The sequence below is a fragment of the Pseudomonas sp. E1MeOHC2 genome, from assembly GCF_058745025.1.
In genome coordinates this window covers 3544799-3599795 of the sequence record NZ_CP196675.1, presented here as the reverse complement: position 1 = coordinate 3599795, position 54997 = coordinate 3544799, and the positions used below count along the sequence as shown (strand labels likewise).

Below are 54997 nucleotides of genomic sequence, written 5' to 3'. Positions count from 1 at the left end.
CGTGCGCTCCAGGCGGCTGTCCTGGTTGACCCGCCAGACATAGGCCTGGCCGTTTTCTGCAGTGACCGCAGACAGCGGCACAGCCAGGGGGATCAGCCCCTCATGGGCGATGAAAATGCGTGCGCTCTGGCCGAGTTCGGCCGGCGCCTTGGCCGAGGTGAACGCGATGCGCGCTGCGAAGGTGCGCGAACGTGGGTCGGCAGCGGGCGAGAGTTCACGGATGCGCCCGTCGAAGCGCTCGCCAGGGTGCGACCACAGCTCCACGCTGACGGCCTGGCCCACGGCGAAACGGGCGAATTGCTGCTCCGGCAGGCCGATGACCACCTCACGCTCGCCATCTGCGGCCAGGGTGAACACGGTTTGCCCGGTGGCGACGACCTGGCCGACTTCGACCTGGCGCTTGGCGATCACCCCAGCCTGCGGTGCACGCAGCACCGCGTACTCGGCCTGGTTGCCGGCCACATCGAACTCGGCCTTGGCTTGCTTCAGGCGGGCCATGCCGGCGCGGTAAAGGTTCTCGGCATTATCGTACTGGGAGTGGCTGACCATCTGCCGGTCCAGCAGCTTCTGGTAGCGATCACGCTCGGCGCGCACCAGCGAAAGATTGGCTTCGGCGGCGGCCAGTTGGGCGCGATTGGCTTCCAGTTGCAAGCGCACATCCTGTGGGTCCAGCTCGGCCAGCGGCTGCCCGGCCTTGACCCGCTGCCCTTCTTCGACCAGGCGCTTGCTGACCTTGCCAGCAATGCGGAAGGCCAGCTCCGGCTCGAAGCGCGCACGCACTTCGCCGGGGTAACTGTCGGCTGCCGCTTCGGCCGGCTGCGGCTGAATCACCAGTGCCGGGCGCGGCGCGGCAGGGGCTGCGGCTTCCTGGCCGCACGCCGCCAGGAACACGGCGAGGGCAGCAGGCAGAGCGATGGACAAGGCATGGCGCAACATGATGAATCCTTTCGCGAAGAGCACGTCGAATATTTATACTGGCGGGTATATTAAATCAGGGATTCGGTGCCGGGAAGGGTGTGCGGTGGTTTTTCCAGGGTAGGGTTTGAGGCTTGTTGCGCCTGTGAGATCGAGCGCCGCCCGCGCGGCGCATCGCGAGCAAGTCGGGGCGCCGAACCGTCGCGCCTACATTTGTTTCGGGCCAATTCTTCCTGGGGCATGGGCGCGCGGTCCCTTGGCACCCGCCTCAATATCGCGTCGGGCCAACAAGGCGGTCGCGCGCCGCCTTCACAGGCGTAACTGGCCCGAAACAAATGTAGAGACTCTGTGGGAGCGGGCTTGGCCCGCGAACACCGGCGAAGCCGGTGCCATGCACCGCGTGGCCTCATTCGCGGGGCAAGTCGGACCGCCGCATCGCCGCTCCCACAATGACCACTGCTCTCTGCGTAACAGTGCAACCCAGGGTACTGTTTGCTCAGGCCGGTTCGCTGATGCTGGCCTGTTCGGCCAGGCGGCTCAGGTCGCGATAACCGGCAGCCGGGTGACTGGCAGGCAGGCGCGGGCCATCGCCAAACAGTTTTTCGCGCAGCGTACCCGGGCGGTATTCGGTCTTGTAGGCGCCTCGCTGCTGCAGCTCGGGCACCAGCAGGTCGACCACGTCGCGGAAGGTCTCGTGGGCCAGGGCATACGCCAGGTTGAACCCATCGACGTCGGTTTCCTCGACCCAGGCTTGCAACGCGTCGGCGACCGTTTGCGCACTGCCGACGATCAACGGGCCGAAGCCACCGATGCCCACCCAGTCGGCCAGCTCCTGCACCGTCCACTGCTTGTTCGGGTCGGCGGTGGAGAACGTTTCAACCGCCGACTGGATGGCGTTGGTATGGATATGCTTGAGCACCTGGTCGGGCTGGTACTGGCTGAAGTCGATGCCGGTCCAGCCGGAGATCAGTGCCAGCGCGCCTTCGTAACTGGTGTACGACTTGAGCTCCTGCCACTTGGCCTGCGCCTTGGCATCGGTTTCGTCTACGATTACCGTCTGCAAGTTGAAGATCAGCACCTTGCGCGGGTCGCGCCCCGCCTCAGCCGCGCGACGGCGGATGTCGGCCACGGTCTTTTTCAAGGTCACCTTGGAAGGCGCGGCGACAAACACGCATTCGGCATGACCGGCGGCAAAACCCTTGCCACGGCTCGATGCGCCGGCCTGGTAGAGCACCGGTGTACGCTGGGGCGATGGCTCGCAGAGGTGGATACCAGGGACCTGAAAATGCTTGCCGTGGTGGCGGATCTCGTGGACTTTGCGCGGATCGCTGAACACACCGCGCTCACGGTCGCGCAGCACGGCGTCGTCCTCCCAGCTGCCTTCAAACAGCTTGTACAGCACTTGCAGGTATTCGTCGGCGTAGTCGTAGCGCGCATCGTGGTCGCTCAGTGCCTTCTGCCCCAGGTTGCGGGCGCCGCTGTCGAGGTAGGAGGTGACGATGTTCCAACCGATGCGGCCCTTGGTGAGGTGGTCCAACGTCGAAAGACGGCGAGCGAAGGGGTAAGGGTGCTCGAAAGTCAGCGAGGCGGTCAGGCCAAACCCGAGGTGCTCGGTAACCAGCGCCATTGGCGTGATCAGCGCCAGCGGATCGTTGACCGGTACCTGGGCGGCCTGGCGAATGGCCGCGTCGCCATTGCCGCCAAGCACATCGTAGATGCCGATGACATCGGCAATGAAGATACCGTCGAACTTGCCGCGCTCCAGCAGCTTTGCAAGGTCGGTCCAGTAGTCCAGGTCCTTGTACTCCCACGCACGGTCCTTGGGGTGTCGCCAAAGGCCGGGGGACTGGTGGCCGACACAGTTCATCTCGAAGGCGTTGAAACGGATTTCGCGTGGCATGGTCACTCCTGTTCGATAGGCTTGGCACCTGTCCGGCGCCCTTGAGGGGCTATCAACACAATTCATGCCAATAAAATATTTGTTTAATTTCAATGATTTAGGCCGAACATAAGCGGATCGTGTGGCCGTATGACGACATCACTGCTGATCAACTGTCCAGTGACAGACAGCACGTATTGCATGGAGGCTTTCGCCCCAACGCGTCCGACCCGCTAAGATGAGCGACTCTTCAACCAGATACAGACTCCAATGCACAACGACGCACCCATCGGACCAGGTCGCCCCAAGGACCTGGCCAAGCGCGAGGCGATCCTCGAAGCGGCCAAGACGCTGTTCCTCAGCCTTGGCTACGCCAACACCAGCATGGATGCGGTCGCTGCGGCGGCAGGTGTTTCAAAACTTACGGTCTACAGCCACTTCAACGACAAGCAGACGTTGTTCGGCTCGGCGGTCATGGCGACCTGCCAGGGCCAACTGCCGGACCTGTTGTTCGAGTACCCCGAGGGTGCTGCGCTGGAGGATGTGCTGCTGACCATCGCCCGCGGCTTCCAGGCGCTGATCAGCAGCGACGAGTCAGTCAAGCTGAGCCGGCTGATCTTCGCGCTTGGCAGCCAGGACCCAGGGTTTGGCGAGTACTTCTACGAAGCCGGGCCCAAGCGCGTGCTGGCGGGGATGGAAGCGCTGCTGCGCGGGGTGGATCAGCGCGGATTGCTACACATCGACAACCCGTTGCGCGCCGCGGAGCACTTCTTCTGCCTGGTCAAGGGCGCGCCGGATTACCGGTTGCTGCTGGGGTGCGCCGGGCCGTTGGAAGGGGATGAGGCCGAGGCGCATGTGCGTGAGGTAGTGGGGGTGTTCATGCGGGCGTTCCGGCCTTAGGCCTTCAGCGTTTTCTTCGGATAAATGTCATACCGGCTCGACTTGCCTTCCAGGCTGTGGCTCGGCTTCGGCCCGTCGATGATCGGCGCCTTGCGCGGCCGCTTCACCACTACCCGATGGCTGGCCAGCGCCAGGGCGGCTTCGAGCAACGCCGGGGCATCCAGGTCATCACCGACCAATGGCCGGAATACGCGCATCTCCTTCTTCACCAGTGCGCTTTTGTCCCTGTGCGGGAACATCGGGTCGAGGTAGATCACCTGCGGCGGCTCCCCTTCCCAGGTGCGCATGCGCTCGATGGCATTGCCGGTCAGCAGGCGCATGCGCCCGACGATCGGGCCCACCTCTTCATCCGCACGACCCCGCGCCAGGCCGTCTTCCAACAACGCAGCAATCAGCGGCTGGCGCTCGATCAGGGTCATCTGGCAGCCCAGGCTGGCCAGCACGAAGGCATCCTTGCCAAGCCCCGCAGTCGCGTCGAGCACTTGCGGCCGAACACCTTGGGCAATACCGACCGCCTTGGCGATCATCTGCCCGTTGCCACCGCCAAACTGGCGCCGGTGCGCGGCCTGGCCTTCGACGAAGTCGACACGCACCGGCCCAGGCGCCTGTGGGCCCAACTGCTGGACCTGCAAGCCTTCAGCGCCCACCTGCACGGCAAAGCCGGCGGCATCGTCCTGCAGCGGCAGGCCCAGGCGCTCGGCCCACGCCGTGGCTTTTTCCGCATACTCAGCCGACATCGCTTCGACCCTGATACCTGCGCCTTGCTCTTCCATCGTCCACACCTAAAAAATCAAACCAAGCCTTAATGAATCGGCAACCACGGCCGATACAGGCAATATCCCGCTATTCTGCCAGAGCACAACGCGCGCGACTGCCATGACAGATACTCTTCCCATCGGTTTGACCTACCTGTCGCCTGTCGGCCACTACGGTCAACAGAATACCCAGACACTCGGGGGCGTCAGCCACCTGTGGCAGGATTTCTTTGCCCGCGCCATGGCCGAGCAGCAGGAAGAGCCCGCAGACACTATCAGCCAGTCGTTCGTCCAGTACGATCAGGACAGCGGCGAGCCAATTGGCGGTGCCAGAGCGCTGGCGCTGATCGATGCCCAGCGCGCCTGCAAAGTGCAGGACACCGAAGTCGCACCGCCCGAGCCGTTGTTCCTGCCCAAGGCCGAGCTGGAAGCGCATTTGCTGGAGCCCGCCGCCGAACCGTTCAGCGCCATCGAACTGATCGAACAACAGCGCGACCTGGACCTGAGCAACAGCTGGTTGCGCCCGGTGGTCATGAGCCAGGGCCACCCACTTGCCGAGCCTGGCCCAGGCCCCTCCCCGCGCCCGCTGTTCCTGCCTATCGCCGAGTTCGAGAGCAACCTGCTGGACCCGGCCCCCGAACCCTTCGACGAAACCACCCTGGCCAAGCAGCAAAACGACCTGGAGTTCGACATCCACTGGGCGCGCCCGGTGGTGCTGAACAACGTTCGCGCGTACGCGTGAAGCTGCAGGGGCTCAGCGGCAGATCTGCCAGGCCCAGTAGCAGCGCCAGCAAGGCACGCACGGCGAATCAGCGGCGGAACAGGTCGTTGAGCTGAGCGAAGGGCAGCGCCTGTTCGCCATAGCCGAACGTGCCCTCATCGCGAATCTCCAGCGCGGCCCGATGGAAGGCCCCCAGTGCCGCACGGGCCAGCGACGAGCCGACGCTGATGCGCCGAACACCCAGGTCCTGCAACTGATTGACGCTCAGCGTCACGCCTGCCATCCCCATCAGCACGTTAACCGGTTTAGGCGCCACCGCCTGCACCACCGCGCGGATCTCTTCGACGGTGCGCAGCCCAGGCGCGTAGAGCACATCAGCACCCGCCTCGGCATAGGCTTGCAGGCGCAGGATGGTGTCGTCCAGGTCCAGGCGCCCATGCAGCAGGTTTTCTGCACGGGCGCAGAGGGTGAACGGAAAAGGCAGGCTGCGCGCAGCCTGAACCGCCGCGCGAACGCGCTCGACCGCCAGGCCGTGGTCGTAGATAGGCGCGTCGTTGCGCCCGGTGGCGTCCTCGATAGAGCCCCCCACAAGACCCGCCTCGGCGGCCCGCAGGATGGTCTGTGCACAGTCTTCAGGCAGGTCGCCAAAGCCGTTCTCAAGGTCGGCGGCAACCGGCAGGGCCGTGGCATCGACGATTGCCCCGGCGTTATCCAGGGTTTCGTCCAGGCTCAAGGCACCTTCGGCATCCGGCCGGCCCAAGCAGAACGCCAAGCCCGCGCTGGTCGTGGCCAGCGCCTCGAAGCCCAGGCTGGCCAGCAGCTTGGCAGAACCGGCATCCCACGGATTGGGGATGACGAAGGCGCTATCGCGCTCGTGCAGGGCCTTGAAGGCTTCGGCTCGCAGGGTTTGCACATCCATGGTCTCAACCTCAGGCAGTCAGGAGTGGTCAGAGTAGTCCCAGTTGTTCGACCTCGGGGGCGCGTGGCAATTCCGGTAACGGTGCAAGGCCAGGCAGGCGCTGCATCAGACGCTGGTGAAAACGCTGGGCCAAGGCCGCAGCCAGGCGGTTATCCGAGGTGTGCAGAAAGATGTAGGGGCTGCGGCCTTCCTCGATCCAGCTGGCCACCTTGGCTACCCAGGGCGTCAGAAAGGCTTCGTTGGCTTCAAGTTGCGGGTGGCCGATGAAACGAACCTGGGGATGTTGGCTGAACGCGGCCGGGCGCGGCGGCACCTTGGGTTTCTTGGCCTGGGCATGCAGCACGGCGGGTTCGCGCGATGTGCAACTGAACAAGGCCCGTGGGTCGAGGCAGATGCGCTCGACACCCCGTTCGAGCAGTAGCCGATTCAGCAGCCGCTCCTCCTCTCCCCGCGCAAAAAAGGCGTCGTTACGCACTTCAACGGCCACAGGTACGCGTACTTCATCCAGGAAGTGGCTGAGTTCTGCCAAACGCGAAGGCCCGAACACGGCAGGCAGTTGCAACCAGTAGGGCGATACCCGCGCACCCAGCGGCGCCATCAAACGCGTGAAGGTGATCGCCGCGTCCAGTTGATCGCGCAGGTCCGCTGCGTGGCTGACCTCGCGGGGGAACTTGGCGGTGAAACGAAAGTGCGCCGGCATGGCCTGTGCCCAGCGCGCCACGGTGGCCGGGGCTGGGCTGGCGTAGAAGGTGGTGTTGCCCTCGACCGCGTTGAACACCTGGCTGTAGAGACCCAGGTATTCACTGGCTCGGGCATCGGCGGGGTACAGGTAATCGCGCCAGGCGTTTTCGCTCCACGACGGACAACCCAGAAAATAAGGCAGAGGTGAGGGATTCATCCCTCAAATGTACAGGTCGAGCCCCAGTACTTCCATGTCCCAATCGTTGAAACCGGCTGTGCTCAGGTAGCTGGCCAGTGCGGTTGCAGTGCGCCGGTCACGGGCGCGAGGGAAGATCATGTCTTGCTGACGGGCTGGCAGGCCACCGCTGCGACGGCGAATGGCGGCCTCATGGGCAACTTCGCCTTGCTCGACGTTTTCGATAACGTCGGCATCTTCGATTGCCTCGTCGCGCACCGCCGCTTTGCGCGGTGTGCGCTTGACCGGATAGGACTGCGATGAGAAACCGTCGATACGCATGGCGTGAACACTCAGGACCAATGATGGCAATTTAGCAGCATCAGAGTTCCGTCGCTAATGCTCGAGTGATAACTGGACCACAGTTCGCGCGAAAGGTTTTATCGTCAGTGGCGATAACCGACGAACAACACTCAGCGCTTCTTGGGTGTGGCGACATTATCGCGCAAGTACACCGGTTGCGCCTGTTCGGCGCTGATTGCCTCGCCGCGCGCCCAGGCAAAGCAGGCCAGGCTGAGGATGTCCAGAGCATTGGGCAAGGCCGCGGCATTGCTGGCAGCGACCTGCACTGCCAGTCGCTCGGCATACCCCCAGCCGGTGCCTGCACCGAACCACTCGCCCGTGCTGGCGTCGGGCAACGCCACGCGCTCGGGCGGCAGTACCGCTTCCTGGCCGATCAGGCGCATTTCGCCGGCGGTTGCCTGGTAGCAGCCCCAGTACACCTCATCCATGCGCGCATCGATGGCGGCAGCCACCTGCTGCACGCCCTGTTCACGAAATGCCCCTTGCGCCAACGCGGCCAGGTTGGATACCGGCAGTACCGGGCGCTCAAGCGCGAACGCCAGGCCCTGAACCACACCGATGGCGATCCGCACACCAGTGAAGGCGCCTGGGCCACGGCCAAATGCGATGGCATCCAGTGCATTCAAACCTACGCCCGAATCAGCCAGCAGTTGCTTGATCATCGGCAGCAGCTTTTGCGCATGCTGACGCGGGATCACCTCGTAATGGCTGGTTACCTTGCCGTCATGCAACAGGGCGACGGAACAGGCTTCGGTGGCGGTATCCAGGGCCAGCAGGGTGGTCATCGAACGGGTTTCCAGGTGCAGGGAAAAGAGCGCCAGTATAAACGACAACGGCCCGCAAGCGGGCCGTTGTGATGCAAGGCGTGGATCAGCTCAGGGCTGCCAGCACCTTGGCAGTGATGGCGTCGACCGAGCCGACACCTTCGATGTGGCTGTACTTGGGCTTGCCAGCATTGGCAGCCGACAGCGTCTGGTAGAACTCGACCAGCGGTTTGGTCTGGGTGTGGTAGACCGACAGGCGATGACGCACGGTTTCTTCCTTGTCGTCGTCGCGCTGGATCAGGTCTTCGCCCGTCACATCGTCCTTGCCTTCCACTTTCGGCGGGTTGTACTGAATGTGGTAGGTGCGGCCCGAGGCCAGGTGCACGCGGCGACCGGCCATACGGCCGACGATTTCTTCATCGTCAACAGCGATTTCGACCACGGCATCAATGTCGACACCGGCGGCGACCATCGCTTCGGCCTGCGGAATGGTGCGTGGGAAACCGTCGAACAGGCAGCCGTTGGCGCAATCCGGCTGGGCGATGCGCTCCTTGACCAGGCTGATGATCAGCTCGTCGGAGACCAGCTGGCCAGCATCCATGACTTTCTTCAGTTCCAGGCCCAGGGGGGTGCCGGCCTTGACGGCAGCACGCAGCATGTCACCGGTGGAGATCTGGGGAATACCGAACTTTTCGGTGATGAACTTTGCCTGAGTACCTTTACCGGCCCCGGGAGCTCCCAGCAGAATTACGCGCATCTCGTGCTCCTCAAATTTTTTTATGAAATTCAATGGATTCGGCAAACAGGGCCAAGTCCGGAAAATCGGGTATGACCATAAATCGGTCAGAAGGCTGCTCAAGATACACAGCGCCCGGCAGCCATACAAGCGTCCCAAAGTTGCAGGAATGCGCCACTTGCGACCTGCGCGGCAGGCGGTTGCGCTCGGCGCAACCGCCCTGCCCGTCCTTTGTTACCTCCCTGGCTGCAGCCACCCTAAGCGAGCCACGGGTAGCCTTAGCCTGTGTTGCGCAGGCCTGCGGCAATGCCCGCCACGGTAACCAGCAAGGCCTGTTCCAACGGGCTGTCCAGAGCGGCTTCGCGGCTGCGCGAGCGCGCCAGCAGCTCGGCCTGAAGGCGGTGCAGCGGGTCCAGGTAAGTGTTGCGCAGGCTGATGAATTCCAGGGTCTCGGGGCTGTGCGCCAGTAGCACCGGCTGCCCGGTCAAGCCCAGTACCACTTGGCAAGACTGCGACAATAGGTCGCGCAGATGCACACCTAAAGGAAGCAGATCCGGTTGCACTAGACGTTCGTCGTAGGCCTCGGCGATTTGTGCATCGGCCTTGGCCAGTACCATCTCCAGCATATCGATGCGGGTACGGAAGAACGGCCATTGCTCGCGCATCTGCGCCAACAGCTCGCCCTGGCCGCGTTGCAAGGCATTGTTCAAGGCGGTTTCCCAGCCCAGCCAGGCGGGTAGCATCAGGCGCGTCTGGGTCCAGCCGAAGATCCACGGAATGGCCCGCAAGCTCTCGATACCGCCAGCGCGGCGCTTGGCCGGGCGGCTACCCAGCGGCAGGCGGCCCAACTCCTGCTCCGGCGTCGACTGGCGGAAATACTCGACGAAATCGGGGTTGTCCCGCACCACGCTGCGGTACGCCTGCACGCCATCGCCTGCCAGTTGGTCCATGACCTCACGCCAGGCAGGCTGCGGTGGCGGCGGCGGTAACAAGGTGGCCTCAAGCACCGCTGCCAAATACAAGTTGAGGTTTTGCTCAGCGATGCCAGGCAAACCGAACTTGAAGCGGATCATTTCGCCCTGCTCAGTGGTACGGAAACGCCCGGCCACCGAACCTGGAGGCTGTGACAGGATCGCCGCGTGGGCTGGGCCGCCGCCACGGCCAACGGTGCCACCACGGCCGTGGAACAGCAGCAGCTCGACCTGATGCTCGCGGCAGATGCGTACCAGGGTTTCCTGAGCCCGGTACTGCGCCCAGGCTGCCGCCGTGGTGCCGGCGTCCTTGGCCGAGTCGGAATAGCCGATCATCACTTCCTGCGGCCCGCGCAGCCCGGCGCGATAGCCCGGCAGGCCAAGCAGGCGCTGCATCACCGGGCCTGCGTTATCCAGGTCGGCCAAGGTCTCGAACAGCGGCACCACGCGCATCGGCCGGGTCAACCCGGCTTCCTTGAGCAGCAGCTGCACGGCCAGCACATCCGAAGCAGCACCGGCCATGGAGATGACATAAGAGCCCAGCGAAGCCGCCGGGGCAGCGGCAATTTCCCGGCAGGTGGCCAGCACTTCGGCAGTTTCCGCCTGGGGCTGGAAATGCCCAGGCAGCAACGGCCGACGGTTTTTCAGTTCGGCCAGGAGAAACGCGATGCGTTGCTCTTCATCCCAATCGGCATAGCGCCCCAAGCCCAGGTAATCGGTGATCTCGGTCAGCGCATCACGGTGGCGGGCGGCGTCCTGGCGCACGTCCAGGCGCCCCAGGTACAGGCCGAACGTCACAGCACGGCGCAGGCAGTCGAGTAGCGGGCCTTCAGCGATCACGCCCATGCCGCATTCATGCAGCGACTGGTAACACAGCTCCAACGGTGCGATCAGGTCGCGGTTGTCCACCAACACGTCGGCACTGGCGGGCTGGCTGCTGGTCAAGGCGAGCTGCGCCCAGGCACGGGTCGCGCGCAGGCGCTCGCGCAATTGCTTGAGCACGGCGCGGTAGGGTTCGGCGCTGTCGCCGACACGCTCGCGCAGCGCGCTGCTGGCCTGTTGCATGGACAGCTCAGCAGCCAGGGCGTCGATATCACGCAGGAACAGGTCGGCAGCCATCCAGCGCGCCAGCAACAGGACTTCACGGGTTACCGCCGCCGTGACATTGGGGTTGCCGTCCCGGTCGCCGCCCATCCACGAGGCAAAGCGGATGGGCGCGGCCTCCAGCGGCAGGCGCAGACCGGTGGCGTCGTGCAGCGCCTTATCGACCTTGCGCAGGTGGTTGGGGATGGCCTGCCACAAGGAGTGTTCGATCACCGCGAAGCCCCACTTGGCCTCGTCCACGGGGGTTGGCCGGGTGCGGCGGATCTCTTCGGTGTGCCAGGCTTCGGCGATCAGCCGGCGCAGGCGTTCACGCACCTGCTGGCGTTCGGCGGGGGTCAGGTCGCGATGGTCCTGGGCCGCCAACTGCGCGGCGATGGCGTCGTATTTCTGGATCAAGGTGCGCCGCGCAACCTCGGTGGGGTGCGCGGTCAGTACCAGTTGGATGTCCAGCTTGGCCAGTTGCCGGGCCAGGGCGTCGTTGCCATGCCCGGCCTGCTTCAGGCGTGCCAGCAGCTCAGGCAGCACGCGTGCCTCGAAGGGCTCTGGCTGGTCGGCATCGCGACGGCGGATCAACTGATACTGCTCGGCCATGTTGGCCAGGTTGAGAAACTGGTTGAACGCCCTGGCCACCGGCAGCAAGTCTTCATCGGCCAGGTCCGCCAAGGTCGAGCTCAATTGCTCGCCGGCGACGCGGCGGTCGGCCTTGGCGCTGTGCCGGATGTCCTCGATCTTCTGCAAAAACGCATCGCCATGCTGCTGACGAATGGTCTCGCCGAGCAGCTCCCCCAACACATGGACATCTTCACGCAAACGCACATCGATATCGGTCATTGGCCCTCTCTGTCGCGCAGCTTTGGCGCACCCGTTCAGGAAACAGCACTGGGCCAAGAGTGCCCCCAGCCGAGCGGCCATGGCAAGCCGTGATCGGCAAAGCAAACTAAAGTGCAAGCAGAGCACTCCGATGCAATGCAGCCTTTCGAGGCGTTGACAGAGGTCATCATGAAAATCCGTGAACTCGCCCAGCACTGGGAACAGAATGCCGCAGGTACCCTGAGCCGCACCGGCCATGTGCTGCATCTGGACTTGGAGTCCGAGGCGCGCCTGGCCGCGCTGATCGACATGTACCCCAAGCGTACCGCCGAAGAATTGCTTGGCGAACTGGTGGCGGCGGCCCTGGAGGAACTGGAAGCCAGCTTCCCTTATGTGCAGGGGCGCCAGGTCATCGCCACCGATGAAGAGGGCGACCCTCTGTTCGAAGACATTGGCCCTACCCCGCGCTTTCTGTCCTTGTCCCGCCGCCACCTGCACGACCTGAGCAGCACCGCTGGCGACAGCGAAAAATAACCACCCAGCACATTATTCCGGGCCTGCAAGGCCCGGAATACCCCGCATGACGCTGAAAGTTCCGGGCAAAACTCACTGACCAATCAGTCAGAAAAACTTATCCGTTTACGGCATTTTTTTCTGAACTATTCGAAAAACGCCCCAGTCCGAGCAAATAGCCATCACGCTAAAACCCTGCACACTGCCCTCGTGCACCGTTCAGCTGAAGCAACGGCAACTGTCAGGGATTGAGCGATGGACTGCTACGGACATCGTCGTTATCAGGAGTGATCCAATGGAGCTGACCACCATGAAGACCCGCACTTTCAAACCGTCATCCACTCATGTGCGCGGGTTCAAGCTGGCCGCGCTGGCCCTGGGCAGTAGCCTGGTCCTGGCCGGCTGTGCGGGCAACCCGCCCACCGAGCAGTATGCCGTTACCCAATCCGCCGTGAACTCTGCCGTCAGTGCTGGCGGTACCGAGTACGCCGCCGTGGAGATGAAAGCGGCCCAGGACAAGTTCAAGCAAGCCGAAATCGCCATGCACGACAAGCAGTACGACGACGCCAAGCGTCTGGCCGAACAGGCTGAATGGGACGCCCGCCTCGCGGAACGCAAGGCTCAGGCGGCCAAGGCCCAGAAGGCTGTGCAGGATGCCCGCCAGGGCGTTCAGGACGTACGTGAGGAAGGCCTGCGCAGCGCTCAGTGAGCCCTGCCCCGCCACCCTTAGCCTTCGCACTCGATCAAAGGATGAACACTATGCGCAAACACGTCATGATTCCCGCCCTGCTGGCCCTGAGCGTCGGTCTTGCAGCCTGCTCGCACGACCCGAACGCCAACCTTGAGTCGGCCCGCACCAACTTCTCCGCGCTGCAGAGCGACCCGCAGTCGAGCAAGGTCGCCGCGCTGGAGACCAAGGATGCCCAGGACTGGCTGAACAAGGCCGACAAGGCCTACATGGATCGCGAGGACCAGAAAAAGGTCGATCAACTCGCCTACCTGACCAACCAGCGTGTTGAAGTCGCCAAGCAGACCATTGCCCTGCGCACCGCCGAAGGCGAACTGAAAAACGCCTCTGCCCAGCGCGCCCAGGCCAAACTGGATGCCCGTGATGCGCAGATCGCCAAGCTGCAGGACAGCCTCAATGCCAAGCAGACCGACCGCGGTACGCTGGTGACCTTCGGCGACGTCCTGTTCGACTTCAACAAGGCCGAGCTCAAGAGCAACGCCTACCCCAACGTCACCAAGCTGGCCCAGTTCCTTCAGGAAAACCCGGAACGCAAGGTGATCGTAGAGGGCTACACCGACAGCGTCGGCTCGTCCAACTACAACCAGACCCTCTCCGAGCGTCGCGCCGGTGCGGTGCGCATGGCACTGGTACGCGCGGGTGTCGACCCGGCGCGGATCGTCGCCCAGGGTTATGGCAAGGAGTACCCGGTGGCTGACAACGGCAGCAACTCGGGCCGTGCGCAGAACCGTCGGGTGGAGGTGACCATCTCCAATGACAACCAGCCAGTGGCACCGCGTTCGGTGAGCCAGGTGCAGTAAGCTGACTCGATTCAAAGAAAAACCCCGCCGTGATGGCGGGGTTTTTCATTTGTCGGCAAAATAAAAGGCACCTTTAAAAGCACTCTTTAAAGATCTATAGTCGTGTCATCAATAACTGCATTCACGGGTTGATACAACTATGACCTACCCGGTTCTAGCCGATCTGGCAGCATCCATCACTGACCTGAAAAAGGACCCCATGGGCACGATCCGTGAAGCGGCTGGTGAAACGGTGGTCATCCTAAATCGCAACGAGCCGGCGTTCTATGCAGTACCACCAGAACGTTACGAAGCGATGATGGAGTTGATCGACGACATGCAACTGGCTGAGCTGGTACGCCAGCGACGTGGCGAGCCCACCGTGAAAGTGGATATTGATGAGCTCATCGCCCAAGCCCAAGGCAGCAAAAAACCACAGCCTTGAATTCAATATTCGGGCACAGAGGGAATTCAGAAAACTGGATAGCCAACTGCAAATCCAGTTTGCGCGAAAGCTCAAAGAGCGCTTGGCGCAGCCCAGGGTGGACAAGGACAAATTGTCCAGCATGCCCGACTGCTACAAGATCAAGCTGAGGTCATCGGGCTATCGCCTGGTTTATCAGGTTATCGATGAGCGAGTGGTGGTCATCGTCATCGCTGTAGGCAAGCGAGAAAGAAGCGATGTGTACGATGCGGCAAAGTCTCGCTTGATGTGATGTTTTGACTGTTCCGGCCCTTTCGCGGGCTATGCGTCGTTCGTGAGATCAACGGGGTACCTGTGGGAGCGGGCTTGCCCGCGAAAGGGCCGGAACGGCAACGACAGAATTCAGGTTACTGCACCTGCTGCGGCGTCTCCTCCCCCATGCAGCGCACCGCACGCTTGCGGTTGTCGACCAACACGCCGGTCAGGCCTTTCTGTTGCATGTCGAACAACACCAGCACGCCATCCACGCACTGGGCCACCTGCGGCGCAGGCTCCAGGGAAACCTTGTAATCCTCGCCCGGCACGGTCTTGAGCATGGTGAAATCCTGCAGCAACAGGGCGTCTTCAGGCTTGGCGAAATGCAGGTAACCGTAGTACCACAAAGCCCCCACCGTCACGATGATGCTGCCGACGCCGGTCAGGATCAGCGGGATGGCGTTGCGTTCTTCACTCATTGCTTGTTCTTCTCGTCAGGGTAATTGGGCACTTCGGCAAGCCGCCGCAGGCCGTTGAAATGACTCGGGTCATCAAGAAAGCGCAGCATCACCTGGCGCCACACCGGGTCGGCGAAGGTCTGCACATGGCCACCACGGGTCAGTTGCAGGACCCGCGGCGGCGGTGCGTGCTGGTACAGGCGGATGCCGTTGTCCAGTGGCACCAGGCGGTCGTCGATGCTGTGGAAGAACAGCTTCGGCGGGCTGTCCAGTCGCTCGACCGAACCAATCGCGCTGTCGCCGTCCGGCACCAGCCACGACAGGGGCACTTGCAGTGGCCAGGTCATCCACGAGGTACTCAGGGCAAAGCGCCCGACCGCACGGTAACTGGCCGGCACGCCATCGAACACCAGCGCACTGAAGCGCTGGCGCTGCTCGGGGTGGGCCGCCAGGTAGTGAATAGCCATGGCGCCGCCCAGGCTCTGCCCCAGCAGCACCAGCGGCTTGCCCTGGACCTCGGGCGCTTTGTCCAACCAGGCTATGGCCGCCGCGATGTCTTCATAGACCTCGGGCAAGCTCGGCTTGCCGTGGGACAGCCCATAGCCCCGGTAATCGATCATCAGCACCTGGTAGCCCTGCTCCGGCAGCCAGTAGCTGCCCCCCAGATGGCCCGCCAGGTTGCCGCCGTTACCATGCAAGTGCAGCACGGTGCCCTTGAGCTCGACGCCGGCCTTGGCCGGCAGCCACCAACCATGCAGGCGCACGCCATCGGCGGTGGTCAGGGCGACGTCACGGTAGTCGAGCTTGGCCCGTTCCGGGGTAAAGGGTTGGCCGGGCTCAGGGTAGAACAGCAGGCTACTGCAACCGGCCAGGCCCAGCAGGAGTACCCCGAGGGCCAGCAGGCGGCAGCATTCAGAGAATGTTCGCGTAGTCGGCTTCAATGCGATCCAGGCTCAGGTGGTTGAGGAAGTTGGAGAAACACATCCAGGCCGACAGCGCGTTGAGGTCACGGAACTGTTCGGGCAGGTACTTGGGTGGCTCGACCAGCCCTTCCTCGACCAGTTGGCGAAGGGTGCGCATGTCTTCCAGGGTGGTCTTGCCACAGAACAGCAGCGGGATCTGCTCGAGCTTGCCCTTCTTCACGGCCAACTGAATATAGTTGTAAACCATGATGAAGCCCTTGAGGTAGGACAAGTCCTTGGTGAATGGCAACCCGTTGGGCACCGAGCCGCGGAATACCCGGCTGGCGTTGCTGTAGCTCTGCGCCATTTCAAAGCCCTGGGCACGGAAAAACTCGAACACCTGGAGGAAATCGGCGCCCTCCTCGACCATGTGGATGGCGCGTGTACGGTTGGTGAGCTTGCGCAGCCGGCTAGGGTAGGACGCGAAGGCGATCACCTCCATGAGAATCGCCAGCCCTTCCTGAGTCACCGTTGACGAGGGTGGCCCTTTGGCCAGGAAGGTGCAGATCGGCTGATTGAGGCCGTTCAACGTAGTCCCCACATGCACCAGCCCCTCATGCACCTCCAGCGCACGCACATCGCGGCTGTTGAACATGGCATCGGCGCGCACCTTGATGTAGTCGGCACCTGCCGCCGCATCGGCGACGATGCCGTCGGACTCGAACACGCGGATGGTTTCCTCGGCCTCGCCGAACACCTTGTTCAGGCGGCGCTGGAGGATGTCCACGGCCTCCTTGGCGGTCAGGTTCTTTGGCTCGTCCTTGAGGTCGCCACGGCCATCGATGTTGTTCAGGTAGTCCGAGAGCATCAGACCCAGGTCGGCCAGGGTCGGGTCACCGGCGTGGAAGGCGTCGGACGCCGCGCCGTAGAGCTCCTGCGAGATCAGCCCGAAGTCCTCGGTGCCGCGCGCTTCGAGCATGCGCACCACCATGCGGTATTCCTTGCACATACGCCGCATGATCTGCCCGACCGGGTTGAACTGGCCCAACTGGCGGGTGATGTCGCGCTCGATGTTCTGGAATTCGGCCTTTACGGCATTGGAGTCGAACGACAGCGGGCGCGACTGGTAATAGGCGCGGTCTACGGCGGGTGGCTCCTTGCCCTTGGCCTTGAGGAAGCCGTGGCGGATGTTGTCGTCCCATTTCACCGCATCGAGCACACGAATGGGGGTCTGCGCCGCGACGATGCGGTCTGACAGTGCGCGTATGGTTTGCTGGTACTCGTCCACTTCGAATCCTTACTCAAGGGCCTCTTCGCGGGCAAGCCCGCTCCTACAGGTACTGCGCTGCCCTCAGGTACGGTGCCACCCCTGTGGGAGCGGGCTAGCCCGCGAAGAGGCCAGTACAGGCAACTACTTGCCGCTGCGCTGGAAGCGTGCCACCTCGACGAACAGGTCGGAGTTGGCCGGGTCGTCCAGGTACGCCAGCACCCGCGCCGAGGGGCTGTCGATCAGCACGCCCTCGCCGTTGTCTTCCGGCACTTCGGTATTGCGCCCGGTCAGCTCTTTGTTCTTCACCGCCTGCTGCACCTGTTCGACATCGAGGTTGTATACCACCAGTTCCTTGCCATCGACGACTTCGAAACCGCCAATCAGGAAATTGCCGCCCAGGCGCTTGGGCACGCCGGCTGAGAGGTACCAGCGATTGCCGTGGCGCGACACGGTGAAGACGTACTCTTCCGGGGCCTTGCCCTTGGCCGTGGCCACCGCCTTGTAGGCATCGCCGCCGCTGCGGCTGATGACCAGCTTCAGCGGCTCGCCCCAGGCATCCTTGCTGCTCCACTTGCCGAGCAGGGCCTTGGGCGCGGCCTGGTTGCTCGGCAATGGCTCATGAAAGGTCACCAGACAACCGCCCAGCAGCAGGAATGACAGCGTCAACAACACCACACGCCAGGCTTTCATCAGGTTCTCCTTGAAAATTCAGGTCTCGGCTCAGGCCGATGCCAGCACCAGGTGCAGGTAACGGGTAAGCATAGCGAGCATCTGCCCATCGGCTTGCACGTTCGCATCCTTGAGCAGGCCCTGATATTCCATCTGCTCGATAATCGCCGTCAACATTTGCGCGTCTTGTTCCGGTTGCCGCGATCCGACTACCTGCAGTAACTGTCGGGTCCCGTGCAGCAGGATCTGCTCGTGGGCGCATACCAGTTCGGCCAGGCGCGGGCACAACAGTGCCTCCTGGCGGAAGGCTTGTTCGGCCATGAGAAAGTCGCGGCGATTGAGCAACTGACGGGATACATAATCCGCCGTCATGCGCGCCACCTCGTCGGCCAGCCGCGCCCTGGCCTGCGGGCTGCCATCACCCTGGGCGAGCAGCTGGCGCAGAACCACCTCGGTGTTGGCCCAGAGCTTGGCCATGTAGGCGGCACTGCGCTCGACGTACTGGGCGAAGGTATCGGTGAGCAGGTCCTCGATGTCCTTGAAGTAATAGGTGGTGGCCGACAGGGGCACACCCGCCTCGGCGGCCACGGCACGGTGGCGCACACCGCGCACACCGTCGCGCACGACGATGCGCATGGCGGCGTCGAGGATCAGCTGGCGACGCTGTTCGCTGCCTTGACGGGCAGTCTTGCGGCCTTGGTACTGCACACTTTCGGCGACGGCGGTGGCGATGCCGGCGGCGCCTTGCTCGGCGATTGCAGGGGTCACGGGGGTACCTCATGAACAGGGGTGGCAGCACCGGCCTCTTCGCGGGCAAGCCCGCTCCCACAGGGTTTGGCACAGGCGCTGAGGGCTGAGGAGTACCTGTGGGAGCGGGCTTGCCCGCGAAAGGGCCGGTACAGACAACATCAGGCTTCAGGCAAGAAAAAGCCGCCTCGAAAGGCGGCTTGTTCAATTGGCTCAGGCCTGCGGACGCATATGTGGGAACAGGATCACATCGCGGATCGACGGCGAGTTGGTCAGCAGCATTACCAGGCGGTCGATACCGATGCCTTCACCGGCTGTCGGCGGCATGCCGTATTCCAGGGCGCGGACGAAGTCGGCATCGTAGTGCATGGCTTCGTCGTCACCGGCATCCTTCTCGGCCACCTGGGCCAGGAAGCGCTCGGCCTGGTCTTCGGCATCGTTAAGCTCGGAGTAGGCGTTGGCGATTTCGCGGCCACCGATGAACAGCTCGAAGCGGTCGGTCACAGCCGGGTTGTCGTCGTTGCGACGGGCCAGCGGCGACACTTCGAACGGGTACTCGGTGATGAAGTGCGGCTGCTCCAGCTTGTGCTCGACCAGCTCTTCGAAAATCATCACCTGCAGCTTGCCCAGGCCTTCGTGGCCCAGCACCTTGGCACCGGCTTTCTTGGCGATGTCACGGGCCTTGTCGACGTCCTGCAGGTCGGCGGCGGTCAGCTCGGGGTTGTACTTGAGGATCGAGTCGAACACCGACAGGCGCACGAACGGCTCGCCGAAGTGGAACACCTTGTCGCCGTACGGCACGTCGGTGCTGCCCAGCACCAGCTGCGCCAGCTCGCGGAACAGCTCTTCGGTGAGGTCCATGTTGTCGTTGTAGTCGGCGTAGGCCTGGTAGAACTCGAGCATGGTGAACTCGGGGTTGTGCCGGGTCGATACACCTTCGTTACGGAAGTTGCGGTTGATCTCGAAGACTTTCTCGAAACCACCGACCACCAGGCGCTTGAGGTACAGCTCCGGCGCGATACGCAGGAACATGGCCATGTCCAGGGCGTTGTGGTGGGTTTCGAACGGCTTGGCCGCGGCGCCGCCGGGGATGGTCTGCAGCATCGGCGTTTCGACTTCGAGGAAGTCACGCTCGATCAGGAACTTGCGAATGTGCGAGATCACCTGCGAGCGGACGCGGAAGGTGTGGCGGGTTTCTTCGTTGACCATCAGGTCGACGTAACGCTGACGGTAGCGCTGCTCGGTGTCGGTCAGGCCGTGGTGCTTGTCAGGCAGCGGGCGCAGCGACTTGGTCAGCAGGCGCACGTTGGTCATCTCGACGTACAGGTCGCCTTTGCCGGAGCGGGCCAGGGTGCCCTCGGCGCTGATGATGTCGCCCAGGTCCCAGGTCTTGACGGCGGCCAGGGTTTCTTCCGGCAGGGTCTTGCGGTTGACGTAGACCTGGATGCGACCGGTCATGTCCTGGATGACCATGAACGAGCCACGATTGAGCATGATGCGCCCGGCAACCTTGACCGGAATCGCTGCAGCTTCCAGTTCTTCCTTGGTCTTGTCGGCGTACTGCTTCTGCAGGTCGTTGCAGTAGCTGTCGCGACGGAAGTCATTGGGGAAGGCATTGCCCTTGGCGCGCTCAGCGGCAAGTTTTTCCTTGCGCAGGGCGATCAGGGTGTTTTCTTCCTGTTGCAGGTCTTGCGGTGCGCTATTGAGGTCGCTCATGTGGTCACATCTTCCATCAGGGAATTCATTGCCCTCGCCCGCAGGCGAGGGTCTTCTCAGCAGGTGTGAAGCTTACAAGCCCTGTTTCAGGCTGGCTTCCAGATATTCGTCGATATCGCCGTCGAGCACCTTGTTGCAGTCGCTGCGTTCAACGTTGGTGCGCAGGTCCTTGATCCGCGACGCGTCGAGCACGTACGAGCGAATCTGGTGGCCCCAGCCGATGTCCGATTTGCTGTCTTCCAAGGCTTGGGAGGCGGCGCTACGCTTCTGCATTTCCAGCTCGTACAACTTGGCCCGCAGCATTTTCATGGCGGTGTCTTTGTTGGCGTGCTGGGAACGTTCGTTCTGGCAGCTGACTACGGTATTGGTCGGCACGTGGGTGATACGCACCGCGGAGTCGGTGGTGTTGACGTGCTGGCCGCCGGCGCCGGAGGAGCGGTAGGTGTCGATACGCAGGTCGGACGGGTTGATCTCGATCTCGACCTTGTCGTCGATCTCGGGCGATACGAAGACGGCCGAGAACGAAGTGTGGCGACGGGCACCGGAGTCGAACGGGCTCTTGCGCACCAGGCGATGCACGCCGATTTCGGTACGCAGCCAGCCGAAGGCGTATTCGCCCTTGATGTGCACGGTAGCGCCCTTGATGCCGGCGACTTCACCTTCGGAGAGTTCCATGATGGTGGCGTCGAAACCGCGCTTGTCCGCCCAGCGCAGGTACATGCGCAGCAGGATGTTGGCCCAGTCCTGGGCTTCGGTGCCGCCAGAGCCGGCCTGGATGTCCAGGTAGGCGTTGTTCATGTCCATCTCACCGCTGAACATGCGGCGGAATTCGAGCTTGGCCAGGGATTCTTCGAGGCGCTGCAGCTCGGCGATCACGTCGTCAACGGCGCCTTCGTCGTTCTCTTCGACGGCCATGTCCAGCAGGTCGCGGCAGTCGTTCAGGCCACCGGACAGTTCATCCAGGGTCTCGACGATCTGCTTGAGGGTAGCGAGCTCGCGGCCCAGTTCCTGGGCATATTCGGGCTTGTTCCAGACGTTTGGATCTTCCAGCTCGCGATTAACTTCGATCAGGCGGTCATGCTTGTGATCGTAGTCAAAGATACCCCCGAATGGACTGGGAACGCTCGGTGAGGTCCTTGATGGTGTTCAGGATCGGTTGGATTTCCATGGGCGGGGGTTCTCGTGCGAATTCGGTGAAAAGCCTGCGAGTATAACTGAGTCGGCGCGGTGGGGCCCAGCCCCACCTGTCCTGTGTGGTGGCCCCAATACCGCCTAAAAACCAAACCCACACTCATGCTCTTGATCCGGCTTTTGATTTGGCTTTTGATCTTGATCTTGATCTGGCTTTTGATCTTCAGCGACTCAGGAGGCCGAGCGTAGGCGTCTGTAGGGCCAGGTGCGCAGCACCCTTCGGCGTAGCCGAAGGCGCGAGATGTAGGTTTGCGTAGCAAACCGTAGGCCGCGCGGGCCCGTAAGACGCCGGAGCGAGGGGACCCCGAAGCGCAGCGTAGGGGCCGTATGATGGAGCGCAGACCTTTTGGGTTACTTTTTGGGGCGTTTGCCAAAAAGTGACCCGCTGTAAGAGCGGAAAGGTGATTAAGCGTCGCCATCGCAAATGGACTTTGCCAGATCTCAATACCAGCGGTTGGAGCACAAAGCACAAAGCACAAAGCACAACTATGGGCGGACACACCGCGTAGACATTCATTTACGATAGCGGCGCACACTCACCTTTCCGCCCTTACGGCGGGTCACTTTTTTTCTTGGAAAAAAGTAACCAAAAACCGCTTGCTCCATCATACGGCCCCTACGCTGCGCTTCGGGGTCCCCTCGCTCCGGTGCCTTCCGGGCCCGCGCGGCCTACGGTTTGCTCCGCAAACCTACATCTCGCGCCTTCGGCTACGCCGAAGGGTGCTGCGCACCTGGCCCTCCAGTCACCTCCACTCGGCCTCCTGAAGTCGCAGAAGATCAAGATCAAGATCAAAAACAAGATCAAAAGCTGATGCAGCAGCTAGTTCAGGCAATACCCACCTGGTTACGCCCGCTGTCCTTGGCCTGATACAACCCCTTATCCGCCGCCGAAATCAGCTGCCGACAATGCCCACCAACAGCCGGCGTCTGGGTCGCCAAACCAATGCTCACGGTCAACCGCGAATCCGCCACCGGCGCATTATGCGGAATCCCCACCCCCAACACCGTCTGGCGCAGTTTCTCAGCAATCAGCCGCGCCCCACCCGGGGACGTATTGGGCAACACCAAGGCAAACTCCTCGCCCCCATAGCGCGCCGGCAAATCAGTCGGCCGCGAGCACGAACCACGGATCGCTTCAGCCACCTGACGCAACGCCTCATCCCCCGCCAGATGCCCGAAGCTGTCGTTATAAGCCTTGAAGTAGTCGACATCGATCATCAGCAACGACAACTGCTGCTGCTCACGCATCGCCCGACGCCACTCCAACTCCAGGTACTCATCGAAATGACGCCGGTTGGAAAGCCCAGTCAGGCCATCGGAATTCATCAACCGCTGCAGCATCAGATTGGAATCAAGCAACTGTTGCTGACTGACCCGCAAGGCGCGGTACGCCTCGTCACGCTGGAGCAAAGTCAAGTACGAGCGCGAGTGGTAGCGGATACGCGCAACCAGTTCGATGTTGTCCGGCAACTTGACCAAGTAGTCGTTGGCCCCCGCAGCAAACGCCGCACTCTTGACCAGCGGGTCTTCCTTGGTAGACAGGACGATGATCGGAATATCCTGCGTAGCCGGATTGTTCCGATACTCACGCACCAGGGTCAGCCCATCCAGGCCCGGCATGATCAGATCCTGCAGGATGACCGTCGGCTTGATGCGCATGGCCTGGGCTACCGCCTGGTGCGGGTCGGCGCAAAAATGGAAGTCGATGTTGTCTTCATGGGCCAGGCCACGACGCACCGCTTCGCCGATCATTGCCTGATCGTCGACCAACAAAACCATCGCCGAATTTTGGTGGGCGGTCGCGAAACCTTCGATCGGTAAATCATTCATACCTGTTCACCCGATCACTACCGGCCAGGCGGCGTGATTCAATACATATCGTCATTTTGCAAAGAATTCCATCAAGCGCCCAGCTATTCGCTCCAGCGGGCGGATTTCCACCGCTGCGTCGATCGCCGCGGCGGCCTTGGGCATGCCGTAGACGGCGCTGCTGGCCTGGTCCTGGGCGATGGTCAGAAAGCCCTGCTGGCGCATCAGTTTCAGGCCCTGGGCGCCGTCGCGGCCCATGCCCGTGAGCAGCACGCCCACGGCATCGCCGCGCCAGTAGCGCGCCACGCTCTCAAAGAACACATCGATCGAGGGCCGGTAGATTTCGTTGACGGGTTCGGCAGTGTAGGCCAGTTGGCCGTTTTGCAGCAGGCGAATATGGTGGTTGGTACCCGCCAGTAACACCTGCCCCGGTTGCGGCGGCTCACCTTCACGGGCCAGGCGCACCGGCAGGCCGGCCGCACTGCTGAGCCATTCAGCCATGCCAGCGGCAAACACCTGGTCAACATGCTGGACCAGCACGATGGCCGCCGGAAACGCCGGGGGCAAGCCCTTGAGCAGGAGCTCGAGCGCAGCCGGGCCGCCCGCCGACGAACCGATTGCCACCAGCCCACGACGCTGCGACGCTTCGCGCAATGGCGTGGCGACCGGGCGCTCGGCAGGCGTGCGCTGCTGGCCGATCAGCCAGCCGATATTGAGGATCTTGCGCAGCAAGGGTGCCGCCGCCTCTCGGGCATCACCCGCCCCCAGGGCCGGGGTATCGACTACATCCAGAGCGCCATGGCCCATGGCCTCGAACACCCGGTGCACGTTCTGCTTGCGATCGACCGTGACGATCACGATGGCGCAGGGGGTTTCGGCCATGATCCGCCGCGTCGCCTCGACCCCGTCCATCACCGGCATGATCAGGTCCATCAGGATCAAGTCAGGCTGCTGCTCAGCGCACAGTTGCACCGCCTCGGCGCCGTTGCCTGCCACCCAGATCACTTGGTGCGCGGGCTCGAAAGCCAGCGCCCGGCGCAACGCCTCCACCGCCATGGGCATATCGTTGACAATGGCGATCTTCATCCCTGAGCACCCCCAATCAGCTCCACCACCGCATCCAGCAACGCATCGTCGTGGAAACTGGCCTTTGCCAAATAATAGTCGGCGCCAGCATCCAGGCCACGCCGTCGGTCTTCCTCACGGTCCTTGTACGACACCACCATCACCGGCAGCGATTGCAAGCGCTGGTCCCGGCGCACCAGGGTGACCAGCTCGATGCCATCCATGCGGGGCATGTCGATGTCGGTGATCAACAAATCGAAATCATCGCCGCGCAAGGCATTCCAGCCGTCCATGCCATCCACCGCCACGGCCACGTCGTAACCACGGTTGCTCAGCAGTTTGCGCTGCAGCTCGCGCACGGTGAGCGAGTCGTCGACCACCAGGATACGTTTGCGGACCACGCCACGGGCGCCACTGCTACCCCGCTCGATGCGTTCCAGGCTGCCGGTACTGAGCAGTTTTTCAACCGAGCGCAGCAAGTCTTCGACGTCGACGATCAACACCACCGAACCGTCATCGAGCAAGGCGCCGGAGGAGATGTCCTGAACCTTGCCCAGGCGCTGATCCAGCGGCATCACCACCAGCACCCGCTCACCGATCAAGCGCTCCACGGCAACCCCATAAAGTTGCTCGCGCTCACGAATCACCACCACCCGCAGGCTGCGCTCATCGTCCTGCCCTGCCGGGCGGTTGAGCAACTGGCTTGCCGCCACCAGGCCGATATGCCGACCTTCGTGCCAGAAGTGCTGGCGCCCTTCGATCTGCACGATCTGCTCGGCGGTAACCTCCAGGGTGCGTTCGATATGCGCAAGCGGGAAGGCATACGCTTCGCCGCCCACCTCCACCACCAGGCTGCGCACCACCGACAGGGTCAGCGGTACTTGCAGATGGAAACGGCAACCCTGCCCGGCGACCTGCGTCAATTCGATCGACCCACGCAGCTCGCGGATCATGTGTTGCACAGCGTCCAGGCCAACCCCGCGCCCCGACACCTCGGTCACCTTGTCGCGCAGGCTGAAACCGGGCAGGAACAGGAACGTCATCAGCTCCGCCTCGCTCATCCGCGCCACGGTGTCGGCAGGCGACATGGCACGCTCGACGATGGCGCTACGCAGGCGTTCCAGGTCGATGCCGGCGCCATCGTCGATCAGCTCAAGGCTGAGCATGCCGGCTTGGTGCGAGGCGCGCAGGCGAATCACGCCCTCCTGCGCCTTGCCTGCCAGCAGGCGCCGCTCTGGCAGTTCGATGCCATGGTCGACCGCATTGCGCAGCAGGTGGGTCAGCGGTGCTTCGAGTTTTTCCAGCACATCGCGGTCAACCTGGGTTTTTTCCCCTTCGATGACCAAGCGCACCGGCTTGTTCAGGGACCGCCCCAGATCACGGACCATGCGGCTTTGCCCGGCCAGTACGTCGGCGAAAGGCCGCATCCGGCAGGCCAGGGCCGTGTCGTAAAGCAATTGTGCGCGTTGGCTGGCCTGCCAGCCGAATTCGTCAAGGTCGGCGGCCTGCTGCTGCAGGATCTGCTGGGTTTCTGCCAGCAGACGCTGGGTCTGGGCCAGGGCTTCGAGCACTTCACTGCTCTGGCCACTGTCTTCCAGTTGCATACGCAAACCATCGAGAGCCTGCATGCCCTGGCCGTGCATGCGCTTGAGGCGCTGCAAAGTGGCCAGGTAAGGCTTGAGCCGCTGGGTCTCCACCAGCGACTTGCTGGACAGGTCGAGCAAGCTGTTGAGGCGGTCGGCGGTGACCCGCAGCACACGCTCCGCGCCTTCGCCAGCGCGTTTGCCAGCCTTGCGCCGTGGCGCGGGCTCAAGCTCGAATTCCGCCTCCACGGCCTCGGGGGCCATCGGCATGGCTTGCACCCGCATGGCTTCGACCGGGATGGCTTGCACGGGTGCTGCCGGCAGAATCGGGGCCAAAGGCACAGGCGCAGCGCCTGGGTCCAGCAAGCTGGCCATCTGCGCGAGAAACACTGGCAGCGTCGCTTGCGCGGCAGTGTCGCCTGGCGTTGCGATTCGCATCAACAGGTCGGTGCCCTGCAGCAGCGCATCGATATGCTCGGCGTTCAGCCGCAAGCGGCCTTCCTGGGCAGCCACCAGGCAGTCTTCCATGACGTGGGCAACACTGACGCCAGCGTCGACCCCGACAATGCGCGCCGCCCCCTTCAGGGAGTGGGCCGCACGCATGCAGGCCTCCAGCTGGTCGGCCTGGGTGGGGTTGCGCTCCAGCGCCATCAGGCCAGCGCTGAGTACCTGGGTCTGCGCCTCGGCTTCCAGGCTGAACAGCTCGAGCAACGATGCGTCGCGCATTTGCTCTGGGGTCATGTCAGGCTCCGCTGCACCGCAGACAGTAATTGTTGATCGTCCAGCACCCGCACGCTGCGACCACGCCACTGCAGCACCGCTGCGGTGAAGTGCCTAGCGTCCTGGCCACTGTTCAGCAGTGCCGGGTCAAGCCGATGAATGCCGTCGATCTCTTCGACCGCCATCACCACTGGCCCCCCTTCGGCAGCCAGAATCAGCATGCGCGGCATCTCGCGGCCGCTGCGCTGCTGGCCGGCGGTCGGCTGCACCCCCAGCAGGTCAGCCAGCGAAAGGCACGGCACCAAGGCACCGCGAACGTTGGCGACGCCTTGCAACACTCGGGAACGCTGGTGCGGTAGCGAGTGTACTGCCTGCAAGGGCGCGATTTCCGCCAGGCAGGCGGTCGCCAGGGCCAGCCATTCTTCGCCGAGCCTGAACAACAGCATGGAGTGGCCGAGCGCTTCCTCGGCAGCCTCAGCCACCACGGCCTGGTCATCCTGTAGCAGGGCATAACGGTCGAGCAGGCGCGTGGCGGCGCTGGCATAGACTTCACAATTGCGGCAGTGGATGTGCCGCTCCAGCAGCGGGCACTGTTTGTCACCGTGCACGCCGATGCGGTTCCAGCAGTCGTCGATGCCCTCGTCGGCCTGGGCAAGCAGCTGCATCGCAGATTTACCCCTCATCGTTCAGACTCCCGACTCGCCCGCGCAGCACGCGCCTGCAAACGCTGGGCACCGGCCAGGTCGCCCTGGGCCGCGAGCAAAGCGGCCAGATGCACCAGGGCCTCGGGATGCTGCGGCTCAAGATACAAAGCCTTGCGATAATGGGTCAGCGCCTCGCCGGCATCGCCTTCGGTGTCGCTGAGCAACCCCAGCCAGTAGTAAACCTGCGCGGTCGGCGCGAACTGGCTCAAGTAGCGCTGGCAGGCGGCGCGCGCCTGCGCACTGGCCCCTGCATTGGCATGCTGGGCAATGCTGGCCAGCAGCTCGGCTGCATGCTCAGCCTGGCTTTCGCGCGGCAGCGGCGCCTTGGCAGTGGCCGGCAGCGCTCGCAGTGGCCGCGCCAGTGGCGGGGTCGGCGGTGGGTACGCGGGCATGGCCAGAGGCGGCAGCGCGCGCCTGGCTGGCTCGGGCGTCGTGGCGGCCGGCGCGATGCCGCCCTCCTGGCGCACATAGGCAAACGACTGCGCAATACCCAGCGGACGCATCCCCAGCCGGGCCAGCAAGCTGCCTTCGGCAGGCCCGATGAACAGCACGCCCTGGGCGTGGGCCAGGCGCTTGAGCACTTCGAAGACGCGCTGCTGGGTGGGCACGTCGAAATAGATCAACAGGTTGCGACAGAACACAAAATCGTACAGGCCATCACGGCTGGCAAGCGCCGGGTCCAGCACATTGCCTACCTGCAGGCTGACTTGCTGGCGGACTCGGTCATGCAAGCGGTGGCCGTCATCGAGCGCATCGAAAAAGCGCTCGCGAAAACTCAGGTTGCTGCCGCGAAAGGCATTGCGCCCGTAAACCGCCTGCTCACCTTTGGCTACCGAAATGGGGCTGATGTCGATACCGTCGATGATGAACGAGCCAGGGCTCATGCCGCCGTCAAGCAGCGCCATGGCCAATGAATAGGGCTCCTCACCAGTCGAGCACGGCAGGCTGAGCAGCCGCACCGGACGCGCGCCGGCCAGTTCCGCGAGGCGTTTCTGGGCCAGGCCGACCAGGGCCGTGAAGGATTCGGGGTAACGGAAGAACCAGGTCTCCGGGACGATGACCGCCTCGATCAGTGCCTGTTGCTCGCCCGCCGACTGCTGCAGGCGCAGCCAGTAATCGTCCAGGTCCACCGCGTTCACGGCCGTGCAACGCTGGCGCAAGGCGCGCTCGACCATGGGCGCCCCCACCGACTCCACGTCCAGGCCGATACGCTCGCGCAGGTAGCGGAAGAAACGCTGTTCATTCATGTCGGCAGTCCTTGCTCAGGGGCACCGCAGTGTTCGGCAAACAACAGCTCGCGCACGGCATCCGTCAGCAGGTCATCGACTTCGATTCGCTGCAACAGGCCCTGGGCATCCTGGCGCACGGGGCCCAGGTAGGGGGCGTCGGCGTTGTCCAGGCCATACGGTTGGAATTCTTCGGGGCGGCAGCGCAAGGTCTCGGTCGCCTGCTCAAGGATCAGCCCGAGTTGCAGGTTGCCCCTGTAGCGCACCAGCACCAGGCGCGTACTGGTACGTTGCGCCGCTGCCTGGCCAAAGCTCAGCGCCGACAGGTCGACCACCGGCACCAGCGCGCCACGGTGCGCGAGAATGCCCGCGACCCACGACGGCGCCTGGGCGATCGGCTTGAGCGCCCGGCGCGGCAGCACCTCGATCACTTCGTGCACGTCCAGGGCGAAACGCTGGTCTGCGATGCGAAACAGCAGGTACAACGTGCCCTTGACGTCGCCCGCCTGCGCTGCGTGGGGTTGCAAGTCGTTCATCGCCGTCAGACTTTGAAGCGCGACACGCCGCCGCGCAGGCCTGCTGCCACTTGGCTGAGCTCGTCAATGGCAAAACTGGCCTGGCGCAGCGATTCTACCGTCTGGGTACTGGCATCGCTGAGCTGGGCCAGCGCCTGGTTGATCTGCTCGGCGCCGGTGGCCTGGGCCTGCATGCCTTCGTTGACCATCAGCACACGCGGCGCCAGGGCCTGCACCTGATTGATGATCTGGCTGAGCTGCTCGCCCACCTGCTGCACCTCGAACATGCCGCGGCGCACTTCTTCGGAAAACTTGTCCATGCCCATGACCCCGGCCGACACGGCCGACTGGATCTCACGCACCATCTGCTCGATGTCGTAGGTGGCCACGGCAGTCTGGTCGGCCAGGCGCCGTACCTCGGTCGCCACCACGGCGAAGCCCCGGCCATACTCGCCGGCCTTTTCGGCTTCGATGGCGGCATTGAGCGACAACAGGTTGGTCTGGTCGGCGACCTTGACGATGGTCACCACCATCTGGGTGATATTGCTGGCCTTTTCATTGAGGATGCCAAGCTTGGCATTGACCAGGTCGGCGGCGCCCATCACCTGGTGCATGGTCTCTTCCATGCGGGCCAGGCCTTGCTGGCCGGAGCCGGCCAGGCTCGAGGCCTGATCGGCGGCAGACGTGACCTCGGTCATGGTGCGTACCAGGTCACGCGAGGTGGCGGCGATTTCCCGCGAGGTAGCGCCAATTTCGGTGGTGGTCGCGGCGGTCTCGGTGGCGGTGGCCTGCTGCTGCTTGGACGTGGCGGCGATCTCAGTCACCGAGGTGGTTACCTGCACCGACGAACGCTGGGCCTGGGACACCAGGTTGGCCAGTGCCTCGGCCATTTCATTGAAACCGCTTTCAATGGCGCCGAACTCGTCCTTGCGGTCCAGGCTCAGGCGCATGCTCAGGTCACCCGAACGCAACCGGTCGAGGGCGTGGACGATGCGCTGCATGGGCGCACTGATGGCACGCATCAGCAGCAACCCGCAGACCCCGGCGGCCACGATTGCCAGCAGCAGCGACACCATCATGCTGCCCTTGGCCGTGCTCACGGCGCTGACGATGTCGTGGGTGGCGGCATCGGCGGAGGCTCGGTTGTTCTCGATCACCTCGTTCAGGTGCTTGCGGCCATCGATCCAGGCCGGGGTCAGCACCTCGTTGATCAGCCGTTCGGCTTCGACATAGTTGTGCTGACGGTAGGTCTCCAGCACCTGGCCGACGATCTTGATGTAGTTCTCTTCCAGCTGCACGAAGCTGTCGAAACGGGTCTGGTCCGCGCTGTCCTTGATAGTGCTCTGGTAGCTGGCCATGTGTTGCTTGAGGCGGTCCTCGAAGCTCTTGAACAGCTCCATGTCCGCCGACGTGATGTCGCGACGGTTGGACAGGCCCACCAGCTGCTGGCTGGTAACGTAGCTGTCGACCCACGCACTGCGGATCATCGAGCTGTAGTAGACCCCAGGGATGCTGTCGGTCCCCACTGCCTCCTCGGCACTTTCGATCGCCACCAACCGCGAGTAGGCGGCCACGATCATCAGCAGCATGATGGCGATGATCACGGCGAAACTTGCCAGGATCCGTTGGCGCAAGGTCCAGTTTTTCACATTCAGCCCTCAGGAATTCACAACGAGCGGGAAAAATCGCCGAAGTATAGCCCAGGCATCCTACGCTTTTGCGGCTGAAATGCGGGTATTCAGGCATCCTTGCCTGATGGACAAGCCAAGTAGCGTGCTATTGGCCTGCAGCCAGCCGGACCTGGCTCTCCAGTTCCTGGCGCAAGGCGGGGTCCAGGCGCAGCTGGCGGGCCAGTTCGTCCAGGTAGGCGCGCTCCATGAAGTTCTCCTGATCGACCATCATCACACTGGCCAGGTACATCTCGGCGGCCATTTCCGGCGTTTGCGCGGCACGCGCCACCTCTGCCGGGTCCAACGGTTTGTTGAGTTCGGCGTGCAGCCAGTGTTGCAGTTCGCGATCCGTGTCCAGGCGGGTGAATTCGCCTTCGATCAAGGCACGCTCGCGCTCATCGATATGGCCATCGGACTTGGCCGCAGCCACCAGTGCGCGCAGCACCGCCTGGCTGTGCTGCTCGGCCTGGGCCGGCGGCAGACGGTCGAGGGTCTGCGGCTCTGACGCCTGCCCTGCCCCCTGCTGGCGCGCCTGCCAGTTGCCATAGGCCTTGTAGGCCAGCACGCCGAGTGCGGCAAGGCCGCCGTAAGTCAGGGCTTTGCCGCCGTACTTGCGGGCCTTCTTGCTACCCAGCAACAGGCCCAGTGCCCCAGCCCCCAACGCGCCGCCACCCACGCCAGAAAGCAGCCCGCCAAGGCCACCGGCACTGGTGCCTGGCTTGTTTGAGCCGCCTTTACCGGCCTGTTTTTCAAGCAGTTGCTGGCCGGACTTGAGCAGTTGGTCGAGCAATCCGCGGGTGTTCATTCAGGTGCCTCCAGACGTTGCAAAGGAGCGGCCAGATTAAGCCTTGCTCAAGGGATCGCCACGGGGGGATTTGCTTCCGGATGTTGCATTGGCCAGCAAAAAGCCAACTAGACTCGATTTCGCCAATACCTCGCGCAATCGCACTACGCTTATAACACTCGCTTCACTGCTTTCTTGATGACTGCCCGATCTCCACGAAGAGGGAACACCATGTCAGCGCACAAGACCGCATTGCTCGGCGCCGTGACCGGCGCGTTGCTGGCCAGCGCCAGCCTGCAGGCCGCCGAACCGCTAAAAGCCCTGGGGGCCGGCGAAGGGCGCCTGGATATCGTCGCCTGGCCCGGCTACATCGAGCGCGGTGAAAGCGACAAGGCCTACGATTGGGTCACCGGTTTTGAAAAGGAAACCGGCTGCAAGGTCAGCGTCAAGACGGCCGCCACCTCGGACGAGATGGTCAGCCTGATGACCAAGGGCGGCTACGACCTGGTCACCGCCTCGGGCGATGCGTCGCTGCGGCTGATCGCCGGCAAGCGGGTACAGCCGATCAACACCGCGTTGATTCCCAACTGGAAAAACATCGACCCGCGCCTGCAGAACGGCGGCTGGTACGTGGTCGACAAGCAGGCCTACGGCACCCCGTACCAGTGGGGGCCGAACGTGCTGCTGTACAACACCACCGTATTCAACCAGGCGCCGACCAGCTGGGGCGTGGTCTTCGAACCGCAAAACCTGCCCGACGGCAAGCCCAACAAGGGCCGCGTGCAAGCCTATGACGGGCCGATCTACATCGCCGATGCGGCGCTGTACCTGAAATCGGCCAAGCCGGAACTGGGCATCCAGGACCCTTACGAACTGAACGAGGCCCAGTACAAGGCCGTGCTCGAACTGCTGCGCCAGCAACAGCCGCTGATCCACCGCTACTGGCATGACGCCACGGTGCAGATGAGCGATGTGAAGAACGAAGGCGTGGTCGCTTCCAGCTCCTGGGGCTACATGGTCAACGGCCTGAAAGCCGAGAACCAGCCGGTGGCCTCGACCATTCCCAAGGAAGGCGCCACGGGCTGGGCCGACACCACCATGCTGCACAGCGAGGCCAAACACCCCAACTGTGCCTACAAATGGATGGACTGGTCGCTGCAACCGAAGGTGCAGGGCGATGTGGCCGCCTGGTTCGGCTCGTTGCCGGCAGTGCCTGCAGCATGCACCGGCAGCGAACTGCTGGGTGCCGAAGGGTGCAGGACCAATGGCTTCGACAACTTCGACAAGATCGCTTTCTGGAAGACCCCGCAGGCCCAGGGCGGCAAGTTCGTGCCGTACAGCCGCTGGACGCAGGATTATATTGCGATCATGGGCGGGCGCTAAGGTCGAATGAGCCTGTCCCGGCCCCTTCGCGGGGCAAGCCCGCTCCCACAAGGGCAGCGTCGCTACGGTCCATGTGGGAGCGGGCTTGCCCCGCGAAGGGGCCGGTGCAGGCACTACAAGCACAGCTGAGTACCGCCCATGCCCCTAGCCGTCCAGTTCACCCAAGTCTCGCGCACCTTCGGCGAGGTCAAGGCCGTCGATCAGGTCAGCATCGACATCGAAGATGGCGAGTTCTTCTCCATGCTCGGCCCTTCCGGCTCGGGCAAGACCACCTGCCTGCGCCTGATCGCAGGCTTCGAGCAACCCAACAGTGGTTCGATCCGCATCCATGGCGTCGAAGCCGCAGGTGTGCCGCCCTACCAGCGTGACGTCAACACCGTGTTCCAGGACTACGCCCTGTTCCCGCACATGAACGTGCGCGACAACATCGCTTATGGCCTCAAGGTCAAGGGCGTGGCCAAGGCCGAGCGCCATGCCCGCGCCGACGAGGCTCTGGCGATGGTGGCGCTGGCCGGTTACGGTGCGCGCAAACCGGCGCAGCTGTCCGGCGGCCAGCGCCAGCGCGTCGCCCTCGCCCGCGCCCTGGTCAACCGCCCACGGGTGCTGCTGCTCGACGAACCGCTCGGGGCGCTGGACCTGAAACTTCGCGAGCAGATGCAGGGCGAACTGAAAAAGCTCCAGCGCCAGCTGGGTATCACCTTCATCTTCGTCACCCACGACCAGACCGAAGCGCTGTCGATGTCCGACCGGGTCGCGGTGTTCAACCGCGGCCGCATCGAACAGGTCGACACCCCGCGTAACCTGTACATGAAGCCGGCCACTACCTTCGTTGCCGAGTTCGTCGGCACCTCGAACGTGGTGCGTGGCGAGCTGGCCGAGCAACTCAACGGCAGCTGCGCACCGTTTTCCATCCGCCCCGAACATATCCGCCTGGGCGAACAGGCCGCCGCCAACCATGAGGTGCAGGTCAGCGGCCTGCTGCACGATGTGCAGTACCAAGGCAGTGCCACCCGCTTCGAACTGCTGCTGGACAGCGGCCAACTGCTGACGGTGAGCCAGGCCAACGACCGCTGGCAGGCACAGGCGCACACCTGGCAGGCCGGCCAGCGGGTGTTGGCGCGCTGGCCCCGTGAAGCAATGACGGCACTCCAGGAAACCGTGCTCGACGAGGGCCGCTAAGATGACCGCGCCCCGTGCCAACCCAGGTCCGCTGCGCCGGTTTTCCAACCTGTTGTACCGGCGCCCCAACCTCTACCTGATGCTGTTGCTGATCCCGCCGCTGACCTGGTTCGGGGCGATCTATCTGGGCTCGTTGCTGAACCTGCTGTGGCAGGGTTTCTATACCTTCGACGACTTCACCATGGCGGTGACCCCGGACCTGACCCTGGGCAACTTTGCGGCGCTGTTCAACCCGTCGAACTTCGACATCATCCTGCGCACCTTGGGCATGGCAGTGGCGGTGTCGCTGGCCAGCGCGGTACTGGCCTTCCCTATCGCCTACTACATGGCGCGCTATACCAGCGGCAAGACCAAGGCATTTTTCTACATCGCGGTGATGATGCCGATGTGGGCCAGCTACATCGTCAAGACCTATGCCTGGACCCTGCTGCTGGCCAAGGGCGGCGTGGCCCAGTGGTTCGTCCAGGTGCTGCACCTGGATGGCCTGCTGCAAGCGGTGCTGACGGTGCCAGGCGTAGGTGGCAGCACCCTGTCGACATCGCACCTGGGGCGCTTCATGGTGTTCGTGTACATCTGGCTGCCGTTCATGATCCTGCCGATCCAGGCCTCGCTCGAACGCCTGCCACCGTCCCTGCTGCAGGCGTCGGCGGACCTGGGGGCGAGGCCTGGGCAAACGTTCTGGCAGGTGATCCTGCCGCTGTCGATCCCAGGCATTGCCGCAGGCTCGATCTTCACCTTCTCCCTGACCTTGGGCGACTTCATCGTGCCACAGCTGGTCGGCCCGCCCGGTTACTTCATCGGCAGCATGGTCTACGCCCAACAGGGGGCGATCGGCAACATGCCGATGGCCGCTGCGTTCACCCTGGTGCCCATCGTGCTGATTGCGGTCTACCTGTCCATCGTCAAGCGCCTGGGGGCATTCGATGCACTCTGAAAAAGCATCAACGGGCCTGCGCCTGGCGGCCTGGGGCGGGTTGCTGTTCCTGCACTTCCCGATCCTGATCATCGTCCTCTACGCGTTCAATACCGAAGATGCGGCGTTCAGCTTCCCCCCCAAAGGGTTTACCCTCAACTGGTTCGCCGTGGCCTTCGCGCGCCCGGATGTGCTCGAATCCATCAAGCTGTCGCTGCAGGTCGCCTGCCTGGCCACGTTGATTGCCCTGGTGCTCGGCACCCTGGCCTCGGCGGCGCTGTACCGGCGCAGCTTTTTTGGCAAGGAGGGCATTTCGCTGATGCTGATCCTACCGATTGCCCTGCCCGGCATCATCACCGGTATCGCCCTGCTCTCGGCGTTCAAGAGCCTGGGCATCGAGCCTGGCCTGTTCACCATCGTGGTCGGCCACGCGACCTTTTGCGTGGTGATCGTCTACAACAACGTCATCGCCCGCCTGCGGCGGACCTCGCAGAGCCTGATCGAAGCCTCGATGGACCTTGGAGCGGATGGCTGGCAGACCTTCCGCTACATCATCCTGCCCAATCTCGGCTCGGCGTTGCTGGCGGGCGGCATGCTGGCCTTTGCCCTGTCGTTCGACGAAATCATCGTCACCACCTTTACCGCCGGCCACGAACGCACGCTGCCGATCTGGTTGCTCAACCAGCTCAGCCGACCACGCGACGTGCCCGTGACCAATGTGGTCGCCATGCTGGTGATGCTGGTGACCATGCTGCCGATCCTTGGCGCCTATTACCTGACCCGCGGCGGAGAAAGCGTGGCGGGCAGTGGCAAATGACCCTGGAGGAGTCCCCCATGCAAACGCACATGCTGATCAACGGTCATCTGGTCGCTGGCGACGGGCCAGCCTGGACCGTACTCAACCCCGCCCTGGGCAGCGCCCTGGCGCAGATTAACGAAGCCACCGAAGCGCAGGTCGACAGCGCCGTGCGCGCCGCCGATCTGGCCTTCGACAGCTGGTCGCAGGCCAGCCCCAAGGACCGCGCCCAGGCACTGTTGGCACTGGCCGACACCATCGAGCAACATGGCGAGGAACTGGCCCGGCTCGAATCGCAGAATTGTGGCAAGCCCTACAGCGCTGCGCTGAATGACGAAATCCCGGCGATCGCCGATGTCTTCCGCTTTTTCGCCGGCGCGGCGCGCTGCCTGGGCGGTTCGGCGGCCGGCGAGTACCTGCCGGGGCACACCTCAATGATCCGCCGCGACCCGCTGGGCGTGGTCGCCTCGATCGCGCCGTGGAACTACCCGCTGATGATGCTGGCCTGGAAGGTCGCACCCGCGCTGGCAGCCGGTAACACCGTGGTGATCAAACCGTCCGAACTGACGCCGCTGACCGCGTTGCGTCTGGGCGAGCTGGCCCAAGGCGTGCTGCCACCCGGTGTGCTCAACATCCTCTTCGGCCGTGGCCAAACCGTCGGCACCCCACTGATCACTCACCCGAAAGTGCGCATGGTGTCACTGACCGGCTCGATCCCCACCGGCGCGCACATCATCAGCGCCACCGCCGACAGCGTGAAGCGCATGCACATGGAACTAGGCGGCAAAGCACCGGTGCTGGTGTTCGACGATGCCGACATCGACGCCGCCATCGACGGCATCCGCACGTTCGGTTTCTACAACGCAGGCCAAGACTGCACCGCAGCCTGCCGCCTGTATGTGCAGGACGGCATCTATGAGCAATTCGTGCAGCGCCTGGGCGAAGCGGTGGCCAGCCTCAAGCCTGGGCTGCAGGATGCCGAAGACACTGAACTGGGCCCACTGATCAGCGCGCAGCACCGCGACAAGGTCGCCGGCCTGGTGCAACGCGCCATTGCCCAAGCGCATATTCGCCTGGTGACCGGCGGCAAGCCGATTGCTGGCGACGGGTTCTTTTTCGAGCCGACGGTACTGGCCGATGCCCTGCAGGATGACGAGATCGTGCGCAACGAAGTATTTGGCCCGGTGGTCTCAGTAACCCGCTTCACCGACGAGGCCCAGGCACTGGAGTGGGCCAACGACTCCAACTATGGCCTGGCGTCATCAGTGTGGACCCGCGACACGGGCCGCGCCCATCGCCTGGCGGCGCGCCTGCAGTATGGCTGCACCTGGGTGAACACCCACTTCATGCTGGTCAGCGAAATGCCCCATGGCGGGCAGAAGCATTCGGGGTATGGGAAGGATATGTCGGTGTATGGGCTGGAGGACTACACCTGTGTGCGGCATGTGATGATCAAGCATTGAACTGATGCGTTGATCGGGGTGGCCTCACCGCTCCCTCGATCAATGCCAATAGTCACATACAGAATTTTCCTTCAATGGCGATCTCCCCGCTCCTACATCCCATCCGTTGAACCTGGCCTAGTGGTATCACAGCCTGATACCATGAATAACCATCAAAAAAGTACGCTCGAGACGGTTCTCAAAAAACCGGTCTCCAAGACACTGGAGTGGGCCCGCCTGGAATCACTGTTGATCTCGCTTGGCGCTCGAGTGATTGAGGGAAGGGGCTCACGCGTTCGTTTTGAACTCAATGGAGCGGTTGCGACCTTCCACCGCCCTCACCCGGACAAGCACGCCAAGCCCTATCAATTAAGAGGCGCCCGCCAGTTCCTTGAGCAGGCAGGAGTAATACCATGAATGTCATGACCTACCGCGGCTATGCCGCTCGCATCGAATATAGCGACGAAGACCAGTTGCTGATCGGCCACGTTGCAGGCATACGCGACGTAATCGGTTTTCATGGCGAATCGATCCACGAGTTGCGCCAGGCATTCGAAGAGGCCGTTGACGACTATCTTGAAACTTGCGAACGCCTCGGCCGCGAACCGCAGAAAACCTACTCCGGTAAGCTCAGCTTGCGCCTGGAGCCCTCTCTTCATGCCAGCGTGGCAGCAAAAGCCGAGCTTGCGGAGAAAAGCATCAATCAATGGGTAAGCGACATCCTCAGCAATGCCGCTTACAGCTGAAGCTGCACGTCAATCCCGCAAATCCGACTCATGAATCGGGTTAGCCCGGCTGGTAGCCCGTTGATACTGCGCCGGCCAGGTGGCCTTGTTGCCGCCCAGGTCGTCGTCGGCATGCAGCGGCCAGTACGGGTCGCGCAGCAGTTCGCGGGCGAGGAAAATGACGTCGGCCTGGCCGGTACGCAAGATGTGCTCGGCCTGGGCCGGCTCGGTGATCATGCCCACAGTACCGGTAGCGATTTCCGATTCCTTGCGCACGCGTTCGGCGAAGCGGGTCTGGTAGCCGGGGCCGGTGGGGATCTCGGCGTTTACCGAGGTACCGCCAGAGGACACATCGATGAGGTCCACACCTAACCCTCTCAGGCGACGGGCCAGTTCGACGGTTTCATCCGGGTTCCAACCGTCCTCGACCCAATCGGTTGCCGATACCCGCACCAACAGCGGCAACTCGGCAGGCCAGACATTGCGCACCGCCTCGACCACCTGCAGGGTCAGGCGGATGCGGTTTTCGAAGCAACTGCCGTACTCGTCGCGGCGCTGGTTGCTTAACGGTGACAGGAACTGGTGCAACAGGTAGCCATGGGCGGCATGGATTTCGACCACCTTGAAACCGGCCTTCAAGGCGCGTTCGGTCGAGGCGACGAAGGCCGCGATCACGCCCTGGATCTCGTCCTGGGTCAGCTCGTGTGGCGGTGTGTGTTGCGGGTCGAAAGCGATCTTAGAAGGGCCTACTGGCTGCCAGCCTCCGTCTTCGAACTTCACACTGCCCTGTTTGCCCAGCCATGGGCGATAAGTGCTGGCTTTGCGCCCGGCGTGCGCCAGCTGGATGCCCGGCACGGCCCCCTGGGCGGTGATGAAACGGGTGATACGTTGCAACGGGGCGATCTGCCCGTCGTTCCACAGGCCAAGGTCTTCGGCGGTAATGCGGCCATCGGCGGTCACCGCCACGGCTTCTGTGATCACCAAGCCGGCACCACCGACGGCGCGGCACCCCAAATGGACAAGATGCCAGTCGTTGGCCAGGCCATCGACTGCGGAATACTGGCACATCGGCGAGACCGCGATGCGGTTGGGCAACGTCAGCTTACGCAGGGTGTAAGGCTCGAGCAGCAGGCTCATGAGGGCACCTCCCAAGGACTCCAATGGTGATCCGGCCCGAACACTCAATTGCACGTCCGTGGCCCGGTACCGGTCATTAATCAGACTAGACCAGATTGGTAGGGGGGAAGGTTCCCTGGGGTTTGGCTTGATGGAGCGGCGCCTGTGAGATCGAGCGCCGCGCGGGCGGCGCTCGATTTCCGCCACACCACAAAAATCAAGGCGAACCCCGCGAGACCCTCAGCGCGGCTCCATGTGGGCAATCATCAACTGCACACTTTCATTGCCACGAAACTCGTTCACATCCAGCTTGTAGGCCAGTTCCACCCAGCGAACCGTCGGATTCGGCCACACCTCGCGGTCGATGCCGAAGGCAATGCCATCAAGCCGGACCGAACCACACTCGCTCTTGAGCACCACCTTCAGGTGCCGCTCACCGACGACACGCTGCTCGACCAGCTGGAACACACCATGGAACAGCGGCTCAGGGAAATGCTGCCCCCATGGCCCGGCTTGGCGCAGGGCTTTGGCCAGGTCGAGGTGGAACTCCTCCACGGCCAGGCTGCCATCCGACAGAAGGCGCCCGGTAAGGTCTTCTTCGCGCAGCTGACGCCGCACTTCCTGGTCAAACGCCTCGGCAAAGGCCGGGAAGTTGCCCTCAGGCAGCGACAACCCTGCCGCCATGGCATGACCGCCGAACTTGCTGATCAGTTGCGGATGGCGCGCCGCTACCGCATCCAGCGCATCACGAATATGAAACCCTGGCACCGAACGTGCCGAACCTTTGAGCATGCCATCGCCGGCATCGGCAAAGGCGATGGTCGGCCGGTGGTAACGCTCCTTCAGGCGTGAAGCGAGGATCCCGATCACGCCCTGGTGCCAGTCGGCATCGAACAAGCACAAGCCGTAGGGCATGGATTCGACCGGCAGGTCCTTGAGCTGGGCCAGCGCCTCACGTTGCATGCCCTGCTCGATGGACTTGCGATCCTGGTTAAGGTCATCCAACTGCTGGGCCATGTCCTGGGCCAGGGTCGCGTCCTCGCACAGCAGGCACTCGATGCCCAGGCTCATGTCGTCCAAGCGCCCCGCCGCGTTCAAACGCGGGCCAAGGATGAAACCCAGGTCGGTCGAGGTGATACGCCGGTGATCACGGCGGGCCACTTCAAGAATCGCCTTGAGCCCCGGCCGAGCGCGGCCGGCGCGAATACGTTCAAGCCCCTGGTGCACCAGAATGCGGTTGTTGGCGTCCAGCGGCACCACGTCGGCGACACTGCCCAGCGCGACCAGGTCGAGCAGTTCGCCGATGTTCGGCTGTGCTTGCGTGTCGTAGCGCCCCAGGCTGCGCAGGCGTGCGCGCAAGGCCATAAGTACATAGAAGATCACCCCGACCCCGGCCAGCGACTTGCTCGGGAAGTCACAGCCCGGCTGGTTCGGGTTGATGATCGCATCGGCGTCGGGCAACTGCTCACCCGGCAAGTGGTGGTCGGTGACCAGCACCTTGAGCCCGGCCGCCTTGGCTGCCGCCACTCCATCGACACTGGAGATGCCGTTGTCGACGGTGATCAGCAACTGCGGCTGGCGCTGCAACGCGACCTCGACGATCTCCGGCGTCAGGCCATAACCGAACTCAAAGCGGTTGGGCACCAGGTAGTCGACGTGGGCAGCACCCAGCAAGCGCAGGCCCAGCACGCCAACGGTACTGGCGGTGGCGCCATCGGCGTCGAAGTCGCCGACGATGAGGATGCGCTGGCGCTGGTCGAGGGCTTCGACCAGCAGGTCCACCCCCGCCTCGATGCCTTTGAGCTGCTGGTACGGCAACAACCGCGCCAGGCTCTTGTCCAGCTCGGCCTCGCTCTGCACACCACGGGCGGCATACAGGCGGGTCAGCAAGGGTGGCAGGTTACCCAGCAATGGCAGGGTCGACGGCAGGGGGCGAGGTTCGATACGCATGAGGTCTTCGGCAATCAGGAAAGGGTAAGGTCAGCCACGCTCACCGAGCAGCCACTCCAGCTGCACTTCGTGCTGGCCGCGGTCGTCGGTGACGAACACCGTGCCTTCGCTGATCATCACGTCCCACTTGATGCTGCGCGGCATGTCGGTGGCCAGGGTCTCCAGCACCTCCTGGGGGACTGCGGCGATGTTCAGGTTTTTCAGGCCCTTGACCGCTGGCACCACCTTGCCTTCCCACACACGCAGGCTGCCATAGGCCAGCAGGCTGGTGCGCTCGGTGCGACGGGAGCACCAGGTCAGGCGGTCGGCGTCGGGTTGGCCGACTTCGATCCAGTGCAGCACACGGTCGTCGAGGCTCTTTTCCCACAACGCCGGCTCATCGACATCCGACAGACCGCGACCAAACGACAGGTTCTCGTTGTACCAAAGCGCGTAGGCCAACAGACGAACGGCCATGCGCTCTTCGGTTTCCGAAGGATGACGAGCGATGGTCTGCTTGACGCTTTCGTAAACGTTGCGATCGAGGTCGGTCAGATTCAGTTCGAATTTGTAGGTAGTGGACGGCTGGGCCATGTCGACGGGCTTCTTGCGCAAAGAAAAGTGACACAGTCTAACCGATCCTGCCCCTCGTTGCGCCGCGGCAGTATCTGCCGCTTCGGAGCTATGATAAAACCACGGCTCTGCCCAGTTGCCACGGATGCCCCATGTCTACGCCCAGCAAACCCCTCGCCGGCCTGAAAGTCATCGAACTCGGGACCCTGATCGCTGGCCCGTTCGCGTCGCGCATCTGTGCCGAATTCGGCGCCGAGGTGATCAAGGTCGAGTCCCCTGACGGCGGCGACCCGCTGCGTAAATGGCGCAAGATGTACGAAGGCACGTCGCTGTGGTGGTTCGTGCAGGCTCGCAACAAACAGTCTCTCACCCTCAACCTCAAGCACCCGGACGGCCGCGAGATCCTCAAGCGCCTGCTGGCCGAGGCCGACATCCTGATCGAGAACTTCCGCCCCGGCGTGCTGGAAAAACTCGGCCTGGGCTGGGATGTGCTGCACGCCCTCAACCCGCGCCTGGTGATGGTGCGCCTGTCGGGCTTCGGCCAGACCGGGCCGATGAAGGACCAGCCAGGCTTTGGCGCCGTGGGTGAGTCCATGGGCGGCCTGCGCTACATCACCGGCTTCGACGACCGCCCGCCCGTGCGCACGGGCATCTCCATCGGTGACTCGATCGCCGCGTTGTGGGGCGTGATCGGTGCCTTGATGGCCTTGCGTCATCGTGAAGTCAATGGTGGCCAGGGCCAGGTGGTGGATGTGGCGCTGTACGAGGCCATCTTCGCCATGATGGAAAGCATGGTCCCGGAGTTCGATGTCTTCGGTTTCATCCGCGAGCGCACTGGCAACATCATGCCGGGCATCACGCCCTCCTCCATCCACACCAGTGCCGATGGCAAACATGTGCAGATCGGCGCCAACGGCGATGCGATTTTCAAACGCTTCATGCAGGCCATTGGCCGCGCCGACCTGGCCGATGACCCCACACTGGCCACCAACGATGGCCGCGACCTGCGCCGAGACGAGCTCTACGGGGTAATCGACCGCTGGGCCAACAGCCTGCCGCTGGAGCAGCTCATGCAGGTGCTCACCGCCGCCGAAGTGCCGGCCAGCCGCATTTATTCGGCCGAGGACATGTTCAACGACCCGCAATACCTGGCGCGGGAGATGTTCCTGCAGGCCCGCCTGCCAGACGGCAAACCGTTCAAGATGCCGGGTATCGTGCCCAAGCTTTCTGAAACACCCGGGTCTGCCGAATGGGTCGGGCCCGCGCTAGGAGAACACACCGACGCACTGCTCACCGCCCTGGGCTACGACGCGGCCGCCATTGCCGGCCTGCGCGAAGCAGGCGCGGTCTGACGCCTGCCGCCGCCGATGCGAACTGCCCGCTGGTCACGCACCCTGCTTTTGCTGTGCGGGCTGCTGCCTGCACTGGCCGTGCCGCACGTCACTGCCAAAGAGCGCATATTGTGGCTGGTTCGAGACCTGCCGCCCTTCACCATTTTCGAAGGCCCGGAAAAAGGCCAGGGGGTCGTTGATCGCCTGCTGCCGCTGCTGATCGAACAGATGCCTGAGTACGATCACAGTATCGTGCGGGTGAACCGTGCCCGCGGCATCCAGATGCTTCAGGACCAGAGCAGCTTCACCTGCGACCCGACCCTGCTATGGACGCCGGAACGGGCCCGATACGTGCACTTTTCCATGCCGTCGTTGGGTGTGGTGAGCGGCGGCCTGGTGGTGCGCAAAGAAGGTGAGGCACTGGTTGCGCCGTTTCTTACCGACAACGAGGTCGATCTGCACGGCCTGATGAGCCATACCCCGTTGAAGCTCGGTATCGTCGCCGAGCGCAGCTATGGTACGCAGATTGACGACATCCTGCGCCAGTTGCCAGAGTCGGTGCTCAGCCGCCACTACGGCAACGATGCCACCGCCAACCAGTTGCAGATGCAGCAACTGGGACGCCTGCCCATGGTGATGGGGTACTGGCCAGAAGTGCGTTACCTGATCCAGCAGCAAGGTGGATCACTGGCTGACTACCATTTTCATCCTGTGCAGGGGGTGAAGCGCTATCAGTTTCTGCATGTGGGCTGCTCGGCCTCGGCACTGGGGCGCGAGGCCATTGCCCATATCGACCAACTGTTGCCCGCGCTGCGACGGGACACCTTGCCGGGGCTGTATGCACGGTGGCTGGACCCTGCGTTGCAGGAAGAGTATCTGGAACAGAGCAAGCAGTTTTTCAAACAACCGTAGCGCTCCAGAAAAAAGAAACCCCGGAACGCTGGGGAGGACGCCCGGGGCCAATCGAAAGCCCTGGAGGGCTTCCCGTGACAGCCTGCCACCACCGGAGCAAAGTGCTGGCTGGCTGCCCTTACGGTGTCTGATAACTCACTCAGGCAAAGGTTCCCTGGGGTTGCTGTCGCTGCTGCAACGCTGCAATCACACAGGGCTGCAAGCGCCCTTCGGCAATCTGCAGATCACGGTGCAAACCGTCCACCACGTCAATGAGCAGGCTTTGTTCCTGTAACTGGCGCAGGCTGACCGTGCGCTGCAGGGTGATGCCTGCCAGCTTGTCAAAGACGGTCAATTGGCGATTGCCACTGGCATCGGCGATGCCAAGGTGGGTTTGGTAAGGGGTCAGGGCTTCGTTCAGCAGTCTGCAGATTCTTTCCATCCGGATCACTCGCTGCGTGGTGGGCTATGGAGGTACTGACCAACAAGCGCAGCGCAAAGTTCGAGACGCCGCAGCTGTTTCAGTGAGCATGCGGGGCAGACGTGACAGTTTGAATACGCCCGCCCAGGCGCCCAAGCGCACGCTGCAGTTGCGCCATGGACAACGGCCAGGGGAGCTCGGCAACTACCCAGAAGCCCCGCTGTTTCGCTTCCTGAGCAAGGTTCTGCTGGCCGGGAGCTGCCTGGCCGACGAACAACAAACCCCGCAAAGGGCGCGTACCGGTAAGCTTTTTCAGGAGCGCAAGCCCCGCTCTTGTGGGCATTGCGTGGTCGAGGATGAGCAAGTCAGGGCAACGGTCTGCGTTCAGGCACGCGTGCAGGCCAACAGCCTCTTCGGTGATGCGCACATCGAAAATACCTTGGGCATTGAATGCCTGGTGCAGGAGGATTTGATGGGAAGGGCGTGCCTGGTGAATCAACACGTAGGGCCTGGACATGAGCCACTCCTGAGGGAAGGACTGGCAAATCTAGGCAACATTCCAAAACGCTTAAATAGGAAACATCTGAAAAATCTGGTGGAAATTTCGATAATCCAGGGCCGCCAAGCGGCCCCGGATATCAACGCGCTTAAAGCGGCTTACCGCGATTACCGTGTTGGCTGACAAAGTTCTGCACGGTCTTCAGGTCATTGGCCAGCACTGTGCAGCGCTCTTCGCGGCTGAACAGGTCGGCCAAGTGCGCAGGCAATTCCAGGGCTTTGCCAACGCCTGCTTTCTCTACCGCTTCCGGGAACTTGACCGGATGCGCGGTACCCAGCACCACCATCGGCGTGTCCAGGCTGCGGCGGCACTCGCGAGCGGCCTTGACGCCGATTGCGGTGTGCGGGTCGAGCACTTCGCCGGTGCTGGCGAACACTTCGGCGATGGTCTCGCAGGTCTGCTCGTCACTGACTGCCAGCGAGTCGAACAGCTTGCGTGCTTCGGTCCAGCGGTCTTCGTCGACGCTGAAACCGCCACCCTGCTTGAAGTTGGCCATCAATTCGGCGATGGCGGCGCCATTGCGCCCGTGCAGGTCGAACAGCAGGCGCTCGAAGTTGGACGACACCATGATGTCCATCGACGGCGACAGGGTCGCGTGCAGGGTGTCCTTGACGTACTGGTTGCCGCTCATGAAGCGGTGCAGGATGTCGTTACGGTTGGTAGCCACTACCAGCTGGCTGATCGGCAGGCCCATGTTGCGCGCCAGGTAACCGGCAAAAATGTCGCCGAAGTTGCCGGTTGGCACCGAGAACGCCACCGAACGGGCCGGGCCGCCCAACTGCAGGGCTGCGTGGAAGTAGTAGACGATCTGGGCCATGATCCGCGCCCAGTTGATCGAGTTGACCGCCACCAGGCGGGTGCCCTTGAGGAACGACTGGTCGGCGAAGCTGGCCTTGACCATCTCCTGGCAGTCGTCGAAGTTGCCGTCGATGGCGATGTTGTGGATGTTGTCGCCGAAGATGGTGGTCATCTGGCGGCGCTGAACTTCCGACACGCGTTGGTGCGGGTGGAGAATGAAGATGTCGACGTTGTCACAACGGCGGCAGCCTTCGATGGCGGCCGAGCCGGTGTCACCACTGGTGGCGCCAACGATCACCACGCGCTCGTTACGCTTGGCCAGCACGTGGTCGAGCAGGCGCCCGAGCAGTTGCAGGGCAAAGTCCTTGAAGGCCAGGGTCGGGCCGTGGAACAACTCCAGGACCCACTCGTTGCTGTTCAGCTGACGCAGCGGGGCGACTGCGGCATGGGCGAACTCACCGTAGGTTTCTTCGAGGATCTTCTTGAAGTCGGCATCGGCGATGCTGCCAGCCACGAACGGGCGCATCACGCGGAAGGCCAGTTCGTGATACGGCAGGCCAGCCCAGGAGGCGATTTCTTCCTGGGTGAAGCGTGGCAGGTTTTCAGGGACGTACAGGCCGCCGTCGCTGGCCAGGCCAGCCAGCAGGACATCTTCGAAATTCAGGGCCGGTGCCTGGCCACGGGTGCTGATATAGCGCATGGTGCAAACCTTCGATGCTGGGGCCGGAGCCGCGTGCGCGGCCCGACGGCATTATTCGTTAATTGAGCTGTTCAACGCGGATGCGCACGACCTTGCCGATCACATCCTGCAGGGCTTCCAGGGCAACGATGGCGTCGTTGATGCCTTGCTCGACCACACGATGGGTCAGCAGGATCATCGGCACCAGGCCGTCCTGTTCCTCGGCTTCCTTCTGCATGATCGACTCGATGTTGATGCCACGCTCCGAGAGGATGCTGGCCACCTGGGCCAGAACACCGGGGTGGTCCTTGGCCTGGATGCGCAGATAGTAGGCGCTTTCGCACGCCTCGATCGGCAGGATCGGGTGCGACGACAGCGAGTCCGGCTGGAAGGCCAGGTGCGGCACACGGTTCTCCGGGTCGGACGTCATCGCACGGACCACATCGACCAGGTCGGCCACCACCGACGATGCGGTCGGCTCCATGCCGGCACCGGCGCCGTAGTACAAGGTCGAGCCCGCAGCATCGCCGTTGACCATGACCGCGTTCATCACGCCGTTGACGTTGGCGATCAGACGGTCGCTCGGGATCAGCGTCGGGTGCACGCGCAGCTCGATACCTTCAGCAGTGCGACGTGCCACGCCCAGGTGCTTGATGCGGTAGCCCAAGGCCTCGGCGTAGTTCACGTCAGCGGTGGTCAGTTGGGTGATGCCCTCGGTGTAGGCCTTGTCGAACTGCAGCGGGATGCCAAAGGCGATGGACGCCAGAATGGTCAGCTTGTGTGCAGCGTCGATCCCTTCGACGTCGAAGGTCGGGTCGGCTTCGGCATACCCCAGGGCCTGGGCCTCGGCCAGGACGTCGGGGAAGGCACGGCCCTTTTCGCGCATTTCGGTAAGGATGAAGTTACCGGTGCCGTTGATGATGCCGGCCAGCCAGTTGATACGGTTGGCCGACAAGCCTTCGCGGATGGCCTTGATCACCGGGATACCACCGGCAACCGCGGCTTCAAAGGCGACGATCACGCCCTTCTCGCGGGCCTTGGCAAAGATTTCGTTGCCGTGCACGGCGATCAGCGCCTTGTTGGCGGTGACGACGTGCTTGCCGTTCTCAATGGCCTTGAGCACCAGGTCGCGGGCGATGGTGTAGCCACCAATCAGCTCGATGACGATGTCGATTTCCGGGTTGGTCGCAACGTCGAACACATCAGCGGTAATGGGGGTACCGGTAATCTGGCAGTTCGGGTTCTGCGAGCGCATGGCGATCTGTGCCACTTCAATACCGCGCCCGGCACGGCGGGCAATCTCCTCGGCGTTGCGCTGAAGTACATTGAAGGTTCCGCCACCGACGGTCCCCAACCCACAGATGCCTACTTTGACCGGTTTCACTGTGAACTCCCCATTGAACGGCCGGCACCTGCGCCGACCGTGAAACATGCCGTCACCCCATGACGACGGCGTACTGAATTGATTACTTGGCTGCTTGCTGCTGGCCGGCCAGGGCCAGCTTGGCCACTTGCGGCGCCGGCTGGTAGCCCGGGATCACCTGGCCACTTTCGAGGACAATCGCCGGCGTGCCGTTGACGCCGATCGACTGGCCCAGCTGGAACTGCTTGCTGACCGGGTTGGCGCACTTGGCAGCCTTGATTTCCTTGCCCTCGACCATCTTGTCCAGCGCCGCACGGCGGTCGCTGGAGCACCACACGGCCTGCAACTGCTCATCACCCGGCGAGCCGAGGCCCTGACGCGGGAAGGCGACATAGCGCACTTCGATACCGCGGCGGTTCAGCTCCGGCACTTCGGCGTGCAGCTTGTGGCAGTACGGGCAGGTGGTGTCGGTGAACACGGTGATGTGCGACTTGGTCTCGCCCTTGGCAGGATAAACCACCATCTCGGCGGCTGGAATGCCATTGATGAGCTTGGCAACACCCTGGCGCTCGGTTTTCTCGGTCAGGTTGACCGGCTTGCCGTCCTGCATCTGGTACAGGTAACCCTGCATGACGAACTGGCCGTCAGCACTGGCGTACAGCACACGGCCGCCCTGCAGCTTGACCTCATAAAGGCCGTTGAGCGGGCTACTGGCAACGCTTTCTACCGGCACTTCCAGTTCGAGGTTCTGCAACGACTTGCGAATGGCCTGCTCGGCACCGGCATTGCTGTCGGTTGCCGCGGCAACGGCAAAAGTACTGGCCAGCGCCAACGCGGCGGCGGCGAACATCTGGGTCACGCGCATGGGAACTCCTGAAGGCGGACAGGGGCCGGAGGGCGTCGCCTGCGGAAAAAACGCGGCGACCGTGCGGCCCTTGGTGCAAACCGCCCAAGCCTACCACAACACGCTAGCCGTGAAGGGGTCTGCGAGTACCGGTCGGCGGAACATGAAAATCATTCATCCACGCGGGTGATGCTGGGCGTGCAGCTGTTGCAGACGGGCCTTGGCCACATGGGTGTAGATCTGCGTGGTCGACAAGTCGCTGTGGCCCAGCAGCATTTGCACCACGCGCAGGTCGGCGCCATGGTTGAGCAGATGAGTCGCGAAGGCGTGGCGCAGGGTGTGCGGCGACAGTGATTTGTCGATCCCGGCCACCTGTGCCTGATGCTTGATACGGTGCCAGAAGGTCTGGCGGGTCATCTGTTCGCCGCGCAGGCTGGGGAACAGTACGTCGCTCGGGCGCCCGTTCAGCAGCTCGGGGCGGCCATCGCGCAGGTAGCGCTCCAGCCACACCACGGCTTCCTCCCCCATCGGCACCAGGCGCTCCTTGCTGCCCTTGCCCATCACCCGCAGCACGCCCTGGCGCAGGTTGACCTGGTCCAGCGTCAGGCTGACCAGCTCGGTGACGCGCAGACCACAGGCGTACAGGACTTCGAGCATGGCGCGGTCGCGCTGGCCGATGGCTTCGCCAAGGTCCGGGGCCAGCAGCAGTGCCTCGACGTCGGCTTCCGACAGGGATTTGGGCAAAGGCCGCCCCAGTTGAGGCATTTCCACCTGCAACGTCGGGTCGACAGCGATCATCTTTTCCCGCAGCAGGTAGCGAAAGAAACCACGCAAACCAGAGAGAAAGCGCGCAGTGGAACGCGGTTTGTAGGCTTGGTCGAGGCGCCAGGCCAGGTGATCGAGGATCAACTCGCGCCCCGCGTCGGGCAAGGCCACGCCCTGCTCCTGCAGCCAGCCGTTGAACAGCGCCAGGTCGCTGCGGTAAGAAACACGCGTGTTATCGGACAGGCCTTTTTCCAGCCACAGGGCATCAAGAAATTGGTCGATCAAGGGGTGGTCAAGGGCAGGCATGAAAACTCGGTGGCAAACGACGAAATGACGCTTAGTCTTTCATAACAACGCTGGCATAGGGAGCCCGCATGAACGAACAGCAGATCCTTCTCAGCGTTGGCGGCATCGGTGCCGCCGCCCTCGCCTGCCAGTGGCTGGCCTGGCGCCTGAAGCTTCCGGCAATCCTCTTTCTGCTGCTGACCGGCATCACCGTCGGGCCACTGCTCGGCTGGCTCGACCCGCAAGCCCTGTTCGGCCCGCTGCTCATGCCGCTGGTATCGCTGGCAGTGGCGCTGATCCTGTTCGAGGGCAGCCTGACCCTGCACCTATCGCAGTGGCGCGAAATCGGCAGTGTGGTGCACCGGCTGGTCACCCTCGGTGCGCTGTCGACCTGGTTGGTGATCGCGCTGGCGACTCACTGGTTGCTGAGTTTTGACTGGCCGCTGGCAATCCTCTTCGGCACCTTGACGCTGGTGACCGGCCCGACGGTGATTGTGCCCATGCTGCGCGTGGTGCGCCCAAAGGCAACGATCGCCAATATCCTGCGCTGGGAAGGCATTGTCATCGACCCGATTGGCGCCCTGCTGGCCGTGGTGGTCTACAGCTTCATCATCGCCAGTGCCGATGGCAACGGCCTGAGCCAGAGCCTGAGCACCTTTGCCGGGGTGATCTTCTGCGGCAGTGCCCTGGGCGCCGCCGGGGGCTGGTTGCTGGGGCAGATCATGCGTGAGCAGTGGCTACCGGAGTACCTGCACAACCTGGCTTCGCTGGCAGCCGTATTGGGCATCTTCATCGCTGCCAACCAGATCGTCCACGAGTCGGGGTTGCTGGCAGTGACGGTAATGGGCATGTGGCTGGCCAACATGCGCGGGGTCGATGTGCGGCAGATCCTGCATTTCAAGGAAAACCTCAGCGTCTTGCTGATCTCTGGCCTGTTCATCCTGCTGGCCGCACGCCTCGACCTGCATGCCTTGCTCGGCCTGGGCCCGGCCGTACTGGCACTGCTGCTGGTGATCCAGTTGCTGGCGCGGCCGCTTAATGTGTTTCTGTCAACGCTGGGTTCCTCACTCAACTGGCGCGAACGGGCCCTGCTGGCCTGGATCGCCCCCCGCGGCATCGTCGCCGCAGCCGTTTCAGCGATCTTCGCCATCCGGCTGCATGAGGCTGGCCACCAGGATGCGTTGCTGCTGGTGCCGCTGACCTTCGCCGTGATCATTGGCACTGTGGTGCTGCAGAGCGCCACGGCCAGGCCCCTGGCGCGCCTGCTCAAGGTAGCGGAGCCCGCGCCCAGCGGCTTTCTCATCGTCGGTGCCAATGGGCCTGCTCGCACCCTAGGCAAAGCCCTGCAGCAATTGGGTTGCCGGGTGTTGCTGACCGATTCGAGCTGGGAAAACATCCGCGCCGCGCGCATGGACGGGCTGCCGACCTATTTTGGCAACCCGGCGTCGCAGCATGCCGATGCACACCTGGATCTGGTCGGCCTCGGTCATTTGCTGGGGCTATCCCCAGCCGGCGAGATCAATGCGCTGGCCTGTGCCCGCTTTCGCCATGATTTCGGTCACGGCCGGCTGTACGTGCTGGCCAGCGGCCTGGAGAAGCAGCGTAGCGACAAGCATCGCGCCAGCGAGGAGCACCGTGGTCAATTGCTGGGAGCAAGCCCGATGACCTATCAGCAACTGGCCGGTCGCCTACACCACGGCGCCGAGCTTTACAGCACAAACCTGACTGAGGGCTTTGACTGGGAGAACTACCAGGCGCTGCATGGCGAGCGCGCGCACCTGCTGTTCGCCCGTGACAGCCATGGCTGGGTGCATGTATCGAGCCCTGACATCCCGCTCACCCCGCAACCCGGCTGGACCTTGGTGGCGTTGATCGAACCAGCACCGGTCACGGACACGGTCACCTCGCAGGGGTGAAACTCAGGCTGCAGGCAGCACCGGCACCGGGCGCTTGTCTTCGTCGATGGCGACAAAGCTGAACACGCCATGGATCGCCCGTTCACGGCCATCCAGGTACATGTTCTCGACGAACACATCCACCTGCACCTGCAAGCTGGTGTTGCCCACCTTGATCACCGTACCCACCAGCTCGACGATCGAGCCTGCCGGGATCGGGTGCTTGAAGTCGATTCGGTCGGTAGACACGGTCACCAGTGGCAACCGGCAGAAACGCGTGGCAGCGATGAACGACACTTCGTCCATCCAGGCCAGCGCGGTGCCGCCAAACAGGGTGTTGTGGTGGTTGGTGGTGTTGGGGAACACCGCCTTGGTCACGCGGGTTACCGACAGTTCGGTGCGGCGCTGGATTTCCTGGTCTCGGGTTGTCATGTCTGGTCACATCGCTTTGCTTGGGTTTCAAAACGCAAAAAAGCAGCCCGAAGGCTGCTTTTTTTCTCGCAAGGCGGCCTGGGCCACCGGTCAAACTGCACTCAGGACAGTTTTTCCTTGATGCGAGCGGCTTTGCCGGACAGGTCGCGCAGGTAGTACAGCTTGGCTTTACGCACGTCACCACGACGTTTCACGGCCAGGCTGTCGATCTGCGGGCTGTAGGTCTGGAAGGTACGCTCTACGCCAACGCCGCTGGAGATTTTGCGCACGGTGAAGGCGCTGTTCAGACCGCGGTTACGCTTGGCGATAACGACGCCTTCGAACGCCTGCAGACGGGAACGCTCACCTTCCTTCACTTTAACCTGGACGATAACGGTGTCGCCCGGTGCGAAGGTTGGGATTTCCTTGCTCATCTGCTCGGCTTCGAGCTGCTGGATGATCTTGTTGGTCATGCTGTGCTCCTAAGATGGATACGTGATCCACCATCGATACGTTTAACTATCGTCCCGCTCGCGGAGATATTCCTCGAGCAGCTTCTTCTCTTCTCCAGAAAGCGAGCGACTTTCCAGAAGATCGGCGCGTCGTTCGAAGGTCCTACCAAGGGACTGCTTCATCCTCCAACGCCGGATATGTGCATGGTTGCCACTTAGCAACACGTCGGGAACACGCTGATCCGCATACACCTCAGGTCGGGTGTAGTGCGGGCAATCGAGCAGACCGTCGGTGAAAGAATCTTCCTCCGCCGAGTCCACATGCCCTAAAGCTCCGGGCAGCAGCCGCGTAACCGCATCGATCAGTACCATGGCCGGCAGCTCGCCACCGGAAAGCACATAGTCGCCAATCGACCACTCCTCATCGACATGAGCCTCGATAAAGCGCTCGTCGATGCCTTCATAACGACCGGCGATCAGGATCAACGACTCCTGTTCGGCCAGGCCTTTGACCGCCTGCTGAGTCAGCTTGCGGCCTTGCGGCGAAAGGTAGATCACCTTTGCCGATGCTCCGGTCGCTTGCCTGGCGCTAACCAGGGCGTCTTCCAGAGGCTTGATTTTCATCACCATGCCCGGACCACCGCCAAACGGCCGATCATCCACGGTATGGTGGCGATCTGTGGTGTAGTCCCGCGGATTCCAGCAGGTCACCTGAAGCAACCCCTGTTTCACCGCGCGGCTGGTAATGCCGTACTCCGTGATGGCCGAGAACATCTCGGGGAACAACGTGATGACGTCTACGCGAAGGTTACCCATCGTTTAGAAGTCCGCGTCCCATTCAACCCGCATCACGCCTGCTTCCAGGTCGATTGCCAGCACACATTGCTCCGTATAGGGCAACAGACGCTCGCGATCATCCAGGCTGCCTGCGCACGGCTTGACCACCATTACATCGTTCGCACCGGTCTCCAACAGGTGATCGACCTTGCCGAACAGTTGTTCGTCCTGGTTGATGACCTTCAAACCCTGCAACTGGTACCAGTAGTACTCGTCGACGGGCAGGTTGGGCAAAAGGCTCCGCGGTATGCAGATCTCGTAACCACTCAGAAGACGGGCTTCATCACGATCATCGAGGCCTTTCAGTTTCACGACCAGGCCCTTTTGGGAGCCACGACCGCTGACCAGCTCTACCTGTTTTACCTTGCCTTCGTGCTTGAGCGTCCAGCGTGGATAATCCAACAGGTTTTCAATCGGATCGGTAAAGGAATACACCTTCACCTCGCCGCGAACGCCGTGAACCGAAAAAATCTTGCCAACGACGATGAGGTCGTCAGCCTTTTCTGGCGTCGCGTTCATATATCTTAGGCAGCGGCCTTGGCAGCGTCCTTCAGCAGCTGAGCAACACGCTCAGACGGCTGCGCGCCCTGGCTCAGCCAGTAGGTGACGCGTTCTTGGTTGACCGACAGCTTGACTTCGGCGCCCGATGCGATCGGGTTGAAGAAGCCAACGCGCTCAACGAAACGGCCGTCACGGGCGTTACGCGAGTTGGTCACGGTCAGGTGGTAGAAAGGGCGCTTTTTCGAGCCGCCACGGGCCAGACGAATGGTTACCATGTGAACATCGTTCCTATAGTCGGTGCTGCAGTTGGTACTGCAGTCGGTGCTGCAAATCTGAAAGCCAAATAGGCACATGCGTGCCCAAAAGGCCGCATATTCTCGGGGAATACACGGACATTTGCAAATGACTTTTTCGGCAAGGCCTCGCCATGCCGTCCAGATCTGCCGGTTAAGCCACGGTTTTCGTGGCCGCTCCCCGCCTAGGCGGGGGTTCTGAGCGCCTATCCGATAAAAGACAAGCGCTCGGAATAGGGATTACAGCTTCGGCATGCCGCCGCCTGGCATCATGCCGCCAAGGCCGCGCATCATCTTGGCCATGCCGCCTTTGGCAGAGAATTTTTTCATCATCTTCTGCATTTGCTTGTGCTGCTTGATCAGCCGGCCGACGTCCTGCACCTGGGTGCCGGAGCCAATGGCGATGCGGCGCTTGCGCGAACCGCTGAGCAGCTCTGGGTCACGGCGCTCGGCCGGGGTCATGGAGTTGATGATCGCCTCCATCTGCTTGAACTGCTTCTCGGCCGCGCCCTGGGCATTGCCCATCTGCGACAGGTTGACCCCGCCGATGCTCGGCAGCTTGTCCATCAGGCCGCCCAGGCCGCCCATGTTCTTCATCTGTTGCAGCTGGTCGCGGAAGTCTTCGAGGTCGAAGCCCTTGCCCTTCTTCAGCTTCTTGGCCAGCTTGTCGGCCTTGGCCTTGTCGATGGTCTGCTCGGCCTGCTCGATCAGGCTGAGCACGTCGCCCATGCCGAGGATGCGCGAGGCGACGCGGTCGGGGTGGAACGGCTCGAGGGCCTCGGTCTTCTCACCCATACCGATGAACTTGATCGGCTTACCGGTAATGGCGCGTACCGACAGGGCCGCACCACCACGGGCATCACCGTCGACCTTGGTCAGTACCACACCGGTCAGCGGCAGGGCTTCACCGAAGGCCTTGGCGGTGTTGGCGGCGTCCTGGCCGGTCATGGCGTCGACCACGAACAGGGTCTCGACCGGCTTGACCGCGGCATGCAGCGCCTTGATCTCGGCCATCATGTCGGTGTCGATGTGCAGACGGCCGGCGGTGTCGACGATGACCACGTCGATGAACTTGAGCTTGGCTTCGCGAATCGCCGCTTCAGCGATGGCGACCGGCTTCTGGCTGATGTCGGACGGGAAGAAGGTCACGCCAATGTCGTTGGCCAGGGTTTCCA

General features: G+C 63.0%; 56 protein-coding genes (2 of these 56 cut by a window edge). 17 read left to right on the top strand and 39 right to left on the bottom strand.

Features of this window, described 5'->3' with window-relative positions:
- Together ACSSU5_RS16285 and ACSSU5_RS16280 are read right to left on the bottom strand one after the other, a co-directional pair.
- Positions 1-936, bottom strand: the 5' portion of a protein-coding gene (locus ACSSU5_RS16285; RefSeq protein WP_264310008.1) for an efflux RND transporter periplasmic adaptor subunit. 165 nt of this gene lie to the left of the window's left edge; only the first 936 of its 1101 coding nucleotides appear in the window; it begins with the start codon at positions 934-936; the stop codon falls past the left edge of the window.
- Positions 937-1411: 475 nt separating this feature from the next.
- Positions 1412-2815 (bottom strand): LLM class flavin-dependent oxidoreductase, encoded by a 1404-nt coding sequence (locus ACSSU5_RS16280; RefSeq protein ID WP_264310009.1) that lies wholly within the window; start codon positions 2813-2815, stop codon positions 1412-1414.
- A gap of 237 nt (positions 2816-3052) precedes the next feature.
- Here ACSSU5_RS16280 and ACSSU5_RS16275 point away from each other — a divergent pair, with 237 nt between their 5' ends.
- Positions 3053-3694, top strand: coding sequence for a TetR/AcrR family transcriptional regulator (locus tag ACSSU5_RS16275; RefSeq protein WP_319026086.1), 642 nt, complete (start codon positions 3053-3055; stop codon positions 3692-3694).
- Here ACSSU5_RS16275 and ACSSU5_RS16270 read toward each other — a convergent pair.
- Complete coding sequence (locus tag ACSSU5_RS16270) at positions 3691-4467, bottom strand: class I SAM-dependent methyltransferase (protein WP_264310011.1); 777 nt, start codon at positions 4465-4467, stop codon at positions 3691-3693. The two genes, ACSSU5_RS16275 and ACSSU5_RS16270, sit on opposite strands and share 4 nt — an antisense overlap.
- Before the next feature lie 103 nt (positions 4468-4570).
- On the opposite strand from ACSSU5_RS16270, the gene ACSSU5_RS16265 reads away from it, so the two are divergent.
- On the top strand, positions 4571-5191 hold the full coding sequence (locus tag ACSSU5_RS16265) for an energy transducer TonB (protein ID WP_264310012.1): 621 nt from the start codon (positions 4571-4573) through the stop codon (positions 5189-5191).
- Positions 5192-5258: 67 nt separating this feature from the next.
- Here the strand turns inward: ACSSU5_RS16265 and ACSSU5_RS16260 are convergent, their stop codons facing one another.
- The 6 genes from ACSSU5_RS16260 to ppc form a co-directional block, all read right to left on the bottom strand.
- Entirely contained in the window at positions 5259-6089 is an 831-nt protein-coding gene (locus ACSSU5_RS16260) for an isocitrate lyase/PEP mutase family protein (protein WP_492559289.1), read from the bottom strand.
- Positions 6090-6117: 28 nt separating this feature from the next.
- Positions 6118-6987 carry a DUF72 domain-containing protein gene (locus ACSSU5_RS16255; RefSeq protein WP_492559288.1) on the bottom strand — a complete coding sequence of 290 codons (870 nt, stop codon included), beginning with the start codon at positions 6985-6987 and terminating at the stop codon, positions 6118-6120.
- Positions 6988-6990: 3 nt separating this feature from the next.
- Positions 6991-7287 carry a hypothetical protein gene (locus tag ACSSU5_RS16250; protein WP_264310015.1) on the bottom strand — a complete coding sequence of 99 codons (297 nt, stop codon included), beginning with the start codon at positions 7285-7287 and terminating at the stop codon, positions 6991-6993.
- Positions 7288-7418: 131 nt separating this feature from the next.
- Positions 7419-8093 (bottom strand): tRNA (adenosine(37)-N6)-threonylcarbamoyltransferase complex dimerization subunit type 1 TsaB, encoded by a 675-nt coding sequence (gene tsaB, locus ACSSU5_RS16245; protein WP_492559287.1) that lies wholly within the window; start codon positions 8091-8093, stop codon positions 7419-7421.
- A gap of 85 nt (positions 8094-8178) precedes the next feature.
- The gene (gene adk / locus ACSSU5_RS16240; protein WP_264310017.1) at positions 8179-8829 is read right to left on the bottom strand and encodes an adenylate kinase; all 651 of its coding nucleotides are present in this window, start codon (positions 8827-8829) and stop codon (positions 8179-8181) included.
- A 257-nt stretch (positions 8830-9086) separates the two neighbouring features.
- Entirely contained in the window at positions 9087-11714 is a 2628-nt protein-coding gene (ppc, locus tag ACSSU5_RS16235; protein WP_492559286.1) for a phosphoenolpyruvate carboxylase, read from the bottom strand.
- 168 nt (positions 11715-11882) lie between these two features.
- Between ppc and ACSSU5_RS16230 the strand changes: the two genes are divergently transcribed.
- The 5 genes from ACSSU5_RS16230 to ACSSU5_RS16210 all read left to right on the top strand — a co-directional run bounded on the left by ACSSU5_RS16230 (position 11883) and on the right by ACSSU5_RS16210 (position 14449).
- Complete coding sequence (locus ACSSU5_RS16230; protein ID WP_264310019.1) at positions 11883-12227, top strand: pilin assembly protein; 345 nt, start codon at positions 11883-11885, stop codon at positions 12225-12227.
- A 274-nt stretch (positions 12228-12501) separates the two neighbouring features.
- The gene (locus ACSSU5_RS16225) at positions 12502-12915 is read left to right on the top strand and encodes a DUF4398 domain-containing protein (RefSeq protein ID WP_264310020.1); all 414 of its coding nucleotides are present in this window, start codon (positions 12502-12504) and stop codon (positions 12913-12915) included.
- Positions 12916-12965: 50 nt separating this feature from the next.
- Positions 12966-13754, top strand: a complete 789-nt coding sequence (gene lptF / locus ACSSU5_RS16220) for a lipotoxin F family OmpA-related lipoprotein LptF (RefSeq protein WP_264310021.1) — start codon at positions 12966-12968, stop codon at positions 13752-13754.
- Between the two features lie 139 nt (positions 13755-13893).
- Entirely contained in the window at positions 13894-14178 is a 285-nt protein-coding gene (locus ACSSU5_RS16215) for a type II toxin-antitoxin system Phd/YefM family antitoxin (protein WP_492559285.1), read from the top strand.
- The gene (locus ACSSU5_RS16210; RefSeq protein ID WP_492559284.1) at positions 14132-14449 is read left to right on the top strand and encodes a type II toxin-antitoxin system RelE family toxin; all 318 of its coding nucleotides are present in this window, start codon (positions 14132-14134) and stop codon (positions 14447-14449) included. Before ACSSU5_RS16215 ends, ACSSU5_RS16210 begins: the two co-directional genes overlap by 47 nt.
- 115 nt (positions 14450-14564) lie before the next feature.
- On the opposite strand, the gene ACSSU5_RS16205 is transcribed toward ACSSU5_RS16210, so the two are convergent.
- From ACSSU5_RS16205 to ACSSU5_RS16135, 15 genes are all read right to left on the bottom strand, one after another.
- Positions 14565-14891 (bottom strand): PA3694 family proteiin, encoded by a 327-nt coding sequence (locus ACSSU5_RS16205; RefSeq protein ID WP_264310024.1) that lies wholly within the window; start codon positions 14889-14891, stop codon positions 14565-14567.
- Positions 14888-15811, bottom strand: coding sequence for an alpha/beta hydrolase (locus ACSSU5_RS16200; protein WP_264310025.1), 924 nt, complete (start codon positions 15809-15811; stop codon positions 14888-14890). The genes ACSSU5_RS16205 and ACSSU5_RS16200 overlap by 4 nt, the downstream gene beginning before the upstream one ends.
- A complete protein-coding gene (locus tag ACSSU5_RS16195; protein ID WP_264310026.1) occupies positions 15783-17060 on the bottom strand; it encodes a flavohemoglobin expression-modulating QEGLA motif protein in 1278 nt (425 codons plus the stop codon). Before ACSSU5_RS16195 ends, ACSSU5_RS16200 begins: the two co-directional genes overlap by 29 nt.
- A gap of 123 nt (positions 17061-17183) precedes the next feature.
- A complete protein-coding gene (locus ACSSU5_RS16190) occupies positions 17184-17732 on the bottom strand; it encodes a hypothetical protein (RefSeq protein ID WP_264310027.1) in 549 nt (182 codons plus the stop codon).
- Between the two features lie 30 nt (positions 17733-17762).
- Positions 17763-18467, bottom strand: coding sequence for a TetR/AcrR family transcriptional regulator (locus tag ACSSU5_RS16185; protein WP_264313970.1), 705 nt, complete (start codon positions 18465-18467; stop codon positions 17763-17765).
- 204 nt (positions 18468-18671) lie between these two features.
- Positions 18672-20174 (bottom strand): lysine--tRNA ligase, encoded by a 1503-nt coding sequence (gene lysS, locus ACSSU5_RS16180; protein ID WP_264310028.1) that lies wholly within the window; start codon positions 20172-20174, stop codon positions 18672-18674.
- Positions 20175-20246: 72 nt separating this feature from the next.
- Positions 20247-21342 (bottom strand): peptide chain release factor 2 gene (prfB, locus tag ACSSU5_RS16175; RefSeq protein ID WP_492559283.1). Its coding sequence is split into 2 segments (ribosomal slippage): positions 20247-21269 and positions 21271-21342, totalling 1095 coding nucleotides; the frame shifts between segments, so codons are not numbered across the junction.
- 848 nt (positions 21343-22190) lie between these two features.
- Positions 22191-23195, bottom strand: coding sequence for a Wsp signal transduction system regulator diguanylate cyclase WspR (gene wspR / locus ACSSU5_RS16170; protein ID WP_492559282.1), 1005 nt, complete (start codon positions 23193-23195; stop codon positions 22191-22193).
- Positions 23196-23246: 51 nt separating this feature from the next.
- Positions 23247-24260 (bottom strand): Wsp signal transduction system protein-glutamate methylesterase WspF, encoded by a 1014-nt coding sequence (wspF, locus tag ACSSU5_RS16165; protein WP_492559281.1) that lies wholly within the window; start codon positions 24258-24260, stop codon positions 23247-23249.
- Positions 24257-26563 (bottom strand): hybrid sensor histidine kinase/response regulator, encoded by a 2307-nt coding sequence (locus ACSSU5_RS16160; RefSeq protein ID WP_492559280.1) that lies wholly within the window; start codon positions 26561-26563, stop codon positions 24257-24259. Before ACSSU5_RS16160 ends, wspF begins: the two co-directional genes overlap by 4 nt.
- Entirely contained in the window at positions 26560-27225 is a 666-nt protein-coding gene (locus ACSSU5_RS16155) for a chemotaxis protein CheW (protein ID WP_264310033.1), read from the bottom strand. Before ACSSU5_RS16155 ends, ACSSU5_RS16160 begins: the two co-directional genes overlap by 4 nt.
- Positions 27222-28493 (bottom strand): CheR family methyltransferase, encoded by a 1272-nt coding sequence (locus ACSSU5_RS16150; RefSeq protein WP_492559279.1) that lies wholly within the window; start codon positions 28491-28493, stop codon positions 27222-27224. The genes ACSSU5_RS16155 and ACSSU5_RS16150 overlap by 4 nt, the downstream gene beginning before the upstream one ends.
- Positions 28490-29008: a chemotaxis protein CheW gene (locus ACSSU5_RS16145; RefSeq protein ID WP_264310035.1), complete on the bottom strand. Its 519-nt coding sequence runs from the start codon at positions 29006-29008 to the stop codon at positions 28490-28492. Before ACSSU5_RS16145 ends, ACSSU5_RS16150 begins: the two co-directional genes overlap by 4 nt.
- A gap of 5 nt (positions 29009-29013) precedes the next feature.
- Positions 29014-30636, bottom strand: a complete 1623-nt coding sequence (locus ACSSU5_RS16140) for a methyl-accepting chemotaxis protein (RefSeq protein WP_264310036.1) — start codon at positions 30634-30636, stop codon at positions 29014-29016.
- Positions 30637-30763: 127 nt separating this feature from the next.
- On the bottom strand, positions 30764-31462 hold the full coding sequence (locus ACSSU5_RS16135) for a tellurite resistance TerB family protein (protein ID WP_492559278.1): 699 nt from the start codon (positions 31460-31462) through the stop codon (positions 30764-30766).
- A gap of 210 nt (positions 31463-31672) precedes the next feature.
- Between ACSSU5_RS16135 and ydcS the strand changes: the two genes are divergently transcribed.
- The 7 genes from ydcS (at position 31673) to ACSSU5_RS16100 (ending at position 37900) form a co-directional block, all read left to right on the top strand.
- Complete coding sequence (ydcS, locus tag ACSSU5_RS16130; protein ID WP_492559277.1) at positions 31673-32824, top strand: putative ABC transporter substrate-binding protein YdcS; 1152 nt, start codon at positions 31673-31675, stop codon at positions 32822-32824.
- A 138-nt stretch (positions 32825-32962) separates the two neighbouring features.
- Positions 32963-34003 (top strand): ABC transporter ATP-binding protein, encoded by a 1041-nt coding sequence (locus ACSSU5_RS16125; protein ID WP_492559276.1) that lies wholly within the window; start codon positions 32963-32965, stop codon positions 34001-34003.
- 1 nt (position 34004) lies between these two features.
- Positions 34005-34937, top strand: coding sequence for an ABC transporter permease (locus tag ACSSU5_RS16120; RefSeq protein WP_264310040.1), 933 nt, complete (start codon positions 34005-34007; stop codon positions 34935-34937).
- Positions 34927-35733 carry an ABC transporter permease gene (locus ACSSU5_RS16115; protein ID WP_492559275.1) on the top strand — a complete coding sequence of 269 codons (807 nt, stop codon included), beginning with the start codon at positions 34927-34929 and terminating at the stop codon, positions 35731-35733. Before ACSSU5_RS16120 ends, ACSSU5_RS16115 begins: the two co-directional genes overlap by 11 nt.
- 17 nt (positions 35734-35750) lie before the next feature.
- The gene (locus tag ACSSU5_RS16110) at positions 35751-37175 is read left to right on the top strand and encodes a gamma-aminobutyraldehyde dehydrogenase (RefSeq protein ID WP_492559274.1); all 1425 of its coding nucleotides are present in this window, start codon (positions 35751-35753) and stop codon (positions 37173-37175) included.
- Positions 37176-37316: 141 nt separating this feature from the next.
- Entirely contained in the window at positions 37317-37571 is a 255-nt protein-coding gene (locus ACSSU5_RS16105; protein WP_264310043.1) for a type II toxin-antitoxin system HicA family toxin, read from the top strand.
- Positions 37568-37900, top strand: a complete 333-nt coding sequence (locus tag ACSSU5_RS16100) for a type II toxin-antitoxin system HicB family antitoxin (protein ID WP_264310044.1) — start codon at positions 37568-37570, stop codon at positions 37898-37900. Before ACSSU5_RS16105 ends, ACSSU5_RS16100 begins: the two co-directional genes overlap by 4 nt.
- 9 nt (positions 37901-37909) lie before the next feature.
- Here ACSSU5_RS16100 and ACSSU5_RS16095 read toward each other — a convergent pair whose 3' ends face one another.
- The 3 genes from ACSSU5_RS16095 to ACSSU5_RS16085 form a co-directional block, all read right to left on the bottom strand.
- On the bottom strand, positions 37910-39016 hold the full coding sequence (locus ACSSU5_RS16095) for an NADH:flavin oxidoreductase/NADH oxidase (protein WP_264310045.1): 1107 nt from the start codon (positions 39014-39016) through the stop codon (positions 37910-37912).
- A 219-nt stretch (positions 39017-39235) separates the two neighbouring features.
- Positions 39236-40945, bottom strand: coding sequence for a single-stranded-DNA-specific exonuclease RecJ (recJ, locus tag ACSSU5_RS16090; protein WP_264310046.1), 1710 nt, complete (start codon positions 40943-40945; stop codon positions 39236-39238).
- A gap of 30 nt (positions 40946-40975) precedes the next feature.
- Positions 40976-41518 carry a YaeQ family protein gene (locus ACSSU5_RS16085; protein ID WP_492559273.1) on the bottom strand — a complete coding sequence of 181 codons (543 nt, stop codon included), beginning with the start codon at positions 41516-41518 and terminating at the stop codon, positions 40976-40978.
- A 131-nt stretch (positions 41519-41649) separates the two neighbouring features.
- Here ACSSU5_RS16085 and ACSSU5_RS16080 point away from each other — a divergent pair, with 131 nt between their 5' ends.
- Complete coding sequence (locus ACSSU5_RS16080; protein ID WP_264310048.1) at positions 41650-42849, top strand: CaiB/BaiF CoA transferase family protein; 1200 nt, start codon at positions 41650-41652, stop codon at positions 42847-42849.
- 15 nt (positions 42850-42864) lie between these two features.
- A complete protein-coding gene (locus tag ACSSU5_RS16075) occupies positions 42865-43740 on the top strand; it encodes a TIGR02285 family protein (RefSeq protein WP_264310049.1) in 876 nt (291 codons plus the stop codon).
- A 139-nt stretch (positions 43741-43879) separates the two neighbouring features.
- Here ACSSU5_RS16075 and ACSSU5_RS16070 read toward each other — a convergent pair whose 3' ends face one another.
- From ACSSU5_RS16070 to xerD, 6 genes are all read right to left on the bottom strand, one after another.
- On the bottom strand, positions 43880-44161 hold the full coding sequence (locus tag ACSSU5_RS16070) for a DUF3509 domain-containing protein (RefSeq protein ID WP_492559272.1): 282 nt from the start codon (positions 44159-44161) through the stop codon (positions 43880-43882).
- Between the two features lie 79 nt (positions 44162-44240).
- Positions 44241-44657 carry an ANTAR domain-containing protein gene (locus ACSSU5_RS16065; protein WP_264310051.1) on the bottom strand — a complete coding sequence of 139 codons (417 nt, stop codon included), beginning with the start codon at positions 44655-44657 and terminating at the stop codon, positions 44241-44243.
- 130 nt (positions 44658-44787) lie between these two features.
- A complete protein-coding gene (thrC, locus tag ACSSU5_RS16060; protein WP_492559271.1) occupies positions 44788-46197 on the bottom strand; it encodes a threonine synthase in 1410 nt (469 codons plus the stop codon).
- Positions 46198-46255: 58 nt separating this feature from the next.
- Complete coding sequence (locus ACSSU5_RS16055) at positions 46256-47560, bottom strand: homoserine dehydrogenase (protein ID WP_264310053.1); 1305 nt, start codon at positions 47558-47560, stop codon at positions 46256-46258.
- An 82-nt stretch (positions 47561-47642) separates the two neighbouring features.
- Positions 47643-48404: a thioredoxin fold domain-containing protein gene (locus ACSSU5_RS16050; RefSeq protein ID WP_492559270.1), complete on the bottom strand. Its 762-nt coding sequence runs from the start codon at positions 48402-48404 to the stop codon at positions 47643-47645.
- A 153-nt stretch (positions 48405-48557) separates the two neighbouring features.
- Positions 48558-49454 carry a site-specific tyrosine recombinase XerD gene (xerD, locus tag ACSSU5_RS16045; protein ID WP_264310055.1) on the bottom strand — a complete coding sequence of 299 codons (897 nt, stop codon included), beginning with the start codon at positions 49452-49454 and terminating at the stop codon, positions 48558-48560.
- 68 nt (positions 49455-49522) lie between these two features.
- On the opposite strand from xerD, the gene ACSSU5_RS16040 reads away from it, so the two are divergent.
- Positions 49523-51349 carry a cation:proton antiporter gene (locus ACSSU5_RS16040; RefSeq protein ID WP_264310056.1) on the top strand — a complete coding sequence of 609 codons (1827 nt, stop codon included), beginning with the start codon at positions 49523-49525 and terminating at the stop codon, positions 51347-51349.
- 3 nt (positions 51350-51352) lie between these two features.
- On the opposite strand, the gene ACSSU5_RS16035 is transcribed toward ACSSU5_RS16040, so the two are convergent.
- The 6 genes from ACSSU5_RS16035 to ffh all read right to left on the bottom strand — a co-directional run.
- On the bottom strand, positions 51353-51760 hold the full coding sequence (locus ACSSU5_RS16035; RefSeq protein ID WP_027595723.1) for an acyl-CoA thioesterase: 408 nt from the start codon (positions 51758-51760) through the stop codon (positions 51353-51355).
- A 101-nt stretch (positions 51761-51861) separates the two neighbouring features.
- Positions 51862-52212: a 50S ribosomal protein L19 gene (gene rplS / locus ACSSU5_RS16030; protein ID WP_264310057.1), complete on the bottom strand. Its 351-nt coding sequence runs from the start codon at positions 52210-52212 to the stop codon at positions 51862-51864.
- 42 nt (positions 52213-52254) lie between these two features.
- Complete coding sequence (gene trmD, locus ACSSU5_RS16025; protein WP_008094486.1) at positions 52255-53007, bottom strand: tRNA (guanosine(37)-N1)-methyltransferase TrmD; 753 nt, start codon at positions 53005-53007, stop codon at positions 52255-52257.
- A gap of 3 nt (positions 53008-53010) precedes the next feature.
- The gene (gene rimM / locus ACSSU5_RS16020) at positions 53011-53547 is read right to left on the bottom strand and encodes a ribosome maturation factor RimM (RefSeq protein WP_264310058.1); all 537 of its coding nucleotides are present in this window, start codon (positions 53545-53547) and stop codon (positions 53011-53013) included.
- Between the two features lie 5 nt (positions 53548-53552).
- Positions 53553-53804 carry a 30S ribosomal protein S16 gene (gene rpsP / locus ACSSU5_RS16015; protein WP_008094480.1) on the bottom strand — a complete coding sequence of 84 codons (252 nt, stop codon included), beginning with the start codon at positions 53802-53804 and terminating at the stop codon, positions 53553-53555.
- A gap of 258 nt (positions 53805-54062) precedes the next feature.
- A protein-coding gene (gene ffh, locus ACSSU5_RS16010; RefSeq protein ID WP_264310059.1) for a signal recognition particle protein crosses the window boundary here: on the bottom strand, positions 54063-54997 show its 3' portion. The gene runs 442 nt beyond the window's last position; the window shows 935 of its 1377 coding nt (coding positions 443-1377); the start codon falls outside the window, past its right edge — the gene reads right to left on this strand; it ends in the stop codon at positions 54063-54065.

What these genes read in the sequence shown, in the direction of transcription:
- ACSSU5_RS16280 (WP_264310009.1), bottom strand. Translation starts at nt 2,815, where the DNA reads ATGCCACGCGAAATCCGTTTCAACGCCTTCGAGATGAACTGTGTCGGC.
- ACSSU5_RS16270 (WP_264310011.1), bottom strand. Translation starts at nt 4,467, where the DNA reads ATGGAAGAGCAAGGCGCAGGTATCAGGGTCGAAGCGATGTCGGCTGAG.
- ACSSU5_RS16265 (WP_264310012.1), top strand. Translation starts at nt 4,571, where the DNA reads ATGACAGATACTCTTCCCATCGGTTTGACCTACCTGTCGCCTGTCGGC.
- ACSSU5_RS16260 (WP_492559289.1), bottom strand. Translation starts at nt 6,089, where the DNA reads ATGGATGTGCAAACCCTGCGAGCCGAAGCCTTCAAGGCCCTGCACGAG.
- ACSSU5_RS16255 (WP_492559288.1), bottom strand. Translation starts at nt 6,987, where the DNA reads ATGAATCCCTCACCTCTGCCTTATTTTCTGGGTTGTCCGTCGTGGAGC.
- ACSSU5_RS16250 (WP_264310015.1), bottom strand. Translation starts at nt 7,287, where the DNA reads ATGCGTATCGACGGTTTCTCATCGCAGTCCTATCCGGTCAAGCGCACA.
- tsaB (WP_492559287.1), bottom strand. Translation starts at nt 8,093, where the DNA reads ATGACCACCCTGCTGGCCCTGGATACCGCCACCGAAGCCTGTTCCGTC.
- adk (WP_264310017.1), bottom strand. Translation starts at nt 8,829, where the DNA reads ATGCGCGTAATTCTGCTGGGAGCTCCCGGGGCCGGTAAAGGTACTCAG.
- ppc (WP_492559286.1), bottom strand. Translation starts at nt 11,714, where the DNA reads ATGACCGATATCGATGTGCGTTTGCGTGAAGATGTCCATGTGTTGGGG.
- ACSSU5_RS16230 (WP_264310019.1), top strand. Translation starts at nt 11,883, where the DNA reads ATGAAAATCCGTGAACTCGCCCAGCACTGGGAACAGAATGCCGCAGGT.
- ACSSU5_RS16225 (WP_264310020.1), top strand. Translation starts at nt 12,502, where the DNA reads ATGGAGCTGACCACCATGAAGACCCGCACTTTCAAACCGTCATCCACT.
- lptF (WP_264310021.1), top strand. Translation starts at nt 12,966, where the DNA reads ATGCGCAAACACGTCATGATTCCCGCCCTGCTGGCCCTGAGCGTCGGT.
- ACSSU5_RS16215 (WP_492559285.1), top strand. Translation starts at nt 13,894, where the DNA reads ATGACCTACCCGGTTCTAGCCGATCTGGCAGCATCCATCACTGACCTG.
- ACSSU5_RS16210 (WP_492559284.1), top strand. Translation starts at nt 14,132, where the DNA reads ATGAGCTCATCGCCCAAGCCCAAGGCAGCAAAAAACCACAGCCTTGAA.
- ACSSU5_RS16205 (WP_264310024.1), bottom strand. Translation starts at nt 14,891, where the DNA reads ATGAGTGAAGAACGCAACGCCATCCCGCTGATCCTGACCGGCGTCGGC.
- ACSSU5_RS16190 (WP_264310027.1), bottom strand. Translation starts at nt 17,732, where the DNA reads ATGAAAGCCTGGCGTGTGGTGTTGTTGACGCTGTCATTCCTGCTGCTG.
- lysS (WP_264310028.1), bottom strand. Translation starts at nt 20,174, where the DNA reads ATGAGCGACCTCAATAGCGCACCGCAAGACCTGCAACAGGAAGAAAAC.
- wspR (WP_492559282.1), bottom strand. Translation starts at nt 23,195, where the DNA reads ATGAATGATTTACCGATCGAAGGTTTCGCGACCGCCCACCAAAATTCG.
- wspF (WP_492559281.1), bottom strand. Translation starts at nt 24,260, where the DNA reads ATGAAGATCGCCATTGTCAACGATATGCCCATGGCGGTGGAGGCGTTG.
- ACSSU5_RS16160 (WP_492559280.1), bottom strand. Translation starts at nt 26,563, where the DNA reads ATGACCCCAGAGCAAATGCGCGACGCATCGTTGCTCGAGCTGTTCAGC.
- ACSSU5_RS16155 (WP_264310033.1), bottom strand. Translation starts at nt 27,225, where the DNA reads ATGAGGGGTAAATCTGCGATGCAGCTGCTTGCCCAGGCCGACGAGGGC.
- ACSSU5_RS16150 (WP_492559279.1), bottom strand. Translation starts at nt 28,493, where the DNA reads ATGAATGAACAGCGTTTCTTCCGCTACCTGCGCGAGCGTATCGGCCTG.
- ACSSU5_RS16145 (WP_264310035.1), bottom strand. Translation starts at nt 29,008, where the DNA reads ATGAACGACTTGCAACCCCACGCAGCGCAGGCGGGCGACGTCAAGGGC.
- ACSSU5_RS16135 (WP_492559278.1), bottom strand. Translation starts at nt 31,462, where the DNA reads ATGAACACCCGCGGATTGCTCGACCAACTGCTCAAGTCCGGCCAGCAA.
- ydcS (WP_492559277.1), top strand. Translation starts at nt 31,673, where the DNA reads ATGTCAGCGCACAAGACCGCATTGCTCGGCGCCGTGACCGGCGCGTTG.
- ACSSU5_RS16125 (WP_492559276.1), top strand. Translation starts at nt 32,963, where the DNA reads ATGCCCCTAGCCGTCCAGTTCACCCAAGTCTCGCGCACCTTCGGCGAG.
- ACSSU5_RS16120 (WP_264310040.1), top strand. Translation starts at nt 34,005, where the DNA reads ATGACCGCGCCCCGTGCCAACCCAGGTCCGCTGCGCCGGTTTTCCAAC.
- ACSSU5_RS16115 (WP_492559275.1), top strand. Translation starts at nt 34,927, where the DNA reads ATGCACTCTGAAAAAGCATCAACGGGCCTGCGCCTGGCGGCCTGGGGC.
- ACSSU5_RS16110 (WP_492559274.1), top strand. Translation starts at nt 35,751, where the DNA reads ATGCAAACGCACATGCTGATCAACGGTCATCTGGTCGCTGGCGACGGG.
- ACSSU5_RS16105 (WP_264310043.1), top strand. Translation starts at nt 37,317, where the DNA reads ATGAATAACCATCAAAAAAGTACGCTCGAGACGGTTCTCAAAAAACCG.
- ACSSU5_RS16100 (WP_264310044.1), top strand. Translation starts at nt 37,568, where the DNA reads ATGAATGTCATGACCTACCGCGGCTATGCCGCTCGCATCGAATATAGC.
- ACSSU5_RS16095 (WP_264310045.1), bottom strand. Translation starts at nt 39,016, where the DNA reads ATGAGCCTGCTGCTCGAGCCTTACACCCTGCGTAAGCTGACGTTGCCC.
- recJ (WP_264310046.1), bottom strand. Translation starts at nt 40,945, where the DNA reads ATGCGTATCGAACCTCGCCCCCTGCCGTCGACCCTGCCATTGCTGGGT.
- ACSSU5_RS16085 (WP_492559273.1), bottom strand. Translation starts at nt 41,518, where the DNA reads ATGGCCCAGCCGTCCACTACCTACAAATTCGAACTGAATCTGACCGAC.
- ACSSU5_RS16080 (WP_264310048.1), top strand. Translation starts at nt 41,650, where the DNA reads ATGTCTACGCCCAGCAAACCCCTCGCCGGCCTGAAAGTCATCGAACTC.
- ACSSU5_RS16075 (WP_264310049.1), top strand. Translation starts at nt 42,865, where the DNA reads ATGCGAACTGCCCGCTGGTCACGCACCCTGCTTTTGCTGTGCGGGCTG.
- ACSSU5_RS16070 (WP_492559272.1), bottom strand. Translation starts at nt 44,161, where the DNA reads ATGGAAAGAATCTGCAGACTGCTGAACGAAGCCCTGACCCCTTACCAA.
- ACSSU5_RS16065 (WP_264310051.1), bottom strand. Translation starts at nt 44,657, where the DNA reads ATGTCCAGGCCCTACGTGTTGATTCACCAGGCACGCCCTTCCCATCAA.
- thrC (WP_492559271.1), bottom strand. Translation starts at nt 46,197, where the DNA reads ATGCGCTATATCAGCACCCGTGGCCAGGCACCGGCCCTGAATTTCGAA.
- ACSSU5_RS16050 (WP_492559270.1), bottom strand. Translation starts at nt 48,404, where the DNA reads ATGCGCGTGACCCAGATGTTCGCCGCCGCCGCGTTGGCGCTGGCCAGT.
- xerD (WP_264310055.1), bottom strand. Translation starts at nt 49,454, where the DNA reads ATGCCTGCCCTTGACCACCCCTTGATCGACCAATTTCTTGATGCCCTG.
- ACSSU5_RS16040 (WP_264310056.1), top strand. Translation starts at nt 49,523, where the DNA reads ATGAACGAACAGCAGATCCTTCTCAGCGTTGGCGGCATCGGTGCCGCC.
- ACSSU5_RS16035 (WP_027595723.1), bottom strand. Translation starts at nt 51,760, where the DNA reads ATGACAACCCGAGACCAGGAAATCCAGCGCCGCACCGAACTGTCGGTA.
- rplS (WP_264310057.1), bottom strand. Translation starts at nt 52,212, where the DNA reads ATGACCAACAAGATCATCCAGCAGCTCGAAGCCGAGCAGATGAGCAAG.
- trmD (WP_008094486.1), bottom strand. Translation starts at nt 53,007, where the DNA reads ATGGGTAACCTTCGCGTAGACGTCATCACGTTGTTCCCCGAGATGTTC.
- rimM (WP_264310058.1), bottom strand. Translation starts at nt 53,547, where the DNA reads ATGAACGCGACGCCAGAAAAGGCTGACGACCTCATCGTCGTTGGCAAG.
- rpsP (WP_008094480.1), bottom strand. Translation starts at nt 53,804, where the DNA reads ATGGTAACCATTCGTCTGGCCCGTGGCGGCTCGAAAAAGCGCCCTTTC.